The following is a 46614-nucleotide window of genomic DNA, read 5'->3' on the forward strand; positions in this document are numbered from 1 at the left end:
TACTAGCGCGATATACAGACGTCTGATCCATCGAATGCTCGATCAAACCCAAACCGCCCGCATATCTCTTCAGATATACAATCATGTCAAAAAGCACGAACGAGAGCGTCAGCCTTGGCCCCCTGGAAGGGGCCTCTGCGTCGACCTTCGTTCGAGATGTTTGCCTAGGCCCTTCGAAGCGTGCGCCCCGTCGTTCCGTCCGGCGTCCCGATCAGCGCCTCAGCGCCGCCGGTGAGGGGGGATTTACGGATGAGGCCGGGGGGCTGCAAGTGCCTTTTGACCGAAAGGTGCATTTTTTTCGGGTGAGCCAGAAAACAACAATTAGATCAGATATCTATAGGAAGAATTTTCTCCACGAACCCTCTCCGCGACCGTTGCCGCCCCCTCTCGCGCTCAGAATCGATGCAGAATCTGCATGCCCTGACTCGGCTCGGACGCCGCGCGCCGCCACATCGGGGGGCGCGCCCCCTACCAGCGGCGAATCCAGAGGAATCGCAGGCTCACGAGGAACAGCGCGGCCGCGAGATAGACCAGCGCCTGCGACAGCCAGACCTTCTCCTGCATGACGAAATGCACTGCCCCGAGAATCACGGCGGGGTAGACCAAGCGATGCAGACGCGCCCAACCCTGGGTGCCCATCCGCGCCACCGCCCCCTGCCAACTGGTGGCGGCGAGCGGCAGCAACATCAGAAACGCGGCGAATCCGATCGTCAGATAGGGCCGCTTGACGATCTCGGACCCGATCAAGCCCCATCGCAGCTGGAGGTCCAGCAAGAGCCAGACCGCGAAATGCAGGCTCAGATAGATCACCGACAGCAGGCCCAGCGCCTTGCGAAACTTGATCAGGTTGATCCGCGCAAACCGCAGCAGCGGTGTCACGACCAGGGAGGCCAAAAGAAACTGCAAGGCTAGGCTGCCGAATCCATGCAGCAGGATATCGACCCCATCGGCAATGGCCGTCACGCCATCCCAGGCCACAAATACCCCGGGCACGAGCCCGAGCAGATAGACCGGCCATGTCGGGACCTTCCGAGCATAACTCGAAAGCCACGGGCCAAGGGCTGGGGCGGCCGCCGACATCGGTCAGAACTGCACGGTCAGGTCCATGCCCTCGTAAAGCGAGGCGACCTGGTCCTCATAGCCGTTGAACATCAGCGTGTCCTGGCGGCGGGCGAACAATCCGCCTCCGATCACCCGCTCGCTCGCCTGGGACCACCGCGGGTGATCCACGTTCGGGTTCACGTTCGCATAGTAGCCGTATTCGTTCGGCTGGCTCTGATTCCAGGTGGCGAAGGGCTCCTCCGCGACGAGGCTGATCCGCACGATGCTCTTGATCGACTTGAAGCCGTATTTCCAAGGCACCACCAGCCGCATCGGCGCGCCGTTCTGATTGGGGATCGGACGGCCATAAATGCCTGTCGCCATGATCGTGAGCGGATGCATCGCCTCGTCCAGGCGCAGCCCCTCGCGGTAGGGCCAATCGAGGATCGGGGTGTTCACGCCCTCCATCACATCCGGGAGCACCGCCGTCTCGAAGGCGACATGCCGGGCGCCGTCCTGCACGCCGACCTTGGCCAGCAGCTTGTTTAGCTCGAACCCGTTCCAGGGGATCACCATCGACCAGGCCTCGACACAGCGAAAGCGGTAGATGCGCTCCTCGGTCGGGATGTCGCCGATCAGCTCGGCCAGGGAATACGCGCCGGGATTGTCCACCAGCCCGTCGACGGTAACGGTCCAGGGATCCGTCACCATGTCTTGCGCATTCCGGGCGGGATCGTCCTTGCGTGTGCCGAACTCGTAGAAGTTGTTGTAGTTGGTGATCTGCTCCCAGGTATGCGGCTCCAGCGCCTCCTGCGCGCGGGCCGCGAAGGGCGCGCTGGCCCCCGCGACAGATCCGGCGCCGAGCGCTGCGATCAACTGGCGGCGATTCATCCAGACGGCCTCGGGGGTCACGTCCGCGCGGGTCAGGTCGGGCTTGAACATTCGGGGCTCCTCGATCTCGCGTTGCAGGGGACATAGCTTAGCCCGCCCCGCATGGGAGCAAACGTTACAGCTGCTCACGACAACGTAAGACGCCGCGATCCCGTGCCCACTCCGGCCGGGCCGTCACTGCGCGGCGATACGGCTCTCCGGTTCGGGCCGGGGGAAGAGTTCGTTCATCGGGATCGAGGTGCCGTCTGGCTGGACCAGGCGGACATGACGCCGGCGCATCTGCCTCGGTTCGGTACAACCGACCGAATGAGCGATGATCTCGACCTCCGACACGATGCCCTGCGCGTAACGGGCAACCTTGTGCCACTTGTCCTCGACCACCAGCCCTTTCTGGAAGCGAGGATCATGGGTCGTGATGCCGGTCGGACAGGTGTTCTTGTTGCACTTGAGCGCCTGGATGCAGCCCAGCGAGAACATGAACCCGCGCGCCGAGACGACGAAATCCGCCCCGGCGGCGAGCGCCCAAGCCACATCGCCCGGATTGACCAGCTTGCCCGAAGCAATCAGCCGGATGCGCCCCTTCAACCCGGCGGCATCGCGCAGCCCGCTCACCAACGGCAGCGCCTCCCGGATCGACATGCCGACCAGGTCGATCAGCGGCATCGGCGCGGCGCCCGTCCCCCCCTCGCCCCCGTCGAGCGTAATGAAGTCCGGCGCGCAGGCCTCGCCCCGCGCATTGATCCGGTCGAAGAGCTCGCGGAAGGCATCGGCGTGCCCGCCGACGGTCTTGATGCCGACCGGCTTGCCCGAGACCTCGCGCAGTCGCGCGATCAGGTCCAGGAGTTCATCGACATTCGACGCCTCGGCATGACGGTTCGGGCTGATCCCGTCCTCGCCCGGCCGCAGCCCGCGGATCTTGGCGATCTCCGGCGTGATCTTGGCCGCGGGCAGGATGCCCCCCTTGCCGGGCTTGGCCCCTTGGGCGAGCTTCAGCTCGAACATCTTGATCTCGGGCCGGGCCGCCATCTCGCGCAGCTTCTCCTCCGAGAGATTGCCGGCGATGTCGCGCACCCCGAACTTGGCCGTGCCGATCTGGTAGACGAGGTCGCAGCCTCCCTCCAGGTGATACTCCGACAGGCCGCCCTCGCCGGTGTTCATCCAGATCCCCGCCTCCCGGCATCCGCGCGAGAGAGCCTGGATCGCGGGCTTCGAGATCGCGCCATAGCTCATGCCCGAGAGATTAAAGAATGATTTCGCGATATAGGGCTCCCGCGCGGTTGGCCCGATCACCATGGGCTCCGTCTTGGCGGCCTGCTGATCGAGCGGGGGAAAGGCCGCGTTGATAAAGAGCGGCGTGCCCGGCGCCGTGATGTTGCGGGTGGACCCGAACGCGACCGTGTTCCCCCTCCCATCGGCGGCGCGCCGCACCCAGTCGCGCTGCGCCCGGTTGAAGGGCAGCTCCTCGCGGTCCATGGCGAAGAAATACTGCCGGAAGAACTCCCCCAACTCCGTGAAGAGATGCCGGAAGCGGCCGATGACCGGGTAGTTGCGCCGGATCGCGTCCTCAGTCTGGCGCCGGTCGCGGATGAACATCACCACGGCGATGGCCATCGCGATCCCGATCATGCAGACGAACAGAAGCGCCAGGATCTGGAGCGCCAACCAAGCCGTTTCCATGAAGATCATGCCGCGTCCCTCCATCGCGCTACCCTGCGGCGGCGGTCCCCGCAGTGCAAGCTGTCAGACGACGGCGGCACCGCCCTCGCGGCACTCGATAGACGCCGGTTGGAAACGCGCGCGGCAGACGGAGAGGCACACCCGCGCCGCCCCCGCCCACAAGGCCGCGCCCCCGCAAGCCCAGGAAACGCCCCCCTCTTCTTCCCTGCATAAATATCCCCGCCGGAGGCGCACATCTCCGCCAAGTGTTCCCGCTCCCACCGGAGCGCAACGAAAAAGGGCGGCCCCGAAGGACCGCCCTACTGGCGTCAATGGACCACCGCGTCCTGTGGCGGCGTCCGGTCCGATTTGGCCAAACGCTCGCCGACTTGCAGCCCGTCCGCCGTGGCCCGCACCGGCACCACGCTGTCATCGGCGATCTCGCCCGCCAGGATCATCTCGGCCAGCTGGTTCTGCAGCGACCGCTGGATGACCCGCTTGAGCGGCCGCGCCCCGAAGACCGGGTCATAGCCCTCCTCGGCCAGCCACTCGCGCGCGCTGTCGTCCAGTTCCAGGCGGATCTTGCGCCCAGCCAGCCGCTTGGCCAGCCGCGCGACCTGGATATCGACGATGCCGTCCATATCCGCACGGGCCAGACGGTCGAAGATGATCGTCTCGTCCAGGCGGTTCAGGAACTCGGGACGGAAATGCGCCCGCACCGCGTCCATCACGTCGCGCTTGGCCTGCGCCGCGTCCGCCCCGTCGGGCAGCTGCGACAGCGCCTGAGAGCCGAGGTTCGAGGTCAGCACGATCAGCGTCTGCTTGAAGTCGACCGTGCGGCCCTGACCATCGGTCAGCACGCCATCGTCCAGCACCTGGAGCAGGACGTTGAACACGTCCGGGTGCGCCTTCTCGACCTCGTCGAAGAGCACGACCTGATACGGGCGCCGCCGCACGGCCTCCGTCAGGACCCCGCCCTCGTCATAGCCGACATAGCCCGGAGGCGCGCCGATCAGACGGGCCACCGCGTGCTTTTCCATGAACTCGGACATGTCGATCCGCACCATGGCGTTGTCGTCGTCGAAGAGGAACTCGGCAAGGGCCTTGGTCAGCTCCGTCTTGCCGACGCCGGTCGGGCCGAGGAACAGGAACGAGCCCAGAGGCCGCGCCTCGTCGTTCAGCCCCGCCCGCGCGCGCCGCACGGCATTCGCCACGGCGGTCACCGCCTGACGCTGTCCGATCACGCGGCGGCCCAACTCGTCCTCCATGCGCAAGAGCTTCTCGCGCTCGCCTTCCAGCATCTTGGACACGGGAACCCCGGTCCAGCGCTCGACGACGCCCGCGATCTGCTCGGGACGCACGGCCTCCTCGACCATCAGGTCGTTGTCGTCGGTCTCCGCCTCGCCCAGCTTGCGTTCCAGTTCCGGGATGCGACCGTATTGCAGCTCACCGGCTTTGGCGAAGTTGCCCTCGCGCTTGGCCTGATCCAGCTCCACGCGGGCGTGGTCCAGCTCTTCCTTTAGGGTCCGGGCCTGGTCCAGCTTGTCGCGCTCGGACTGCCATTTCGCGGTCATCTCCGCCGATTGCTGTTTGAGCTCCGAGAGTTCGCGCTCCAGCTTCTCCAGCCGGTCCTGCGATGCCTGATCGTCCTCCAGCCGCAGAGCCTCCACCTCGATCTGCTTTTGCAGGATGTCGCGGTCCAGCGCGTCCAGTTCCTCGGGCTTCGAGTCGACCTCCATCCGGAGCCGCGACGCGGCCTCGTCGACCAGGTCGATCGCCTTATCGGGCAGGAAGCGGTCGGTGATGTAGCGGTTCGACAGCTGCGCCGCCGCCACCAGGGCGGAGTCGCTGATGCGCACGCCGTGGTGCAGCTCGTATTTCTCTTTGATGCCGCGCAGGATCGACACGGTGTCCTCGACCGTTGGCTCCGCGATCATCAGCGGTTGGAACCGCCGGGCCAGGGCCGCGTCCTTCTCGACATATTTGCGGTACTCGTCGAGCGTGGTCGCGCCCACGCAGTGCAACTCGCCCCGCGCCAGAGCCGGCTTGATCAGATTGGCCGCATCCATCGCGCCATCCGTCTTGCCCGCGCCCACCAGCGTGTGCATCTCGTCGATGAACAGGATGACCTCACCCGCGGCGGCGGTCACTTCGGACAGCACGGCCTTCAGCCGCTCCTCGAACTCGCCGCGATACTTCGCGCCCGCGATCAGCGCGCCCATGTCGAGCGCCATCAGCCGTTTGTTGCGCAGACTCTCCGGCACGTCGCCGTCGACGATGCGCAGCGCAAGGCCTTCCGCGATGGCGGTCTTGCCGACGCCGGGGTCACCGATCAGGACGGGGTTGTTCTTGGTGCGGCGCGACAGAACCTGCATGGCGCGACGGATTTCCTCGTCGCGGCCGATGATCGGGTCGATCTTGCCCTCGCGGGCGGCCTCCGTCAGGTCGCGGGCATATTTCTTGAGCGCCTCGTAGCTGTCCTCAGCGGATGCGCTATCGGCCGTGCGCCCCTTGCGCACGTCATTGATCGCGCTGTTGAGACCCTGGGCATTCACCGCGCCCGCCTCCAGCGCCTCGCGCGCCTTCGACTTTACCATGGCCAATGCGGTCAGAACGCGCTCGACCGGAACGAAGCTGTCGCCCGCCTTCTGCGCCACCTTCTCGGCCTCGGCCAGCACCTGAGCCAGCCCGCGCGACATCATCACGCCACCCGCATCGCCCGACACGACAGGCAGCTTCCCAACCGCCAGATCGACGGCTTCGCGGACCCGATCCGGCGAACCGCCAGCGGCCGCTATGAGATTGGCGGCCATGCCCTGCTCATCGTCCAAGATGGCCTTTAGCAGGTGTTCCGGCATCAGTTGCTGATGCCCTTCCCGCGTCGCGATGGTTTGCGCAGCCTGTAGGAACCCACGCGCACGTTCGGTGAACTTCTCGAGGTTCATGCCTCTATCTCCTTCGTCAAGCGCCCACTCGACCCCGCCCGATCCTCGGCACGAGAGCCCCCTGAGCCTCGCTATCGAGATGGGAGGTGTGTTGCGCATATGCAACCCTGACCGGAGGCAGAATCGACCGGGCCGCTGCGCCGCCCGGGGCGCTGCCGTCGCACGGGCTTACTGCTTGGCGCGTTTCGGGATATCCGCCAGCGCCTCGACCCAGGGCATGGCCGACTGACACCAGACTTGCACGCGCGGTTGCAGGGCGGCGCGCTGGCGGATGGTTCCGACGCGCAACCCGAAGAACGCGCCGGGATCGTCCCGAGTTTGCGCGTGGATCCGCGTTCCGCACCGCCCACAAAAGCTGAGCTGTCGCTTGCGGCCACTTTGGGCAGTCTTCTCGAACTCCGTCAGTTGTCCGGTTCGCAAATGAAACCCCGTACCCACGACCGCGACGATCAAGCCGTAGGCCGCGCCGGAATTCACCTGACAATCGTCGCAATGACAGATTGCGACGCGGTTCGGGTCGATCTCCGCCTCATAGGTGACATCCCCGCACAGGCAGCCCCCATCCACCTTCATCGCGGAGACCGGCCGCCCGCGCGGCCCTGGCGGCGCGTCACTTGAAGACGCCTTCCTTCCCGAACTGCTTGGTCAGGAGATAATACATCACCGCGCGGTATTTGTGGGTATTGGAGCGGCCATATCTCTCGATCACCGCGTCGAGTCCCTGATCCAGGCTCGGCCCGTCCGAGAGACCCAGCTTCTTGATCAGGAAGTTGTTCTTCACCGTCGCCATCTCGCCATCGGAGGTCGAGGACACGGTCTCGCTGTCGCGATTGTAGATCGAGGGACCGCAGGCGATGGTGACCTCGCGCAGCAGATCCACATCCGGATCGGCCTCGCCGGCCTTGGTCTTGAGGTCGTCGATATACTTTTCGATCAGCTCGTCCCGCTTGCTCATGCTGTCCTCGCTCTTGCTTCCGGGCGCCCCGGACAGGCGCCCTCGATGACATTCCACACGGCGCGCGGGCGCGAAGCAAAGGAAAACTGCCCGGGAGACCGCTCTCGGCAGGTCCCCCACCCCGGGCCCGCAAATTCCGATGATCGGCATGGTTGGCGTCGATGTCGATCGCGATCACGTGGCTGCTCACCCAGATGCCGCCGCGAAGGGCGCGGCAATCGTAGCTGCCTTGCGGCGCAGGACGAGCGAGAGAAGAAAGAATACCGCCCTGGCTCATGCCTGCCAGGAGGAGGAACACTGAGCCGATCCCAGAAACCGGACCAAGCGCTGTCAGCCCTGCCGCGCGCGCAAAGCACCCAGGCCCGGAAGCGCGGCCCCGAGCAGACGCAGAGGCGCCGGCAGCGGAACCGGGGATGCGGTGACGGTCAGGTTGTCGGCTCCGAACTTCCAGCGGTGGCAACGACCCTGACAGTCAAGTCTCCAAATGTCCGCCCTGTCGCCGCCGCTATCCGTCGGCGTCAGGTTCGCCACGCGGTTGCCGTCCTGGGCCGGGCCCGGCGCGGCTGAGCGGGCGTCTGATCGAAGTCGACGCTGTAGGTCGCAGCCGAGGCGTTGGAGATCGCGGTCGGGCTGGTGGCCGCCGCGATCATGGCACCGCCCGCCACGATGCGCCGATTGAAGGACGGAGCCACATCGCATCGGCCTCTTCGAGCGACGACAACGCGTTCGGACCGCCGCCCCCGCCCTTGGACGAGCGGGGACGGGATCGCTTCGGGTCAGTAGCGGTAATGCTCGGGCTTGTAGGGTCCATCCTGGGGCACCCCGATATAGTCCGCCTGCTCCTTGGAGATCTGCGTCAGCTTCACACCGATCCGGTCCAGATGCAGCCGCGCGACCTTTTCGTCGAGCTGCTTGGGCAGGATGTAGACGCCGGGCTGATACGCATCGCCCTTTTGCCAAAGCTCCATCTGCGCCAGCACCTGGTTGGTGAAGCTGGCCGACATCACGAAGGACGGATGGCCGGTCGCGTTGCCGAGGTTCAGGAGACGCCCCTCGGAGAGCAGGATGATGCGATTGCCCGAAGGCATCTCGATCATGTCCACCTGTTCCTTGATGTTCGTCCACTTGTGGTTCTTCAGGCTCGCGACCTGGATCTCGTTGTCGAAATGGCCGATATTCCCGACGATCGCCATGTCCTTCATCTCGCGCATATGCTCGATGCGGATGACGTCCTTGTTGCCGGTCGTGGTGACGAAAATGTCGGCGGTCGCGACCACCTCCTCCAGGGTCGTGACCTGAAAGCCGTCCATGGCCGCCTGCAAGGCGCAGATCGGATCGACCTCGGTGACGATGACGCGCGCACCCGCGCCCTTGAGCGACGCGGCCGAGCCCTTGCCCACATCGCCATAGCCCATGACCACGGCGACCTTGCCAGCCATCATTGTGTCGGTGGCGCGGCGGATCCCGTCGACCAGCGATTCCTTGCAGCCATACTTGTTGTCGAATTTCGACTTGGTGACGCTGTCATTCACGTTGATCGCCGGGAAGGGCAGCAGACCCTTCTTATGCAGATCATAGAGACGATGGACGCCGGTCGTGGTCTCCTCCGAGACGCCCTTGATCGCGTCGCGGGTCTTGGCGAACCAGCCGGGGCTTTCCTTCATGCGCTTCTGGATCTGGGCCTTGATGACCTCTTCCTCTTCAGAGGTCGGCACGGCCAGCACGTCCTCGCCCGCTTCCATCCGCGCGCCGAGCAGGACGTAGAGCGTGGCGTCGCCGCCATCGTCCAGGATCATGTTCGGCCCCTCGGGGAACATGAAGGAGCGGTCGAGATAGTCCCAATGCTCCTCCAGCGACTGGCCCTTGACTGCGAAGACCGGCGTGCCCCCGGCCGCGATCGCGGCGGCGGCGTGGTCTTGGGTCGAGAAGATGTTGCAGGAGGCCCAACGCACATCGGCGCCCAGCTCCACAAGCGTCTCGATCAGCACCGCCGTCTGGATCGTCATATGCAGCGAGCCAACGATCCGCGCGCCCTTGAGCGGCTTGGCCTCTCCATACTCGGCGCGCAACGCCATCAGGCCCGGCATCTCCGTCTCGGCGATATCCAGTTCCCTCCGGCCATAGGCGGCCAAATCGATATCCTTGACGACGTAGTCTTTCATCTCGCGCTCCTGCGGCAAACCGATTGGCGTCGCCGTATCAAGCGACGGCCAGCGCTTCAATGCGGCGGGGTCAGCCAGCGAGGCCTCGTGCCCCCTCAGGGCACCTGCCGGTATGATAGGTCGCGTTGCGCGGCGCGTCGGCTCCCCCGAGCGGCGGGCCCCGCCGTCGCGGGTCCGGTCGATCAGGACTTCACGCCTTTGACGATGTGACGCGCGAGTTGCGGCTGCCAATCCGTGCCCGAGGCCAAGATGCAGGAGATCCCATTGGGCCGTGTCAGCAAGAGCGTCCAGGTGCCGGCCTCCTCCGAGGTCCAGATTTCGTAGACGGCCTTGTCGTCCTTCAGACCGCCGCCCGAGAAGTTCTCACCGAACTGATCCAGAAGGGCTGCAACGAGATCCTCGCGCAGTCCGCAGGGCGTCTCCTGGGCCGAGGCCGCGATCGGGGTGAACAGCAGCGCCGAGGCGATCAGACTTTGGATTATTGTCTTCATCCGGTTGGTCCTCCGGTGGGTTAAAGGTGCCGCGGCACCATTCCATAGCATCCGTGCAAAAAGCGTTACGCCGGCACCGCCGTTTCGGTTGCATCACGACCCGCCCCGGGTGAGGGAGCGTCCATGGCACAGACGCGCGCATGGCAGAGAATGTTATCGGGCCGCAGGCTCGATCTGCTGGACCCGACGCCTATGGATGTGGAAATCGAGGACATCGCCCACGGCCTCGCCTTCGTTGCCCGCTGGAACGGCCAAACCCTTGGCGATTGGCCCTATTCCGTGGCCGAGCATTCCCTGCTCGTGGTCGACATCCTGGAGCGGTCGGGCCCGGCCACGCCCGCCGAGCGGCTGACCGCGCTGCTTCACGACGCGCCGGAATACGTGATCGGAGATATGATATCGCCTGTAAAACAGGCGGTCGGGCCCGGATATGAGGCGCTCGACGAACGCCTGCAGGCTGCCATCCACCTCCGCTTCGGACTGCCCGCCGCCACGCCCCAGCGCCTGAAACGCCGCATCAAGCGGGCCGACAAGCTCTCCGCCTGGCTGGAGGCCACGCAGATTGCGGGCTTCTCCAAGACCGAGGCGGACCGCTTCTTCGGCCGCCCGGATCCTGCACTGCTCGACGGGCTCGCCGTCGCGCTCCGCCCCCCGGCCGAGGCGCGCGCCGCCTATCTGGCCCGCCATGCGGCGCTCATGGCGGAGCATGCGCCGTGACGCGCATCCATGTCCGCCCCGCCCGCCCTTTCGACGCGGGGGCGATGGCCGCCCTGCTCAACGCGATCATCGCACGCGGCGGCACCACCGCGATGACGCAGCCGGTGACGGGCGCGCAATTGCGCGACTGGATGGCCGCATCCGACATCTGGCACGTCGCCGAAGCCGAGGGCGAGATCCTCGGCTTCCAGTGGATCGGCCGTCACGACAGCCTGCCCGAGGGTGCCTGCGACATCGCCACCTTCGTCGCCCTTGGATCGCACGGCCTTGGCGTGGGCAGCCGTCTGTTCGAGGCCACGCGCAAGGCGGCGAAGGCGGCGGGCCATGCCTGGATCGCGGCGCGGATCGCCCATTACAACGAAGGCGGGCAGGCCTATTACAAGTCCCGCGGCTTCGAGGACTGGCGCCGCACAGACGACAAGATCATCAAGCGCTACGACCTGTAGATCCGGCGACCACGAGCGCCCACGATGCGCTCCCACCCTTTCTTCCCTGCCCAAATATCCCGGGGGTCCGGGGGCTGGCCCCCGGTCCGATCCTCCGGGCAGGCTTCACCGATCCATCTCGGATCGCCACCCAAGGCGAAGACGCCCGACAGGGCGGATGAGCGCCCCCGTCAGCGCCGCGCCAGCCCCGTCGCCCCCACGATCAGCACCGCCCCCAGCCAGAAGCCCGCGCCGGGAACCTCGCCGAACACGAGATACCCGACCGCCGTGGACAGGATCAGGCTGGCATAGCCCAACACCGCCAACAGCCCCGCCTCGGCCAGTCGATGCGCCTGGAGAAAGCAGACCTGCGCCGATTGCGCGAAGAGCCCGATGGCCAGCAGCACCGGCCAGGCGCCGTCCGGCACCGCCTGCCACCCCGTCCAGGCCAGGGGCGCCGTCGCCACGGCCAGGCCGGCCGTATACGCCGCCATCATCACCACCGTCGGCTGGTCGTTCAACTTGCGCGTGACGACGACGGCTCCCGTCCCCGCAACCACCGTCACCGCCAGCGCCAGCAGCGCCCAGGAGAGCTCGGCCCGAGGATCCACCGCGATCACCACGCCCACCAATCCCAGCGCCCCAGCCAGCCAGCGCGCAGGCCCCGCCCGCTCCCCCAGGAACAGCGCGGCCAAGGCGATCATCACCAGCGGCCGGGTGAAGTTCAGCGCCGTGAACAGCGCCAGCGGCACCCGCGCCACCGCGTAGAACGAGCAGGTGAGCGCGAGCGTCGACAACCCGACCCGCGCCAGATGCAGCCCCGGCGCGCGCGCCTCGGCAAAGCGCGTGCGGGCGACCCAGATCCAGGGCGAGATCACCGCGAGCCCGACCACCGCCCGCAGGAACACCAGCTGCGCCGCCGGCAGCTCCGCGCCCCAGGCCTTCACGATGGTCAGCGCCCAGACGTTCAGCCCCATATCGGCCAGCAGCCAGAGCCCGCCCCGCAGGTCGGACCCGCCGTCAGATCGGCGCAACGAGATTCGCCATCAGGCGGAAGGCTCCGGGCACGAGATGCTCCATCTGATGGTGCAGGATCAGGGCGCAATGGGTATGCCGCCCCTGCCCCACCTGCCCCGAGAGGAGCGCGCCGCGCAGCGGGGCCTCTCCCGGATCGGCCATCTCCAGCAGCGGCGTATAGGCGGCATCCCAGGACCTCGCGAAATAGAGCCCCCGCTCCTTGTGCCAGCCCTCCCAGTCGGCGTCGGATATGGGGTTCGGAGCCGCGAGTATGGGATGATCGGCGAGGTGGGTCACTTTGGCGGCGTTGTCGGTCACGCGCCAGCGCAGGCTCGGCTGGCCGATCTCGATGGGCGCCGGCATCGCGTCAGGATCCCAGGCGTCCCAGGGCCGGTGGTAGAGCGTCGTCAGCGTCCCCCCGCCTCGCACCCAGTCGGAGAGACGGGGCATCCGCTCCGCCAGCCCGTCGCGGAAGCGCAAGGCGAAGACGCCCAGCAGCACCGTATCCGCCTGCGGATCGTCCAGCGCTTCCACATGCGGCTCGGAGACGTCCACGCCGATCCGCCGCAGCCAATGCGCGACCCGGTCGCGCCCGGCCCCGAAAACGGCGACACGGGCGTCGGGGACCGCCACCTCCAGCGCGCGCAGCCGCAGGATCGCGGGCCGGGCCAGCACGCGGGTCGGGATATGCGGGGCCGCGATCTCGGTGACGAGCCGGGCGGGTGCGCCGTCGCGCAGGACGGCGATCTCGTGCAGGCCGACCCTCGGCGGCAGGTGCAGAACCGCGCCCTCCCGCCGCCACCCCTCCGGCAGATCCAGGTCGCCATCGCAGCGGACGGCGACGGAGGTCTCTCGCGCGAGGTTCACAACCTCCGCTTCCGGCTTCAGCGCGACGCCGTCAGGCCGCGCCGCCGGGGTCCGGTCGAGGGGGAGGCGCAGCGAAAGCGGCGTGCCGCGCCAGGTTCCCTCCACCGCGAGGCAGGGCGCGGCGGGGTCGAGCGGATCGTAGCCGTCCGGATAGGCGGTCGCGTCGACCGAGGGCGACACGGTCACGCCCGCCTCCCCTGTCGTCCAGCCCTCCGGCAGCGCGACCGTTGCGCTGACCGCCTCCAACGCCCCCGCGCGGGTCTCCAGCCGGATCGGGACATGGGCGCCCGGGCGCACCAGCGGCGCCTCGGCCCAGCCCCGCGCCTCGGCCCCGGCCGCCAGAAAGAGCGCCCGGTGCAGACGGGTCCGCAGCCGCTCGGCCCTGTGGCCGCGCTCCGGCACCAGCGCCAGCGCCTCGGACCCGGCGCGCGCCACGACATCGGGCCGCGCCAGCGCCGCCACCATCTCCGCCACAAGCGCGTCGATCCGCGCGCCGCCGGGCCAGCCGAGATCGGCCCAGCAGACGGGCAACCCCTCGGTCACGGCCTCCTCGGCACCGCCCTCGACAAGATGCAGGGGCCAGTCCCGTTGAGCCTCCGGCCAGCGCCCCATGCCCTGGGTCCGGTGCATCCCCCGCGACCACTGGCCGATCCGCGCCCAACTGGCCCCGGTTACCGGGTCGACCCCCTGCCCCGAGACCACCACCGTGGCGGGCGGCGGCGGCAGGTCGTCGTCATAGGCGGTGCCGGCCCCAGACCAGGCGGGCAGGTAGAGCTTGGTCACCCGCCACGGCTCCTGCTCCGTCTCCCAGGCCGGATCGGCGGCGCGCGCGATGGCCTCGGGCGCGAGCAGCGTCATCGCGCGGTGATGTCCGTGCTGGCCCGGCACGTCCAGGAAGGTCGGGCAGAGCAGATCGGGCCGCAGGACGCGCAAGGCCCGGGCGAAGCGGTCCAGCGTCCGGTCGCGCCCCCAGCGGGCCAGCGCCTCTTCGCCCGACTTGGAGAAGCCGAAATCATGGACCGGATCGCCCGGGGCGGGCGTCATCCAGCGCACCCGCATGTCGAGGATCTCCGCCGCCCGCTCCATCTCCGCAGTGCGCAACACGCCCAGCGCGGCGCCGGCCTCGCGCCCGATATCGTTCTGTCCGCCCTCGCCCCGGGTCGAGCAGACATAGGCCAGATCCAGCCCGTCGCGGAAGCGCAGCGCGGCTAGCATCCCGCTCGTCTCATCGTCCGGGTGCGCGCCGGATTGCATGAAGGTCAGCGGCGTGCGCATGCCTGTGACGAGGCGCCAGAGCTGCACGATGCGGGGGGCGGCGCGGTCGGCCTCCAGGCGGGTCTGGTCGGGGGTCATGGGGCCTCTCAGGCGGCGAGCGCCGGGGTGAAGGTTCGGTTGAGCACCAACGCGCCCGCCCCGATGACGGCGGCGAGGCGGGAGCAGCGGCCGACCCGCAAGGGGGGCTGCGTTCGGCCTTCGCGGCGGGCGACCGAGCGCTCAGTCAGCGGCGCGGCGGCGATCAGGTCGCGGACGATGCCCTCGGGCATCGCCCCGCACAGGACGATGGTCTGCGGGTCGAGCAGGTTCTCGATCAGGCCGGTGGCGAGGCCCAGCGGCCCGGCGGCCCCCGCGATCCAGTCGGCCAGGGCCGGGTCGCCCTCGGCATGCAGCGCGGCGAGCGCGTCCATATCCCCCGCCTTCCGCCCGGCGGCCCGCAGGTGCCGCTCCACCGAGAGGCGCGACAGCAGCGCCTCCAGGGGTTGCGGCCCGTTGGGCGTCGGGATCGGCACATGGCCGATCTCGCCCGCATTGCCATGGGCCCCGACCACGAGCCGCCCGTCCTGCACGATAGCGAGGCCCAGACCGGTGCCGAAATAGAGGCAGGCGAAGCTGGTCACCCCCTCGGGGGCCAGCGCGATCCGCGCGCCGAGCGCCGCCGCGTTGGCGTCGTTCTCGACCGTGACAGTCAAGCCCAGCGGCGCGAAGACCTCGGCCGCTGCAATCCCGTCCCAGCCCGGCAGGTCCGAGGCGATGCCCGTGCGCCCGAACGGACCCGGCAGCGCCACGCCCGCGCCCAGTAAGCGGCCCTCGGCCTGGGGCGCCGCCGCCAGCGCGGCCGCCAGCAGCCCCGGCAGCTGCGCCCCTACGTCTTCGGGCGCGGCAGATGCCAGAGGCCGGCGATCGTGCCAGACCGGTCGCCCCTCCAGGTCCAGCAGCGCCGCCAGCAACGCGCCGGGCCGCACTTCGATGCCCAGCGCGAAGCCCCCCTCGGCGGCCAGCACATATTGCGGCGCGGGCAGGCCCCGACGCCCTCGGGCCAGACCTTGCGTGCGCAGAAGCCCCTCCCCCTCAAGCTCCGCGATGATGTTGCTCACGGCCTGGGTCGACAGCCCCGCCCGCCGCGCGATCTCGGCCCGGCCCAGCGCGCCCGCGGCTTGCAGATGCCCCAGCACCAGTTGGCGGTTGTGGTCGCGGGAGCGGGCGGGCGTGACGCCACGGGGGGTCGGAGGCTGGGCCATGACCCCGGATAACTCAAGAAGGTTGTGTGTTCAACGAAGGTGATCTAGCGTTGCAGGAAAGGACCGCCCGAGAACGGGCGGCGGAACAACCGACGGGAGACGACCATGACTTACAGAACGACCGCCCTTGCCACGCTCATGGCCGCGGGCCTCGGCACCGCCGCCCAGGCCGAGGTGGAGATCGAATACTGGCAGTATTTCTTCGACGCGCGCGTCGAGGCGATGGAGCAGCTGATCGAGAATTTCGAGGCGGCCAACCCCGATATCACCGTCACGATGACGCATTTCCCTTATGCCGATTACCGCACTAAGGTCGCCGCCGCGATCCCGGCAGGCGAGGGGCCGGACGTGGTGCAGCTGTTTTATGGCTGGCTCAACGATTACGTCGAGGCGGATCTGATTCAGCCGCTCCCCGCCGATGTCTTCCCCGCCGAGAAGATCGACGCGGAGTTCTTCCCCATGGTGCAGGCGATGAAGGACGGGGACGCCTATTGGGCGCTGCCCACCGCCGTCCGCTCGCTGGCCCTCTTCTACAACGAGCGCCTGTTCGAAGAGGCCGGGATCGAGGCTCCGCCCGAGACCTTGGACGAAATGATGGACATCGCCGCCAAGCTGACCAAGCGCGACGGCGCGGGCAACCTCACCCAGGTCGGCATCACCGCCGGCATGACCGCGCAGGACCACCATTGGTGGCGCGAGGGACTGATCAGGCAGATGGGCGGCGAGCCCTATCTCGATGACTATCAGACCGTGAACTATAACAGCGATGCCGGCCGCGCGGCGCTCGACATGTACACCTCGATGTTCACGGGCGACGATGCCGTGACCGCGATCGGCTTCATGGACGAGCCGCAGGCGGCCTTCAAGGCGGGCCGCGCGGGGATGCATATCGACGGCTCGTTCCGCATCGGCTCGCTCAACGGCACGCGCGGCCTGAAATGGGGCGTGACGGAGCTGCCGGCGACGGCGGACGGCACGCGGTCCAACTACTCCTCCTACTGGGTCAACGCGATCACGACCAAGGCCGAGGGCGAGAAATACGACGCCGCCGTCAAGTTCATGGAATACATCACCTCCGACGAGGCGATGCAGATCTGGCTGGACGTGGTGGGCGAGCTGCCGGCCAAGCCGTCGGTGGGCCTGACCGAAGAGAACGCCAACGATGCGACCTTCGGGCCGTTCATCCGCGGGCTGGCCTATGCCAACACCACCAAATTCGCCAACGAGAGCGCGCAGCGCCAGCTGATGGTCGAGATGGTGGAGCGGATCACGCTCCAGGACATGGACCCGGCCGAGAGCCTCGCCATCGCCGCCGAGGCCGAGCAGAAGATCCTCGACGAGTACTACGCCGACTGACCCGTCGAGAGCGTCGGACGCGCGGCCATCTCCCAGCCGCGCGCCCGGCGACGCCACCGGCGGCCCGGATCGGGCGCGCGCCGGTCGGCGAAGACCATCTCGGGCGCGCCCGATGACGACCGCAAGACCCAACGGACAGGCCCCATGCAGTTCTACCGCAACCTGACGCTGCGCCAGAAGCAGATCGCCTGGGCCTGGGCCTTCCTGGCGGTGCCGGTGCTGTTCTACACGGTCATCCGCTTCTACCCGACCGGCAATGCCGTCCTGATCTCCTTCCAGGAGTGGAACCTGCTGGGATCGCGCACCTGGACCGGGCTCGACAATTACGAGAAGCTCTGGAACGACCCGGAGTTCTGGACAGTCTTCGTCAACACCTTCCAATATCTGATCCTGGGCACGCCGATCTCGCTCGTGCTGGCCTTTATCATCGCCTACCACCTCGACAAGCTGCGCTTCGGGCATGCCTTTCTGCGGATGCTCTACTTCCTGCCTTTCATGACCAGCGCCGTGGCCATGGCCTGGGTCTGGCGGTGGTTCTATCAGCCGGTGCCTATCGGTCTGTTCAACAACCTCCTGGCCTCGGTCGGCATCCCGCAGGTGGAGTTCCTGAACTCGGTCGACAACGCCCTGCCCTCGGTCCTCGCGCCCGCGATCTGGGCGGGGCTGGGCTTTCAGGTCATCATCTTCATGGCCGGGCTGCGCGCCATCCCGGTCAGCTATTACGAGGCGGCGCGGATCGACGGCGTGGGCTGGTGGGTGCAGCTGACCGAGATCACGCTCCCGCTGCTGCGGCCGACCATCGTCTTCATCGTGGTCTTCTCCTCGATCGGCTTCCTGCGGATCTTCGACCATGTCTTCAACATGACGACGAACAATCCGGGCGGACCGCTGAACTCGACCGAGCCCTTGGTGCTGATGATCTACCAGACGGCCTTCACAAGCTTCGACATGGGATACGCGGCGGCCCAGACCGTCGTGCTGTTCACGATCCTGCTGATCGTTTCGCTGCTGCAACTCTGGCTATTGCGGGCCGACCGATGACCGACGCGCCCCTCACCGAGATCCCCGAGCGGGTGAAGCCCTCCTCCGATGCGCTCCTGGCCAAGCCCAGGCGGGGCCCGCGCGACAACGCCCAGGTGATCCGCTGGATCCTGCTGTTCCTGGGCGGTGTCCTGATGGTGATGCCCATCGCCTACATGATCTCGACCTCGCTGAAATGGCCGCACGAGGTTTACAACGTCAACCTGATCCCAGACGAGCCGACGCTGGAGAACTACACCTACGTCCTGGAGGACGGGCGGTTCTACAACTGGTTCTGGAACTCGCTGATCATCGCGACGCTGACGACGATCTCGAACCTCTTCTTCGACAGCCTCGTGGGCTACACCCTGTGCAAGTTCCGCTTTCCGGGCCGGACGCTGGTCTTCATCGCGATCCTCAGCACACTGATGATCCCGACCGAGATGCTGGTCATCCCCTGGTATCTCATGTCCCAGCAATTCGGCTGGCTCGACAGCTATTGGGGCATCATGTTCCCCGGCTTGATGACCGCCTTCGGCGTCTTTCTGATGAAGCAGTTCTTCGAGAGCGTGCCCGACGACTTCCTCGAGGCCGCGCGGATCGACGGGCTCAACGAGTTCCAGATCTGGTGGGAGGTGGCGATGCCGCTGGTCCGACCCGCCCTGGCCGCGCTGGCGATCTTCGTCTTCCTGGGCAACTGGACGGCGTTCCTCTGGCCGCTGATCGTGACCAACTCGGTGGAGATGTACACGCTGCCGGTGGGTCTGTCGGGCTTCGGCGACGAGGCCGACGTGGCTTGGGAGCTGATCATGACGGGAGCTGCCATCTCGACCATCCCGACGCTGATCGTGTTTCTGATCTTCCAGCGGTTCATCATCCGTGGGGTCGTGATGGCGGGGCTGAAGGGGTGAGCGGCGGGTTCGGCGCAGCCGACAAAAGGTCCAGTGGACCTTTTGAGCCGCGAACGGGCGGAGCCCCAGACCGGTCCGACACGGTCCGCGAAAGGTCCGGGGGATCTTTCCAGTGCCGAACGGGCGGAGCCCCGGGGTTTTGCCCCAGGACTGCGTCAGACGATCGAAGATCGTCCGACCCGCCGGGGGGCTCTGCCCCCCGGACCCCCCGAGGTATTTCCGGCAAGATGAGGGGGTAAAGATGACGGATCTCGATGCTTTTCCCCATCCGGTCTATCGCGACACGGTTCTCGCGCCGCTCTTCGAGGGGGTCAGGGCCCATTACGCGGCGGGGATGGACGCGATCAATCGGGCCCATCTGGTGATGCTGGTCGAGACCGGCATTCTGTCGCGGGCCGAGGGGGCCGCGTTGGCGGGGGCCCTCGACGCGATCTCGGCGGAGGTGGACCCGGCGGCGCTGACCTATACGGGCGAGCACGAGGACTGGTTCTTCCTGGTGGAGGCGCAACTGAGGGAGCGACTGGGCGATCTGGGCGGGGCGCTGCACACGGCGCGGTCCCGAAACGACATGGACCACACGCTGTTCAAGATGGCGCTGCGTCCGCGCGTGGCGCGGGTGGAGGCGCAGGTGCACGACCTCGCGGGGACCATGCTCGCCAAGGCGCGGGCCGAGCGAGACACGCTGATTGTGGCCTATACCCATGGACAGCCGGCCCAGCCCTCGACCTTCGGGCATTACCTCGCCGCCGCGACGGAGGTGTTGCTCCGCGATGCGGCGCGGCTCTCGGACGCCGCAGACGGGCTCGAGCATTCTCCCATGGGCGCCGCCGCGATCACGACCTCCGGCTTTCCCATCGACCGTGCTCGCGTCGCGGAGTTGCTGGGCTTCGAGGGCGTGCTGCTCAATTCCTATGGCTGCATCGCGTCGGTCGACTATGTGACCGGGCTCTACTCCGCGATGAAGCTGCCCTTCGTGCATCTGGGCCGGCTGGTTCAGGACTTCGCTTACTGGTCCGCGTTCGAGGTGGGCCAGCTGCACCTGCCCCGCGCGTTGGTCCAGATCAGCTCGATCATGCCGCAGAAGCGCAACCCGGTGCCCATCGAGCATATGCGCCATCTGGCCGCCGTCACCGCCGGGCGCTGCGACATGATGGTCGACACGATGCGCAACACGCCCTTCACCGACATGAACGACAGCGAAGGCGAGGTACAGCAGGCCGGCTATGCCGCCTTCGAGAGCGGGGGGAGGATGCTGGACCTGTTGGCCGCCGTGATCGCGGCCGCGCGGATCGACGGGGCCCGCGTGCGGCGCAACGCGGACGCGGCTTGCGTGACGATCACGGAACTCGCCGACACGCTGGTCCGCGACGAAGGGCTGACCTTTCGCGCGGCCCACCACGTCGCCGCCGAGACAGCACGAGCCGTGATCGCAGAGGGCGTGCCGCTGGGCGTGGGCCACGCCGCATTCGCCCGCGCGTTCGAGGCGCAGACCGGGCGCGCGACCCGGCTCGACGCAGGCGCCTTCGCCGAAGCCACCTCGCCCGAAACCTTCGTCGCGCGCCGCGATCGGCCGGGCGGGCCAGCCCCCGCCGCGCTCGATGCGGCCTTCGACAGCTATGACGAAACCCTCGCCCGATTGCGGGACCGAACCCGGTCTCGCGCCGCGCGGCACGCCGCCGCCGACCGGGCGCGCGCGGCCGCCTTCGCCGCCCTGCAGGAGACCTGAATGGCCGAACTCGCCCTCCGTTCCCTGACCAAGGCCTATGGCCAGACCGAGGTGCTCCACGGCATTGACCTGGAGGTGGCCGACGGCGAATTCGTCGTCCTGGTCGGCCCCTCGGGCTGCGGCAAGTCCACCACCCTGCGCCTGATCGCCGGGCTGGAGGACACGACCTCGGGCGCCATCGAGATCGGCGGCCGCGACGTCGCCCGGCTGGAGCCGGCCGCCCGCGACATCGCCATGGTGTTCCAGAACTACGCGATCTATCCGCATATGACCGTGCGCAAGAATATCGGCTTCGGGCTGCGCGCCTCGAAGCTGCCCCGCGCCGACAAGAAGGAACGGATCGCCGAGGTCGCCGAGATCCTGGGGATGACCCCGCTTCTCGACCGCAAGCCCAGCCAGCTTTCGGGCGGGCAGCGGCAGCGCGTCGCCATCGGGCGAGCGATGGTGCGGGATCCGGCGGTGTTCCTCTTCGACGAGCCGCTTTCCAATCTCGACGCGCAGCTTCGGACCCAGATGCGGCTGGAGATCAAGAAGCTGCACCAGCGCGTCGGCACCACCATCGTCTTCGTCACCCATGACCAAGTCGAGGCGATGACCCTGGCCGACCGGATCGTCATCATGAAGGACGGGCATATCCGCCAGGTCGGCACCCCGTCTGAAGTTTATCGCAACCCTGCCGATACCTTCGTCGCCCGCTTCATCGGGGCGCCGTCCATGAACCTGATCGAAGGGCGGGCCGACGGCGCACGGGTGGCGCTGGCCTCGGGCGGGGAGATCGCACTGGCGCGGGGTGGCGGCGACGTGCTGCTGGGGGTGCGGCCGGACGACCTGCACCCCGTCGAGGGACCGGCGTTGATCGAAGGCCGCGTGACCGTGCAGGAGCCTCTGGGCCCGGAAACGCTGATCTACGTCGAGACCAGCGCGGGCGAGGTGATCGCCAAGGCCGATGGCCGCGTGCCCCCCGCCGTGGGCAGCACCGTCCGGCTGGGCGCCGCGCCCGAAGACATCCATCTCTTCGATCGCCAGAGCGGGCTGGCTCTGGCATGAGTCAGGATCGGGCAGAGCGGCCGGGCGTTCTCTGCGCGGGGCGCGTCTATTGCGATCTGGTCTTCACCGGCCTGCCGCGGCTGCCCACGGCGGGAACCGAGATCTTCGCCGACGACCTGTCGCTGCATCCGGGCGGCGGCGCAGCGATCACCGCGGCCTATATCGCGGCGCTTGGCCGGCCGGCCTTTCTGGCTGCGCATCTGCCCTCCGCCCCCTTCCAGGCGCCGGTCGCGGCCGGGCTGGAGCGCTGCGGCGTCGATCTGAACCTGTCGAAGCCCTCGACGGAGCCCGGCGCCTTCCAACTGACCGTGGCGATGGCCCATGGCGGTGACCGGGCCTTCGTCACCCGCGATGTCGGACCGGCCGTGCCGACGCTCGACGCCGCGTCGCTGCGGGCTGCGCGGATCGGCCACCTTCATATCGGCGAACTGAAGACCCTGGTGGAGCGCCCGGACCTGCTGACCCTTGCCCGCGCCGCGGGGCTGAGCGTCTCGCTCGATTGCGGGTGGGACGATGCTTTGACCGCCTCGGTCGCGCCGCTGATCGAGGCCGTGGACCTGTTCCTACCCAACGCCGAGGAGATGGCCCGGCTGACCGCACTGGGCCTCTGCCCGGCGCCCCGGGGCGCAACCGTGGTCAAGCGCGGCGCCGAGGGCTCATCGACCCCGGGCGGCCCGTGCCTGCCCCCTCCCGCCGCACGGGTCGTGGACACGACCGGCGCGGGCGATGCGTTCAACGGGGGCTTCCTCGATGCCTGGCTGTCCGGCGCGCCGCTGCTGGCCTGCCAGGAGGCGGGGAATACCTGTGGCGCGCGGGCCGTGTCCCATCCCGGCGGGACGGCGGGGGCCGAGGCGCTACGCCGCGCCCGGGTCGAGATGGCCGCCCTGTCCTGACGCGAATTTCCTGGACGGGAGGCCGACCCCTGCTCACTATGTGACGTCGGGGAAGCCGGGGAGCGCCGCATGACGAAGGATTTGCCGAATGTGCTGGCGGATTACGGCGCGGCCTGGCTCGAACCGGTGGCCGATACGCGCCGCGCTCTCCTCGATGCCTGCTGGAGCGACGAGGGCGTCTATGCCGACCCGAATTCCATGGCCGTCGGCCGCGCGGCTCTCTCGGATCTGATCGGCGGCTTTCACGCGAAAATGCCTGGCGCCCGGATCGAGCTGACCAGCGGCGCGAGCGCGCATCACGAGCGCATCCTTTTCAGCTGGCGCATGGTGACGGCCGAAGGCGCCACCGCCCTGGAGGGCGTCGATTTCGGACGGCTGGCGCCCGATGGGCGGCTGGCCGAGATCACGGGCTTCTTCGGCCCCCCCCCCGGCGGCCTGACCGGCGCCCCAAGACGAAAGCTCAGAAAGACAATGCCCCAGCCCATGACCCTCAAGACCCGGCTCGCGGATCCCTCGGCCCGGCTCACCATGCATATCTGCACCATCCCCTCTGCCACGGTGACGCAAGCCATCGCCGCCTCCGGCGCCGATTCCGTGGTGGTCGACATGGAGCATGGCGCCGTCGACCACGCCTCCGCCCATGCGATGATCGCGGCAACCGCCGGGACGTCATGCGCCCCGATGGTGCGCGTCGCCGAAAACGATCCGGTCCAGGTCAAGCGCGCGCTCGATCTCGGGGCCGAGGGCATCGTCTTCCCGATGGTCCGCACCGCCGAGGAGGCGCAGCGCGCCGTCGCCTCCTTGCGCTACCCGCCCCACGGGACGCGCGGCTTCGGCCCGTTCATCGCGCAATCGCGCTGGGGCACGGGCCTTCTGGACCACCGCGAGACCGTGGACGGGTCGCTGGTCTGCTGCCTTCTGGCGGAGACGGCCGAGTCGATCGAGAATATCGAGGCGATCTGCGCCGTGCCCGGGGTCGATATGATCGTCCCCGCCCAGTTCGATCTCTCGACGGATCTCGGCATCTCGGGGCAGTTCGACCATCCCGATTTCCAGGCCGCCCTCGCCAAGGTCGAGGCGGCGGCCGGCAAGGCGGGCATCGCGCTGGGGAATGTCGCGCTGTCCAAGGCCCAAGCGGACGGCCTGTTCGCGAAAGGCTACCGCGTGGCCTGCGGCTTCGACGTGCTCTGGCTGCGGGCAGCCGCCGCAGAAGCGCAAAGCTGGACCGGGTGACGCGGCCACCCCGCTTGCGCCCGCCCGTCAACCGTGATCCCTTCTCGCGCATGATGCCGGGCGCGGCGAACGACGCCCGGCCCACCGCGACACGGGAGCACCGAATGCTACGCACCACAGCCCTTATCACCATCGCCGCCATGGCCGCCGGCGCCGCCAATGCGGAGACGCTCCGCTGGGCGCGCGCGGGCGACAGCCTGACGCTGGACCCCCACGCCCAGAACGAGGGGCCGACCCACACGCTGGCGCACCAGATCTACGAGCCGCTCATCATCCGCGACACCAAGGGCGCCTTCCAGGCCGCCCTCGCCACCAACTGGGCGCCCAAGGCCGACGACCCGAACGTCTGGGTCTTCAAGCTGCGCGAAGGCGTGACCTTCCATGACGGCTCCGAGTTCACGGCGGAGGACGTGGTCTTCAGCTTCGAACGGGCGAAGTCCGAAACCTCGGCCATGAAAGAGCTGCTGACCTCGATCAACGAGATCCGCGCGGTCGACGACTATACGGTCGAGTTCGTCACCAACGGGCCGAACCCGATCCTGCCCAACAACTTCACCAACCTGTTCATCATGGACAAGGGCTGGACCGAAGAGAACGGCGTCACCGAAGTGCAGGACATCGCCAATGGCGAGACCACCTTCGCCGCCACCAACGTGAACGGCACCGGCCCCTACACGCTGGTCAGCCGCGAGCCCGACGTGCGCACCGTGCTGGAGCAGAACCCCGACTACTGGGGCATCGAGGAATTCCCGCTGGAAGTGACCCGGATCGAATACACCCCGATCCAGAACGCCGCGACCCGCGTTGCCGCGCTGCTCTCGGGCGAGGTCGACTTCATCCAGGACGTGCCGGTGCAGGATCTGGGCCGCGTGGCCGAGACCGAGGGGCTGGTCGTCAAGACCGCGCCGCAGAACCGGACGATCTTCTTCGGAATGGACCAGGGCTCCGAGAACCTGCGCTCGACCGAGGGCAACCCCTTCGCCTCCGCCCAGGTCCGTGAAGCGATGAACATGGCGATCAACCGCGACGCCATCCAGCGCGTCGTGATGCGCGGCCAGTCGGCGCCGACCGGCGTCATCATGCCCCCCTTCGTCAACGGCTGGACGCCCGAGCTCGACACCGTGCCCGAGGTCGATACGGAGGCCGCCAAGGCGCTGATGGCCGAGGCCGGCTATGCCGAAGGCTTCTCGGTGCAGCTCGACTGCCCCAACGACCGCTACGTCAACGACGAGGCGATCTGCCAGGCCGTCGTCGGCATGCTGGGCCAGATCGGCATCGACGTGAACCTTAACGCCCAGTCCAAGGCGCTGCACTTCCCGCTGATCCAGAACGGCACGACCGACTTCTACATGCTGGGCTGGGGCGTCCCGACCTACGACTCGGAATACATCTTCAACTTCCTGGTCCACACCAAGGACAGCGAGCGCGGCTCCTGGAACCCGACCGGGTTCTCGAACGCCGAGGTCGACGCGAAGATCGAGTCGCTGGCCTCCGAGACCGATCTGGACGTCCGTAACCAGACCATCGCGGAGATCTGGGAGGTCGTGAACGGCGAGACCCTGTATCTGCCGATCCACCACCAAGTGCTGAACTGGGGCATGACCGAGGCCGTCGGCATCGAGGTCTCGCCCGAGGACGATCCGAAGTTCAAGTTCTTCGAGATGAACTGACGCCATGCGTCGCCTTCGGCCCCCCCTCGCGGGGGGGCCTTCCAACACGACGGGTTTGCTCGTCATCGGCTGGCAGGAACGGATCGACCTGCCGCAACTGGGCCTGACCCGGCTCCATGCCAAGATCGACACCGGCGCGCGGACATCGGCGCTGCATGCCGACGAAATTAACAGCTTCGACAAGGACGGAGAGACCTGGGTCCGGTTTCACACCCGGTTCGACGACGACGCGCGCGACCTCGATGTCGAATGGCCCGTGCTGGAGCGCCGCGAGGTCAAGAACACCGGCGGCGTCCCCGAAGAGCGGATCGTGATCCGCACCCGCTTTCGCATCGCGGGCCGCGCCTGGCCGATCGACCTGTCGCTCACCGACCGCGGAGACATGCGCTTCCGCATGATCGTGGGCCGCACGGCTTTGCGCGGCCATTCCATCGTCGTCCATCCCGGGCGCCGCAATCTTGCCGGGCCACCCGACCGCCCGAAGGAAATCGACTCATGAAGATCGCAATGCTGGCCCGCAACCCGACCCTCTACTCGCATAAGCGCCTCAAGGAGGCGGCGGAGGCACGCGGGCACGAGCTGCGCATCGTCAACACGTTGCGCTGCTACATGAACATCGCCTCGCGCCGCCCCGAGATCTACTATGACGGAGAAAAGTTGACCGGCTTCGATGCCGTGATCCCGCGGATCGGCGCCTCGGTCACGTTCTACGGCCTGGCCGTGCTGCGCCAGTTCGAGATGATGGGCGTCTATCCCCTGAACGAGAGCGTCGCCATCGGCCGCTCGCGGGACAAGCTGCGTTCGATGCAGCTGCTCGCGCGGGACGGGATCGGCCTGCCGGTGACGACCTTCGCCCATGACCCTAAGCAGACCGAGGAGGTGCTGAAGCTCGCCGGGGGCGCGCCACTGGTGGTGAAGCTGCTGGAGGGCACGCAGGGGCTGGGGGTCGTGCTGGCTGACACGGACCGCTCCGCCAAGTCGGTGATCGAGGCGTTCCGCGCGACGGGCACCAACATCCTGATCCAGGAATTCATCAAGGAGGCGGGCGGCACCGACATCCGCGCCCTGGTCATCGGCGGCAAGGTCGTCGCGGCCATGAAGCGAACCGGCGCCGAGGGGGAGTTCCGGTCAAACCTGCATCGTGGCGGCTCGGCCCGAGTGATCAAGCTCACGCCCGAGGAACGCTCGACCGCCGTTCGGGCGGCCAAGTGCATGGGCCTCGCCGTCTGCGGCGTCGACATGCTGCGCGCCAATCACGGCGCGGTGGTGATGGAGGTGAACTCCTCCCCCGGGCTTGAGGGCGTGGAAAAGGCCACGGGCATCGACATCGCCGGCAAGATCATCGAGCATCTGGAGAAAGCCGCCAAGCCCCACGCGACGCGAACCAAGGGCAAGGGGTGACCAAGCGCGCCGCCTTCGTGTTGGACGGGCAGTCGGTCGCCCCCGGCACGCGGGCGGTCATCGACCTGCCCGTCAGCCACCTGTCCGACCACACGCCGGTCACGATGTCGGTGCAGGTCGTCCACGGCAAACGCCCCGGGCCCACCGCCTTCGTCAGCGCCGGCATTCACGGCGACGAGGTGATCGGGGTCGAGATCGTGCGCCGCCTGGTGCGGGTGCCCGCCCTCAGGACGGTGCGGGGCACACTGCTGGTCGTGCCGGTGGTCAACGCCTTCGGCTTCATGAACCACTCGCGCTACCTGCCCGACCGGCGCGACCTCAACCGCTCCTTTCCGGGGACCAAGGGCGGCTCCCTCGCCTCGCGGCTGGCGAATCTGTTCCTGACCGAGATCGTGGCGCGCGCGGATTTCGGAATCGACCTGCATTCCGCCGCGATCCACCGCACCAACCTGCCGCAGACCCGCGTCTCGCCCGAGACGCCCGAGATGCTGGACATGGCCCGCGTCTTCGGCGCCCCCGTGATCCTGCAATCCCCCCTGCGGGAGGGCAGCCTGCGCCACGCCGCCAAGGAAATCGGGCGCGACGTGCTGCTCTACGAGGCAGGCGAGGGGCTGCGCTTCGACGAGTATTGCGTGCGCGCGGGCCTGTCGGGAATCCTCCGGGTGCTGCGCTACAAGGGGCTGATCGGCGGGCGCGGGATCATGGCGGCCAAGGCGGCGCCACAGTTCTGCACCATGTCGAAATGGCTGCGCGCGCCGGTGGGCGGGCTGCTCCGGACCTTCCGCGCAGATGGGGACGTGGTCGCCGCGGGCACGATCCTGGGCGCGGTCGCCGATCCGTTCGGCCGCTCCGAGCGCGAGATCGCCGCGCCCTTCGACGGGCTGATCGTCGGACGCGCGGTCATGCCCGTCGTCAATGAGGGGGATGCCGTCTTCCATCTCGCGCGGGTCGACTCGGTGGAACGGGCGGAGTCGACCCTCGACGACCTCGCCGACCAGATCGCGGGCGACCCTCTCTTCGACGAGGACGAGATCATCTGACCTAGGGCCGCTCCGGTTCGGGATTTTTCCGCGGAAGCGGCGCGTTAAGCTGAAATCATTGCCCTGGCTCGGGGTCTCTTGCCGAATGCCCGGGATAGGTGGCCTCGCGAGATCCGCCCATCTGTGTCTCCCCGCCGATGTCCAACCTCTCCCGCGTCTGGCTGGCATATCTCGCCGCGGATCGGGCCGACGGCACGTTCAAGCCCCTTCTGCCAGGGAGCTGGGAGATGAAGGGCGTGCCGTCCTTCACCGCCGCGGCCGCCGCCTGCAATATCGCGCGAGGGCGCGGGCAGGCGGTCGCAGGCAATTCCTCGATCGACACACGCGGCGCCGGCCCCTATCGGCCGGTCTCGCGGGAGGTCGGCATCCCCTCGGTGATGGAGCGGAAGCCGGGCCATAGCTGATGGCGCGGCGGGGTTTTCGGCGAGCCCGGTGCGGCCCGGATCGGGCCGTTCGATGGCGGAACCGATCAGGCGTCACCTTTCACCGCCATCGTCTCGGACCAGATCGACCTGGTCCGCGAAGCGCTGTGTGCGCTCGCGGGGCCAATGGGCACGACCGGCGTTGCCCGCTCCGAGACCGTGACCGCGACTACAGTCTGCATCCGCACCCACCAGGCGACGGACGTGGACGGCATGCCCCCCTCTGCCGATCTCCGCGTCCACCGGGCGCTGGCCATGTCGAACGAAGACGACCTGGAACTGGGCTTGGTCCGGGTGGCCGGGACCCACCATGTCTGCCGGATCCACCCGGAACACGCGGAGGTTCCGCCGCCCGAGACGGACCCGGCCCAGGGGCCTTGCCCTGCTGGAAGAAACTGGGTTCGCAGTTAAAAAGACCCTCCTGCGCGGCTGCACCTTCTGGAACGACTGCGCCAAATATCCGTTCTCGGCGAGGGACTGGGCGCAGCGGCCGCTGGACGCGCTGGCGGTGGCCGGTGCCGATACCCGGCGGGCACTGTCGGCCAAGCTCCCGGCCTTAATGCAGGCGGAGAGCGTGGACCTCTAACCTTATTGGCGCTCCACCTATCGCTCCGCGCACGACGGCTTGCTGGACGCAGAACGGCAACCGACCTTCGAGATCCACGTCCACAAGCTGGGCTTCGCCGCCTGAGCGACGTCAGGCGACCAGCTTCGCCCCCGCCAGGACGGGGGGCGGCGCGTGGCGAGCATCCGCCGCGCCTCCTCCCCGCGGCCCAGCCGCATCGGAAGATTGGCCAGCTGAGCTCCAGCAGATCGCGCTTCGCCCGGCTGCCGCCGAAGCGCTCATGGGTGGCCATGGCCCGCGTCAGCGCCTCAAAATGGGCGGCACTGACGTTGCGCGGGTCCAGAGCTGCGCGATCAGCCTGGCGCGCGCTGTCCGTGCGGCCCCGTCGGGGCCGGCGCGGAAGGCCGCCTTCCCCGGGGCGGAACGAGTCGGGACGCGCACTGCCTCCGCAGCGCGCGTCCCCGTGGATTTCCTTGGGCGAGACGCCTCAGCGGATACGCGACTCAGAAGAGCAGCACGTCGTCCGGATCGATCAGGCCGCCGCCCTCGATCGTCAGGAGCGGCTCCTCCAGACCCGCGACACTGACGTCGCCCGTCTCTTCGTCATAACCGATGAGCCCCAGTGAGACGGCCTTTTTCAGAAGTCCGAGCGGCACCTGGCGGACGTCGATGGTCTCGTCGCCCAGGCCGAAGAACTGATCGTCCAAGGCGATCTTGTCCTCGTGGTCGAAATCCTTGATCCGGCCCGACTGTCCGCGCCCGATCGCCGCGAAGGCGAAGACGTCGGCGCCGAACCCGCCAATCATCTCGTCATCGCCGCCCGCGCCGAACAGCACGTTGTCGCCCGCATTGCCGCGCAGGACATTGTCGCGGCTGTTGCCCCAGAGATCCAGGTCGTCCTCGCCGGTCAACTCGCCATCGTCGGTCTCGTCGTCGAGCTTGAGGTCCCGGCGTGCCTCGACCGCCCGCGACCGGCCGGGCGCCTCGCCATCGGGCGGGCCAGCATGGTCGGGCGGGCCTTCGCCGTCCTCTTCGTCGTCTGCCTCATCCTCCTCTTCGTCGTCTTCCTCGTCGTCCTCGGAGTCGTCCTCTTCGTCTTCCTCGTCGTCCTCTTCTTCCTCGTCGTCCTCTTCTTCTTCGTCGTCCTCTTCTTCGTCCTCTTCTTCGTCTTCCTCATCGTCCTCGGAGTCGTCCTCTTCGTCCTCCTCCTCATCGTCCTCTAGGTCGTCGCCCTCGTCGTCTTCCTCATCTTCCTCGTCCGCCGGGTCATCTTCGCCCTCTTCGGCGTCCGGGTCGTCCTTCGGATCGTCCTCCTCAGCCTCGTCGTCCTCGGAATCGTCCTCCTCCGGCCCCGCCAAACCGGCCAGCACCGCCGTCTCGTCTTTCTCTCCAAGAAGCGACGTCATCTCCTCCGCGCCGAAAATCAGGCGGTTCGGATCGTCGGTTTCGATCTCGTCGGTCGGAAAGGTCATCGCGATCTCCAAGGTCACAAAGTTCGGGATTGAGACTAGACCATAGATAAAGCCAATCAGAGTCGTTTATCGGCGCTCATTTCGTCGGAATTGGAAACGATGAAGGCGCAGCCCGAAGCATCGATGCCAAGAACGACACGGTCCGCATCCGAATCGGAGGCCCGTCCAGCCATGCGTGCCAAGAACTTGATTTGACCTCAGCGCAGAGTGCGGCATCCTGTCCTTCGAAATCATCCTCGGGGGAAATCATGAGACCCATCCTGACCGCCGCGCTTGTGGCCGCGGCGCTGCCCGCGGGCGCGGCCGAACTGCGCTTCGCTTCGACCACCGATCCGAACACGCTGGACCCGAACGCGGGCAACTCCGCCCCGGTCTTCAGCCTGCTGGGGAACGTCTATGAGGGCCTCGTGCGCCGCGGGCGCGACATGTCCATCGAGCCCGCACTGGCGACCTCCTGGGAGCCGATCGGCGACGGCGAGGGCTGGCGTTTCAACCTGCGCGAAGGCGTCACGTTCCATGGCGGCCAGAGCTTCGACGCCGACGACGTGATCTTCTCCTACGAGCGCGCCTCCTCCGAGCAATCCGACACATCGAGCTGGTTCGCACCGGTCTCGGAGGTGATCAAGGTGGACGACTACACCGTCGACATCATGACCTCCGCGCCGAACCCGATCTTCCCCGACAGCATCGCCAACTGGATGATGATGGATGCGGGCTGGGCCGCCGAGAACGGAGCCGAGCGGCCCAATATCGAACAGGGCAACTACGCCACCACCAACACCAACGGCACCGGCCCTTACATGATCACGGAGCGGCAGCCGGGCCTGCGCACCGTGCTGGAAGCCTATGACGGCTGGTGGGGCGAGGATCGCGGCAATGTCGAGCGGGCGATCTTCCAGCCGGTCCAGAACTCCGCGACGGCGGTCGCGGCGCTGCTCTCGGGCGAGTTGGACCTGATCGAGCCGGTGCCGGTTCAGGACGCCAACCGGGTCGAGAGCGCGGAGGGCGTCGACGTTCTGCGCGGGATCGAGGCGCGGGTCATCATGCTGGGCTTCCCGCATGACGCCGAGGGCCTGATCGCGGGCGGCGAGGGCAACCCCTTCACCGATCCGCGTGTCCGGCAGGCCGTGGCCCAGGCGATCAACGTGCCCGCCATCCTCCAGACCGTCATGCGCGGCTCCGCCGAGCCGGTGGCGCAGCTGATGGGCGCGGGCATGCGCGGCTACACCCAGGGCTTGGAGCGCCCCGCCTACGACCAGGAGGCCGCGCGCGCGCTGCTGGCAGAGGCAGGCTACCCGGACGGGTTCCGGTTCAGCCTGAAATGCCCGAACGATCGCTATCTGAACGACGAAGCGGTCTGCACCGCGATCAACGCGATGCTCGCTCAGGTCGGGTTGGAGCCGGTTCTGGAGACGATGCCCGTCGCCAATTACTGGCCCACCCTGCGCGCCGACGACCATGACATGTATCTGCTGGGCTGGTCGCCGGGCACCTTCGACGCCGAACACCCGATCCGCTTCCTGCTCGCCACCCCGGACGAGGAGGCGCGGCTGGGATCGTGGAACTTCGGCGGCTATTCGAACCCGCGCATCGACGAATTGCTGCCGATGATCCAGTCCGAGATCGACGACACCGCGCGCCAGGCGATGCTCGACGAGGTGGCGCAGATCCAGCTCGACGACGTGGCCTATGTGCCGCTCTACGTCCAGCCGCTGATCTGGGGCGTCAAGGAGGGGATCGAGGTCGTGCAGCGGCCCGACAACTTCCTGGTGCTGCGCTGGATAGAGATGGGCTGAGCCCGTGCCCCGGATGCGCGCGACGCGCGCGCGCATTCGGGTTGAGACCAGAATTGCACCATCGGCACCGGTTTGACGGACAGAATGGCGTCACGGAAGCCTCACGGGGACGCGTGACCGCTTGACCCCGGGCGTCCTCGCGGCGAAACCCCTCAAATGCTCGCATACATCATCCGTCGTGTGTTTCAGTCGATCGTCGTGCTCCTGGTGGTGGGCCTTGTCGCCTTCGCCATGTTCCGCTTCGTCGGGGACCCCATCGAACAACTCCTGGGCCAGGAACGCACCGTTCAGGACGTCGAGCGCCTGCGCGAGGCGCTGGGGCTGAACGATCCCTTCCCGGTCCAGTATTTCGATTTCCTCGTCCGCGCGGTGCAGGGCGATTTCGGCATCTCCTACCGACAGTCCCGCCCCGTGGCCGAAATCATCCTGGAGCGCGCACCCGCGACGCTCGAACTCGCGCTGGTCTCAGGGCTGCTCGCGCTGGTGGTCGGCATCGCGCTCGGCGTGTTCACCGCGATCCGGCGGGACGGTTGGGCGGCCAATGCGATCATGTCGGCCTCGCTGATCGGCGTCTCGCTGCCGACCTTCCTGATCGGCATCCTGCTGATCTACGTCTTTGGGGTCCAGCTCCGATGGCTGCCGACCTTCGGACGTGGAGACGTGGTCGATCTGGGCTGGTGGACGACGGGGTTCCTCACGCCAAGCGGCCTCAAATCGCTGATCCTGCCCTCGATCACGCTGGGTCTGTTCCAGATGACGCTGATCATGCGCCTGGTCCGATCCGAGATGCTGGAGGTCTTGCGGCAGGACTACATCCGCTTCGCCCGCGCGCGCGGCCTGTCGGCCAAGTCGGTCAACTTCCGGCACGCGCTCAAGAACACGATGGTGCCCGTGATCACGGTCACGGGCCTGCAACTGGGGGCGATCATCGCCTTCGCGATCATCACCGAGACGGTATTTCAGTGGCCGGGCGTCGGTCTGCTCTTCATCAACGCGGTGCAGTTCGTCGACATCCCCGTCATGGCCGCCTACCTGATGCTGATCTCGGTCATGTTCGTGCTGATCAACCTGATCGTGGACATCCTCTATGTCTGGGTCGATCCCCGGCTGCGCATTGACGGGAGGCACTGATGCCCGATCTCACCGACTCGTCCCGCGCCCCCGGAGCCACGCCCGCCCCGCAGCCCTCCCGCTGGAAGGTCGCTTGGGACAGCGATATCGCCTATTCCTTCCGCCGCTCGCCGGTGGCCGTGATCGCGGCTTTCGTCACGCTGCTCTTGGTACTGGCGGCCATCTTCGCGCCGCTGGTGGCGACGACCAACCCGTTCGACCCGTCCTCGCTGAACCTGATGAACGGCTTCTCCCGGCCCGGTGTGCCGAACGAATTCACCGGAGAGACGTTTTTCCTCGGCACCGACGATCAGGGGCGTGACGTCTATTCGACGATCCTCTACGGGCTGCGCATCTCGCTCTTCGTGGGCGTGATGGCGGTCATGTTCGCGATGGTGCTGGGCGTCACGCTGGGCCTGATCGCGGGCTATGTCGGCGGCTGGATCGACAGCCTCATCATGCGCGTCGCCGACGTGCAGCTGACCTTCCCGTCGATCCTGGTGGCGCTGCTGATCTTCGGCATCGCGCGGGGCATCATCCCGATCGAGCATCGCGACCAGATGGCGATCTGGGTGCTGATCGTCGCCATCGGTCTAAGCGACTGGGTGCAGTTCGCCCGGGTCGTGCGCGGCGCGACGCTCGTGGAGAAGAACAAGGAATACGTGCAGGCCGCGCGCCTGATCGGGCGCAAGCCGGGCGCCATCATGATGCGCCACATCCTGCCCAACGTGCTGTCGCCGGTGCTGGTCATCGCGACCATCTCCCTGGCGCTGGCCATCATCGCCGAAGCGACGCTCAGCTTCCTCGGTGTCGGCGCGCCGCCGACGCAGCCGAGCCTCGGGACGCTGATCCGCATCGGCCAGGACTTCCTGTTCTCGGGCGAGTGGTGGATCCTGTTCTTCCCGGCCTGCACGCTGTTGGCCCTTGCACTTTCTGTGAACCTCCTGGGCGACTGGCTCCGCGACGCGCTGAACCCGAGGCTGCGGTGACGCGGCTGGGAACAAAGGAGCGCCCTGCGCTCTCGCGCCGCGGCGCGCGCGGCCCGTTCTGGACGCGGCGCCGCAGGGGCCGCCCGAGAGCCGCCATGCAGGTGCGGAATGCCTGATGCCCAAAGACCCGTTCAAATCCACGCCCTTTTGGCGCCCTGCGGAGGAGGAACGGGCCTCTCTCCGCAGCCATCTTCTAGCGGAACTCCCGCCCGGCCACGTCCTGTTCACCCATCGCGAGACGCTGGAGGTGCATGCGCGGGACAAGAACGCCCTGCGTCTGGTCATCACCTGCAAAGACCCCGCCGCTGCCATCGTCCACATGACCTGGACCGGACGGCCGCCCATGGCTCCGTTCCTGCCCGAGACCGAGATCTATCCGTCGCTCGACGGGCTCATCTCCGCTTTGATCGAGAAGGGGGCGGAATGACGGGCGCCGCGCGTCTCCAGACGGCAGGGCGCGATGCTGCGCCAACGCGCCCCGCCCATGGCCGTCAGGAAGATTGCAAATATCGGGATAGACAGGCAGAGGACGGCCTCCTCGTAACGGCTTGCCCTCACGGCTACGAGGCAGACAGACCGGCCGCCCGGCACGCGGGCGCGGGCCGGACCACCCCGCGACACGCGCTCCGGAGGATGAGATGACGAACCCGACCCCCGTTCTGACGCTCCGCCATCTGACGGTCGACATTCCCACCCGCCACGGCACGCTGCGGCCGGTCGACGACGTCTCCTGGGAGGTGGCCGCCGGCGAGATCCTGGGTGTGGTCGGCGAATCCGGCGCCGGGAAGTCCATGACCGGGAACGCCGTGATCGGCCTTCTCGACAGCCCGGCCCATATCTCCGGCGGCGAGGTTCTGCTGGAGGGCCAGCGGATCGACGATCTGCCCCTGCGCGAGATGCGCCGCATCCGGGGCAAGCGGATCGGCATGGTGTTTCAGGATCCGCTGACCTCGCTCAACCCGCTGCTGACGGTGGGCGATCAGCTGACCGAAACGATCCTGCGCCATCTCCCCGTCTCCGAGAGCGAGGCCCGCGCCCGCGCCGTGCGCGGCCTCGATGAGGTCGGCATCCCGGCGGCCAAGGACCGGATGGGCGCCTATCCGCACGAGTTCTCGGGCGGGATGCGGCAGCGCGTGGTGATCGCGCTCGCGCTCTGCGCCGAGCCGACCCTGTTGATCGCGGACGAACCGACCACGGCGCTCGACGTCTCGGTGCAGGCCCAGATCATCGCGCTGCTCAAGCGCCTGTGCCGCGAGCGGGGAATGGCCGCGATGCTGGTAACACATGACATGGGCGTCATCGCCGAGACCGCGGACCGCGTCGCCGTGATGTATGCCGGCCGCCTGGCCGAGATCGGACCCGTGGCGCAGATCATCAGCCACCCGCGCCATCCCTATACGGACGGGCTGATGGCCTCGACGCCCGCCGCCTCGGCCGGCCATGCCCGCCTCCGCCAGATCCCCGGCAACATGCCGCGCCTGGGCAACCTGCCCCATGGCTGCGCCTTCCATCCGCGCTGCCCCCGCGCCCAGGACATCTGCCGTCACGATCCGCGCCCCGTGGTCGGAGAGGTCGATGCACAGGCCGCCTGCTACTTCCCAATCGACGCCTCGGAGGATGCCGCATGAGCCCCCGATCCGCCCTCGTCTCGGTCCAGAACCTCACCCGCGTCTTCGACGTCTCCAAGCCCTGGCTCAACCGGGTGATCGAGCGTCTGCCCAAGCGCTACCTCACCGCCGTCTCCGATGTCAGCTTCGATATCCCCGCCCGCACGACCTATGCCCTGGTGGGCGAAAGCGGGTCGGGCAAGTCGACCATCGGCAAGATGGTCGTGGGCCTTCTGCGCCCCTCGGAGGGGCATGTGACCATCGACGGCGTGGACCTCGCCACCGAGACGGACCCCGCCGTCATCGACCGCATCCGCACCGATATCCAGATGATCTTTCAGGATCCGTTCGCCTCGCTGAACCCGCGCTGGAAGGTCCGCGACATCATCACCGAGCCGGTCGCCGCCCGTGGTGGCGACGTGACGGGCCTCGCCGAAAAGCTCCTGACCCAGGTGGGCCTCGCCCCCGAGGACGCGGGCAAGTATCCGCACCAGTTCTCCGGCGGCCAGCGGCAGCGGCTCTGCGTCGCGCGCGCGCTTGCCTCCGAGCCCAAGCTCATCGTCTGCGACGAGCCGACCTCGGCGCTCGACGTGTCGGTTCAGGCCCAGGTGCTCAACCTGATGAGCGACCTGAAGGAGGAGCACGGGCTCACCTACCTGTTCATCAGCCACGACCTGACGGTGGTGCGCCACATGGCCGACAGGATCGGCGTGCTCTATCTCGGCCGCCTGGTAGAGGAGGCCACGCCCGACGACCTCTTCACCAAGCCCGCCCATCCCTACACCGCGATGCTGATCGACGCGGCGCCCAAGCTCGACGCCTTCGGGCGCGAGGTGACGCCGCCCGAAGGGGAGATCCCGGATCCGATCGACCCGCCCAAGGGCTGCGCCTTCCACCCGCGCTGCCCGCTGGCCATCGACCGCTGCAAGGCGGAGCGCCCCAAGCTGGAGCCCTTCGGCGCGGGCCGGGTGGCCTGCCACCGCGCGGGCGAGATCGCGCTGGAAAGCGCCGCCTGACGGATCAGGCCGGCCGATACAGGCCGGCCGCCGCCATCTCCGCATCGCGCGCCGGGTCCATCAGCGCATCGCGCAGCCGCACCGCGCCGGGACGCGCCGCAGGCGCGAAGGCCAGGGACTGCGGGATATCCGTGCCAAGCCCCTCCGGGAACACCGCCGCCGTCACCACGCCGGGCGCGGCGGCGAGCGTGGTCAGCGGCGCAATCGCCAAACTGACCTCGCCGGCGGCCACCGCGCGCACAGGACCGCCCGCCGGCAAGGGCCGCAGCCGGTCCGCCAGCACCGTCCGCAATCCGATCCGGTCCAGCGCGCCCAGAAAGGTCGCCCCGCTCGTCCCGGCCCCGGTATAGGCGATCGTTTCGGCCTCGGTCAGCAGCGTCTCCAGCTCGTCCGTGACGGACGCGCCCGCCCGCACCCCCACGGCCAGCGGGATCCGCCCGAGCGCGACGACGCCATCGGCCGCCAAATGCCCGGCCGCGACAAGCTCGGGCACATACCAGGGGTTCAGGATCGCCACGTCGAACGGGTGCCCCGCAGCAGCGCGCCGGGGCACTTCGGGGTTAAGGACGATCTCCGTCTCCACCGCCAGCGGCAAATCCGGAAGCAGCCCGCCCAGCAGGTCCCGCAGGGCGAGCGGCGCTAGAAGACGGACCGCCCCGGCGCTCATTCGCGGAGACGGAAGGGCGACCGCTCCGTATCCAGGAAGGCCCGCACGCCCGCGACCGCCAGCGTGGTATCCGCCGTCCCGCCCATCCCCGTGTCGGTCAGCCCGCCCTGCTGGCAGATCACCTCCACCGTGCCGTAGGGCAGCGCCGCCGCCACGGCCGCCTTGTCGACGGCGTCCGGGTCCGGGCAGGCGATGGTGACCTCGATCCGCATCCGGTTCGGCACCTTCCAGGTGGCGAAGACCGACATCGACGAGTGCCGGATCGCATCGGACACCGCGCGTAGCGCCGCCTTGGTCATGTCGCCGCCATGCACGTCGGCGCCCATGCCGATCTCCAGGATCAATTGCTGCTCGCTCATCGCGCGATCTCGACATCGAAGCTGACCGAGACGATGGCATTCGCCACGATCACCGTCTTGTCCCGCGACGGGAGCGCCGCGCCGCCCTTCACCGCTTCCACGTGGACCGCCCCATAGGGCGCCTCCTCCGCCACGGCCGCCACATCGACCGCAGACGGGTCCGGAACTCCCACGCGAATATCCACCAGCATCGCCTCACGCGGGAAGCCGAAGGCCGGTCCGATGGTCAGCGAATTCCGGTGCAGCGCGTCGAAGACGGCGCGGCGGGCGGCCTTGGTGTGGTCCTCCCCGGTCAGGTCGGTTCCCATCCCCATCTCGATGGCGAACTGGGTTTTGGGCATGTCAGGCCTCCACGGTCCAGGGGGTGTCGGAGCGGTGCTCCTCCAGGTTGTCGGCGGTCTCCGCCCGGTCGACGACAGCGAAGAGACCCGGCGCATGGAGCGGCGTGCACACCCCGTGCCAGACGCCGCGCGCGAATTGCACGCCCTGATACGGCTCTGTCACGAAGGCCTGCGGCGTGGCGCCCGGCCCGTCGGAGACAATGACCAGGAACGGATGCGGCGTCATCGGCAGAAACGCCTGAGAGCCTTTGGGATGCCGCTCGATCAGGTCGAACTTATAGGGGAGCGCCCGGGGCTGGGCATCGAAGATCGAGATCGAGACGGTGCCGTCCACATCAGGGCGGCAACGGTCATGCCAGCGGGTGCACATGCCTTCGTTGATCGACCGCGCCTCGCCCGCCCCCATGGCGATGAGCGACCCATAGGGAGCGAAGAGCGCTTCCGTGATCGGCCGCGCGCGGATCACCACGGCAGCGCCTCCAGCCTGAGCCGCGCGATCCGCTCGACCTGAGCGCAGGCCTCAGTGAACTCGGCCTCTTGCGTGTTGCCGATGCGGCGGTGGAACGCGTCCAGGATGCTCTCCTTGTTGTGGTCGCGCACCGCGATGATGAAGGGGAAGCCGTGCCGCTCGACATATGTGGCGTTAAGCTTCTGGAACGTCTCCCGCTCCCGGTCGGTCAACAGGTCGAGCCCGGCGCTGGCCTGCTCGGCCGTGCTGTCGGCGGTCAGACGCCCGGCAGCGGCGAGCTTTCCGGCCAGGTCGGGATGCGCGCGCAGCACCTCCAGCCGCGCCTCGGGCGGCGCGCTGCGGAACGCGCGGGCCAGGGCGCTGGCGATGCCGGCAGGGTGGTGGTGGGCCGGTCCCAACTCCAATTCCCAGGCGCGCTCCGCGATCCAGGGGGAATGTTCGTAGATCCCGCCGAAGCGCGCGACGAAGGCGTCCCGGTCCAGCTCATGCGCCATCTCGCCCGCCGAGACGGGGACGTCCGAGAGCGCGGCCAGATGGCCCTTCGCCGGATGCACCCGGTCCCAATGCGCGGCGATCTGGGCCCGGGTCGCGATCCAGACATGGTCGTGCCGGCGCACATGGTCGAGAAAGCGTTTCAGCGCCTGCGCCCGCCCCGGCCGCCCGGCCAGGCGACAATGCAGGCCGATGGTCATCATCCGTCCGCCCTCGGCATAGAGGCAGTCGAAACTGTCCCGCAGATATTGCTCCCAGGAGGCGCCGTCGGCATGGCCCGCCTGGATGGCGAACCGCATGTCGTTGGCGTCGAGCGTATAGGGCAGGATCAGCTGCGACCGGTCGCCCAAGCGGACGCGGTAGGGCAGATCGTCGGCATAGCTGTCGGAGATATAGGCGAGGTCGCCCTCCTCCGCCGCGAGCCGCACCGTATTCATCGAACAGCGGCCCGTATACCAGCCCTTGGGCGGCGCGCCCGTCACCTCCGCATGCAGCCGCAGCGCCTCGCGGATGGCGGCCCGCTCCTCCGCCTCGGCCATATCCTTGTGCTCGACCCATTTGAGCCCGTGGGACGCGATCTCCCAGCCCGCGCCGCGCATCGCATCGACCTGGAGGGGCGAGCGGGCCAGCGCGCTCGCGACCCCGTAGACCGTCACCGGCAGGGTGTTGAGCATCCGGTGCAACCGCCAGAAGCCCGCGCGCGCGCCGTATTCGTAGATCGATTCCATGTTCCAATGCCGCTGCCCGGGCCAGGGCTGCGCGCCGGTGATCTCGGACAGGAACGCCTCGGAGGCTGGATCGCCATGGAGGACGTTGTTCTCGCCCCCCTCCTCGTAGTTGAGCACGATCGACAGGGCGAGCCGTGCGCCACCCGGCCAATGGGCATCGGGGGGAACGGGGCCATGACCCAGCAGGTCACGAGGATAGCGGTTCATTCGGAGCCCTTCCGGCGGCGGCGTATCGGCGCGAGAATGGCGCGCGGACGCGCGAGGGTCCAGGGCCGCCGCGTCAGTCCGTGACCAGAGCCGCCAAATCGCTCGCCGCCCGCACCAGACGCGGCAGGCAGCCGCGCGCGTCCTCCAGGCTCATCCGCGATGTGGGCGCATGGACCGAGAGCGTGGCCAGCAGGCGCCCATTCGCGTCGAGCACCGGGACGGCGACGGCGATCATGTCCTCCATGAACTCGCCCCGGTCCTCGGAATGGCCCCGGTCGCGGATCGCATCGAGCGCCTCGCGCAGGGCCTCGGGCGTGGAATAGGTGCGCGGCGTCCGTGCCTCCAACGTCACGGCGGAGAGGTAGGCATCCAGCATCCGCGGTGCGAGCGTGGAGAGATACATCTTGCCCGAGGCCGTGCAATAGAGCGGCACACGGGTTCCCGGCGGCAATTGGATGCGCAGGGGCCACTCGGTCTCCTGCCGTTCCAGATAGACCATCGAGTCGCCATCGGGCAGCGCGATGTTGCAGGTTTCTCCCAGATCGCCCGAGAGCTTGCGCAGGATGGCCTTGCGCGCCGACTGGATCGGCGAGGCCGAGAGCACGCCGCCCGACATTCGCCGCAGGCGGGGGCCGGGCAGATATGTCCGGCCGCCCATGTCGCGTTGCAGGAAGCCCTCTTCCAGCAGCGTGGCGAAGAGACGATGGATGGTGGGCTTCGGCAGGCCCAACTCCGCGTTCACTTCGGTCGGGGTCACTGGCCCGTCCGCCTCGGCGACCTGCTCCAAAACCAGGAGCAGGCGCAAGTTCGTCGGGATCGTGTCGGAGCGGTGCCCGTCCAACGGACTCTCCCTCTTTCTATGGCCCTATCTGTTCGGCAGGAGCGCTGTCGACAGCTCCGGCACGAGGGCGACAATAATCCAGACAGAGATCAGCGCCACGAGATACGGCACCGTGTAGGGCAGCAACCTGAAGTACGGAACTCCTGTTACCCCCGACGCCACGTAGAGGTTCAAGCCGTAAGGCGGCGTGATGAACCCGATCGAGGCGCCCACGAGGAAGATCACCGCGAATTGCACCGGCTCCACGCCCACTTCATGGGCGATTGGCGCAAGGATGGGCGCCAGGATGATCGTCACCGGCAGCGATTCCAGCACCATGCCGCAAACAAAAACGATGGCCATCGCGGTGAAGAGAACGGCGTAGTAGCCGCCCATCGAGGTGACGAAATTGCCGATCAACTCCTGCGCGCCCAGCACCGAGAGGATCTGCTGCATGACCACCGAGACGGCGATCAGCGGCGCCAGGATCCCGGTGATCTGGGCCGAGCGCATCGTGATCGAGGGCAGTTCGATGGGGCTGAAGCCCTGCACGACCAGCATTTCGGAGTAGCTGCGTTGCTCGATGGGGCGCTCTTCGTTGCGGCCCATGATCTTATAGAGCGGCAGGCAGAGGAAGCCCACAATGATGCAGAAGCCCACGGTCACGCCCGCCGCCTCGGTCGGGGAGAACTTCCCGGTATAGATGCCCCAGAGCACCAGCCCGATGGCGAAGAAGCCGAGCCAGGCGCCGATGCCCGTCTTGACCATGCGGCCGAAGCTGAGCCCGATCAGCACGCCCCAGCCGTTCTTCCAGCTGAGCAGGAAGGCCGCGGCCATCATCGCCAGAACCATCAGCGTGCCCGGGATGATTCCCGCCACGAAGAGGTCCGAGATCGGCAGGTTTAGAAGAAAGCCGTAGACGATGAAGATGATCGAGGGCGGGATGATGATACCCACCGTGCCGCCCGCGGCCGCGGTGGCCGCCGAGAAGCGCTCGTCATAGCCGCCCTTGACCATCTCCGGATGCAGCATCGAGCCGATGGTCGCCGTCGTGGCGGAGTTGGAGCCCGAGATCGCGGCGAAGAGGCCACAGGCCCCCAGCGCCGCCATGCTCAGCCCACCGCGGATCCAGCCAAGGCAGGCATAGGCAAAGTCGGACAGACGCCGCGCGATGCCCGACCGGTTGATCAGGTCCCCCGTCAGGATGAAGAGCGGCATGGCCAACAGCGCGAAGCCGTCGGTGAAGACGTCGGACAGCGCCGCGCCCACATTCAAGAGCGGCAGGTCCAGCACGAAGGACATGCCCACGACCCACCAGCCGATGACCAGAAAGACCGGCACGCCCAGCATGAAGAAGATGGTGACGCCGACCGAGATCAGCGTGATGATGGTCCCGTCGGTCATGTGTCGCCTCCGATCACGGCCTGCTCGATCATGGGGCCTTCGCCCCGGAATTTCTCGATGTCTTCCAGGACGTTCTCGATGACCCGGCCTGACAGAAGCACCCAAGACAGCGGAACGGCGACCAGGAACCACCACTGCATGACGTTGTCGGTGCCCAGCATGATGCGGAAGTTGGCGGCGGCGGCCACCGTCTCCTTGGCGGCGGTGACGATCACGATCCAGGCGAAGCCCAGCCACAGCACCGCGTCCAGCATCAGACAAGCGAACTGCCCGCCGCGCGGCATGGCGGTGCGGAATTCGGCGAAGGCGAGATGGGTGCGCAGCCGGACGTTATAGCTGCACCCGACCCAGGTCATGATGAGAAAGAGAAAGGGTGGGATCGTCGTCGACCAGGGCGGCTGACCGGACAGGTAAAAGCGCTGGATGACGCCGGCGAAGATGATGCCGCCGATGGTCAGGTAGCTGACGACCATCACCGTCGGCTCCAGATAGCGTTCGATGATGTTGACGTGCCGATAGATCATCGCCGTGAGGAACCCGCCCCCCAGCGTCACGATCAGCCCTAGCGTCCACGCTGCGGCCTCGTTTTGGCGCAGCGCATCCCCCAGCATCCAGGCATCGTTGCCGAATAAGGCCGAGATTATCTCGCCCATGCCGCCGAAAACTCCCATCGACGGTCCCTCCCTGTTGTTCGTGCGCAGACCCTCCCGGCCGCGCGATGGGTTACGCTAGCACGCGGGTCGCGGCCGTCGCCCCAGGGGTGGGCCGGACGCGCGCGGCGTCCGGCCCGGTGTTGCGTGCCGGCCTCAGGCCTTCCACCAGCGGCGGGGCTCGACGTTCTCGGCCAGGGTGTGCGGGTTCTGGCGGGCGACGTCGTAGATGGACTGATAGGTGTCGATGCCACCTGCCCATCCGTTGAGCCGCTCGCGCCACTGCTCCCACAGGGCGGGCTGGTACTCGGGCGAGCACATCTGCTCGGCCTTGTGGCGCTCCTCGTCCGACAGAGGCGCAACGCGCACGCCGTTCTCGGCGAAGATCGTGCCCGGCAGCTGCGGCGTCGAGAAGCCGACGGTGTTGACCAGCGCGGCCTCGTTGGCGGCCTGGACATGGACCTGGGCCAAATAGGCCGACTCCATCACCGCGTCCTGCAACTCGCCGGAAAGCGAATCGAAGGCCGAGGCGGACATCGCCGTGTGCTCGGTGCCGCAGAAGAAGCGCAGGTCGACCGACTGCGAGACGACCGGCGCCATGTTGGCGTAGGCCACGGCCGAGGCCCAGGTCTCCGCGCCGTCGATCAGGCCCTGCTTGAGGCCGTCCAGCGTCTCTTCCCAGGCGACCGGCACCGGGTTCAGGTTCAGCGCCTGCATGGCGATCCGGCCCAGCTGTGTGCCGGTCACGCGGTTCTTGGTGCCGAAGAGCTCCTCGATGGAGGTGATCAGCGGCTTGTCGGCGAAGGTTGCGCCGGTCTGGATGCCGCGCAGCTCGCAATGGGTGAAGAGGAACTTCAGGCCGTGACGCTTCTCGAACGGATCCCGGAGAATTTCGACCGATTCGGGGCTGTAGAAGAAGTAATACTGATCCGCGCGCGACCGGAACTGATAGGCATAGTCCAGCACGTTCAGATAGGGCGCGCCGCCGGCGGAGTTCTGGGTCGAGGCGGAGTACATGTCGACGATGCCCGACTGGGTTTTCTCGACACAGTTCAGCTGCCCGCAGATCTGGTTGTCGCCGATAAACTCGACGCGGATCCGGCCGTCGGTGCGGCTTTCCAGGTCACGGGCGAACTCCAGAACGCCGGCCCGCTCGATCAGCAGGTTTCGCGGGTTAAAGCCCGCCGCGCCCAGCTTGAAGGTGTGCTCCGGCTCATTGGCGAAGCGCTTCTCGTAGGACGATTCCGCCGCGCGAGCGACTTCGCCGAGGGTCGCGCCCGCCGTCAGGGTCCCCGCGCCAAGCAGGACCGACGACATGCCGTACTGACCCGACAGCTTGAACAGGTCGCGGCGCGAAATCGCGCTGAGCGCGTTCGATACTTTCATGATTTCCTCCCAGTCGTGCAAATTATGAAACTTGCAGTCTCAATTCTGACCATCCTATGATCGATCTGACAAGCCTTTCTTTTAGGCAAACTGTCGGACCGGCCGGGGGAGGGCCTGAGAGGATGACCGAAATGACCGCCGATTACGTCGTCGTGGGCGCGGGTTCCGCTGGCTGCGTGCTGGCCAACCGCCTCTCGGCGGACCCGTCCAACAAGGTCGTCCTGCTGGAAGCGGGCCCCCGTGACTGGAACCCCTGGATCCATGTGCCCGTGGGCTATTTCAAGACGATGCATAACCCGTCGGTCGATTGGTGCTACCGGACGGAACCCGATCCGGGCCTCAACGGCCGGCAGATCGATTGGCCGCGCGGCAAGGTGCTGGGCGGGTCGTCCTCGCTCAACGGGCTGCTTTATGTGCGCGGCCAGCCAGAAGATTACGATCGATGGCGCCAGATGGGGAATCCCGGCTGGGGCTGGGAGGACGTGCTGCCGCTGTTCAAGCGCTCCCAGCATCAGGAACGGGGCGCGGACGACTACCACGGGACCGACGGACCGCTCTGGGTGTCGAACATGCGGCTGCAGCGCCCGATCTGCGACGCTTGGGTCGCGGCAGCCCAGGCCGCGGGCTACCCGTTCAACCCCGACTATAACGGCGCCCAGCAAGAGGGCGTGGGCTATTTCCAACTGACCACCAAGAACGGCCGGCGCTGCTCGGCGGCGGTGGCCTTTCTCAATCCGGCGCGCTCGCGCGCGAATCTCACGATCGTGACGAACGCCCCGGCGACGCGCCTGCTGTTCGAGGGGAACCGCTGCGTCGGTGTGGCTTGGCGCGACAAGTCCGGCGCGGAAAAGCAGGTGCGCGCGGCGCGCGAGGTCATCGTGTCGGGCGGCGCGATCAATTCGCCGCAACTTCTGATGCTTTCGGGGATCGGCGAGGCGGACCAGCTGCGCGAGCACGGCATCGAAGTGCGCGCCGACCTGCCCGGCGTGGGCAAGAACCTCCAGGACCATCTGCAAGCGCGGCTGGTCTACAAATGCCATGAGCCGACGCTGAACGACGAGGTCCGCAGCCTGTTCAACCAGGCACGGATCGCGCTTAAATACGCCATGTTCCGGTCGGGTCCGATGACGATGGCGGCGTCACTGGCGACCGGGTTCTTGAAGACGGGCGACCATGTCGCGACGCCCGACATCCAGTTCCACGTGCAACCCTGGTCCGCCGACAGCCCGGGCGAGGGCGTCCATCCCTTCTCGGCCTTCACCATGTCGGTCTGCCAGCTGCGCCCCGAGAGCCGCGGCGAGATCCGCCTGGCCAGCGCGGAGCCCGGCGTCTACCCCAAGATCATTCCGCGCTACCTGAGCACCGAGACCGACTGCCGCACGATCGTCGAAGGCATCAAGATCGCGCGGCGCATCGCGCAGCACGCGCCGCTTTCGGACAAGATCTCCGAGTCGTTCCGGCCGGATGCCTCGCTCGCCCTGGACGACGATGCGGGGACGCTGGACTGGGCGCGGGGCAACTCGGTCTCAATCTACCACCCGACCGGAACCTGCAAAATGGGCGAGGGCCCGGGCGCCGTGGTCGACGCGCGCTTGCGCGTGCATGGGATCGGCGGGCTGCGGGTGGCGGATTGCTCCATCATGCCGGAGATCGTGTCGGGCAACACCAATGCGCCCGCGATCATGATCGGAGAGAAGGCGTCCGACCTGATCCTGGAGGACGCGCGCGCGACCGCCTGATCGGAGCGCGCGCCCGATCCGCCCCCCGGGCCGGGGGCGCGGGGGCGTGGCCCCCGCGCGGTTCGGGCTGGTGGCTCGGGTGGGGGCTTGCTGTGGGCGGCGGTGTAGGTGGCCCGGGCGGGATTTGAGTATTTTTAGCCAGAAGAAGGAGGGGGCCGGGCGCGGTGCCGGTGCGGGGGCGCGGGCGGGTTTCGTTGCAGGATCGGGGGGCGCGGTCGCGGGGGCGTGAGGGTCCGTCGCGACGCCGTGAGGGGCGTGCGGAAGAGCGGGCAATCTGTGCGCAAGCGCGCGTAGATATGAAGTATTTCACGGTTTCGTTCGTTGATCGTGAGGGCTCAGAGGCGCATATCCCCCTCATCGGCACCGGGCAGACGCCCACCGCCAAGGACACACGG

43 protein-coding genes are annotated in these 46614 nt (G+C 67.7%); 22 read left to right on the forward strand and 21 right to left on the reverse strand.

The features are described from left to right. Window positions 1-468: 468 nt before the first annotated feature. From DTQ71_RS21300 to DTQ71_RS21335, 8 genes are all read right to left on the reverse strand, one after another. Window positions 469-993 carry a protein-methionine-sulfoxide reductase heme-binding subunit MsrQ gene (locus DTQ71_RS21300; protein WP_170125531.1) on the reverse strand — a complete coding sequence of 175 codons (525 nt, stop codon included), beginning with the start codon at window positions 991-993 and terminating at the stop codon, window positions 469-471. 90 nt (window positions 994-1083) lie between these two features. Then, window positions 1084-1983 carry a protein-methionine-sulfoxide reductase catalytic subunit MsrP gene (gene msrP, locus DTQ71_RS21305; protein ID WP_109566318.1) on the reverse strand — a complete coding sequence of 300 codons (900 nt, stop codon included), beginning with the start codon at window positions 1981-1983 and terminating at the stop codon, window positions 1084-1086. Window positions 1984-2106: 123 nt separating this feature from the next. Continuing rightward, window positions 2107-3609 (reverse strand): FMN-binding glutamate synthase family protein, encoded by a 1503-nt coding sequence (locus DTQ71_RS21310; protein WP_109566357.1) that lies wholly within the window; start codon window positions 3607-3609, stop codon window positions 2107-2109. A 308-nt stretch (window positions 3610-3917) separates the two neighbouring features. Continuing rightward, on the reverse strand, window positions 3918-6533 hold the full coding sequence (clpB, locus tag DTQ71_RS21315) for an ATP-dependent chaperone ClpB (protein WP_109566319.1): 2616 nt from the start codon (window positions 6531-6533) through the stop codon (window positions 3918-3920). A 168-nt stretch (window positions 6534-6701) separates the two neighbouring features. Then, window positions 6702-7106 (reverse strand): GFA family protein, encoded by a 405-nt coding sequence (locus DTQ71_RS21320; RefSeq protein WP_109566320.1) that lies wholly within the window; start codon window positions 7104-7106, stop codon window positions 6702-6704. Between the two features lie 37 nt (window positions 7107-7143). Continuing rightward, complete coding sequence (locus DTQ71_RS21325; protein WP_109566321.1) at window positions 7144-7488, reverse strand: DUF2853 family protein; 345 nt, start codon at window positions 7486-7488, stop codon at window positions 7144-7146. 776 nt (window positions 7489-8264) lie between these two features. After that, window positions 8265-9650 (reverse strand): adenosylhomocysteinase, encoded by a 1386-nt coding sequence (ahcY, locus tag DTQ71_RS21330; RefSeq protein ID WP_109566322.1) that lies wholly within the window; start codon window positions 9648-9650, stop codon window positions 8265-8267. Window positions 9651-9832: 182 nt separating this feature from the next. Further along, window positions 9833-10141, reverse strand: coding sequence for a hypothetical protein (locus DTQ71_RS21335; RefSeq protein ID WP_109566323.1), 309 nt, complete (start codon window positions 10139-10141; stop codon window positions 9833-9835). A 123-nt stretch (window positions 10142-10264) separates the two neighbouring features. Between DTQ71_RS21335 and DTQ71_RS21340 the strand changes: the two genes are divergently transcribed. Together DTQ71_RS21340 and DTQ71_RS21345 are read left to right on the forward strand one after the other, a co-directional pair. Further along, window positions 10265-10858 carry an HD domain-containing protein gene (locus DTQ71_RS21340; RefSeq protein ID WP_109566324.1) on the forward strand — a complete coding sequence of 198 codons (594 nt, stop codon included), beginning with the start codon at window positions 10265-10267 and terminating at the stop codon, window positions 10856-10858. Continuing rightward, the gene (locus DTQ71_RS21345; protein ID WP_109566325.1) at window positions 10855-11304 is read left to right on the forward strand and encodes a GNAT family N-acetyltransferase; all 450 of its coding nucleotides are present in this window, start codon (window positions 10855-10857) and stop codon (window positions 11302-11304) included. The genes DTQ71_RS21340 and DTQ71_RS21345 overlap by 4 nt, the downstream gene beginning before the upstream one ends. Window positions 11305-11474: 170 nt before the next feature. On the opposite strand, the gene DTQ71_RS21350 is transcribed toward DTQ71_RS21345, so the two are convergent. The 3 genes from DTQ71_RS21350 to DTQ71_RS21360 are packed head-to-tail and all read right to left on the reverse strand — an operon-like array spanning window position 11475 to window position 15683. Then, window positions 11475-12317 (reverse strand): DMT family transporter, encoded by an 843-nt coding sequence (locus tag DTQ71_RS21350; protein ID WP_245947687.1) that lies wholly within the window; start codon window positions 12315-12317, stop codon window positions 11475-11477. Next, a complete protein-coding gene (locus DTQ71_RS21355; RefSeq protein WP_109566326.1) occupies window positions 12304-14520 on the reverse strand; it encodes a PIG-L family deacetylase in 2217 nt (738 codons plus the stop codon). Before DTQ71_RS21355 ends, DTQ71_RS21350 begins: the two co-directional genes overlap by 14 nt. An 8-nt stretch (window positions 14521-14528) precedes the next feature. Further along, window positions 14529-15683, reverse strand: a complete 1155-nt coding sequence (locus tag DTQ71_RS21360) for an ROK family transcriptional regulator (RefSeq protein WP_109566327.1) — start codon at window positions 15681-15683, stop codon at window positions 14529-14531. 105 nt (window positions 15684-15788) lie between these two features. Here DTQ71_RS21360 and DTQ71_RS21365 point away from each other — a divergent pair, with 105 nt between their 5' ends. The 13 genes from DTQ71_RS21365 to DTQ71_RS23270 all read left to right on the forward strand — a co-directional run bounded on the left by DTQ71_RS21365 (window position 15789) and on the right by DTQ71_RS23270 (window position 28813). Beyond that, window positions 15789-17039 (forward strand): extracellular solute-binding protein, encoded by a 1251-nt coding sequence (locus DTQ71_RS21365; RefSeq protein ID WP_109566328.1) that lies wholly within the window; start codon window positions 15789-15791, stop codon window positions 17037-17039. A 144-nt stretch (window positions 17040-17183) separates the two neighbouring features. Then, window positions 17184-18080 carry a carbohydrate ABC transporter permease gene (locus tag DTQ71_RS21370; RefSeq protein WP_109566329.1) on the forward strand — a complete coding sequence of 299 codons (897 nt, stop codon included), beginning with the start codon at window positions 17184-17186 and terminating at the stop codon, window positions 18078-18080. After that, a complete protein-coding gene (locus tag DTQ71_RS21375) occupies window positions 18077-18970 on the forward strand; it encodes a carbohydrate ABC transporter permease (protein WP_109566330.1) in 894 nt (297 codons plus the stop codon). Before DTQ71_RS21370 ends, DTQ71_RS21375 begins: the two co-directional genes overlap by 4 nt. 241 nt (window positions 18971-19211) lie before the next feature. Beyond that, window positions 19212-20696 (forward strand): argininosuccinate lyase, encoded by a 1485-nt coding sequence (gene argH / locus DTQ71_RS21380; RefSeq protein ID WP_109566331.1) that lies wholly within the window; start codon window positions 19212-19214, stop codon window positions 20694-20696. Next, entirely contained in the window at window positions 20697-21743 is a 1047-nt protein-coding gene (locus DTQ71_RS21385; protein ID WP_109566332.1) for an ABC transporter ATP-binding protein, read from the forward strand. It begins immediately after the preceding gene. After that, window positions 21740-22636 (forward strand): carbohydrate kinase family protein, encoded by an 897-nt coding sequence (locus tag DTQ71_RS21390; RefSeq protein ID WP_109566333.1) that lies wholly within the window; start codon window positions 21740-21742, stop codon window positions 22634-22636. The genes DTQ71_RS21385 and DTQ71_RS21390 overlap by 4 nt, the downstream gene beginning before the upstream one ends. Window positions 22637-22705: 69 nt before the next feature. Continuing rightward, the gene (locus tag DTQ71_RS21395; RefSeq protein WP_109566334.1) at window positions 22706-23869 is read left to right on the forward strand and encodes an aldolase/citrate lyase family protein; all 1164 of its coding nucleotides are present in this window, start codon (window positions 22706-22708) and stop codon (window positions 23867-23869) included. A 104-nt stretch (window positions 23870-23973) separates the two neighbouring features. Then, entirely contained in the window at window positions 23974-25539 is a 1566-nt protein-coding gene (locus DTQ71_RS21400) for an ABC transporter substrate-binding protein (protein WP_109566335.1), read from the forward strand. Window positions 25540-25543: 4 nt separating this feature from the next. Beyond that, window positions 25544-26038, forward strand: coding sequence for an ATP-dependent zinc protease family protein (locus tag DTQ71_RS21405; RefSeq protein ID WP_170125532.1), 495 nt, complete (start codon window positions 25544-25546; stop codon window positions 26036-26038). Continuing rightward, a complete protein-coding gene (rimK, locus tag DTQ71_RS21410; RefSeq protein WP_109566337.1) occupies window positions 26035-26940 on the forward strand; it encodes a 30S ribosomal protein S6--L-glutamate ligase in 906 nt (301 codons plus the stop codon). The genes DTQ71_RS21405 and rimK overlap by 4 nt, the downstream gene beginning before the upstream one ends. Then, window positions 26937-27980: a succinylglutamate desuccinylase/aspartoacylase family protein gene (locus DTQ71_RS21415; protein ID WP_109566338.1), complete on the forward strand. Its 1044-nt coding sequence runs from the start codon at window positions 26937-26939 to the stop codon at window positions 27978-27980. The genes rimK and DTQ71_RS21415 overlap by 4 nt, the downstream gene beginning before the upstream one ends. A 137-nt stretch (window positions 27981-28117) precedes the next feature. Beyond that, window positions 28118-28384: a hypothetical protein gene (locus DTQ71_RS21420; protein ID WP_109566339.1), complete on the forward strand. Its 267-nt coding sequence runs from the start codon at window positions 28118-28120 to the stop codon at window positions 28382-28384. A 144-nt stretch (window positions 28385-28528) separates the two neighbouring features. Next, window positions 28529-28813, forward strand: a complete 285-nt coding sequence (locus DTQ71_RS23270; protein ID WP_146204914.1) for a hypothetical protein — start codon at window positions 28529-28531, stop codon at window positions 28811-28813. Window positions 28814-29470: 657 nt separating this feature from the next. On the opposite strand, the gene DTQ71_RS23700 is transcribed toward DTQ71_RS23270, so the two are convergent. After that, on the reverse strand, window positions 29471-30439 hold the full coding sequence (locus tag DTQ71_RS23700; protein WP_172500074.1) for a calcium-binding protein: 969 nt from the start codon (window positions 30437-30439) through the stop codon (window positions 29471-29473). A gap of 248 nt (window positions 30440-30687) precedes the next feature. Here DTQ71_RS23700 and DTQ71_RS21435 point away from each other — a divergent pair, with 248 nt between their 5' ends. From DTQ71_RS21435 to DTQ71_RS21460, 6 genes are all read left to right on the forward strand, one after another. Then, entirely contained in the window at window positions 30688-32235 is a 1548-nt protein-coding gene (locus DTQ71_RS21435; RefSeq protein ID WP_109566341.1) for an ABC transporter substrate-binding protein, read from the forward strand. Window positions 32236-32391: 156 nt separating this feature from the next. Then, window positions 32392-33366: an ABC transporter permease gene (locus DTQ71_RS21440; RefSeq protein WP_109566342.1), complete on the forward strand. Its 975-nt coding sequence runs from the start codon at window positions 32392-32394 to the stop codon at window positions 33364-33366. Next, window positions 33366-34334, forward strand: a complete 969-nt coding sequence (locus DTQ71_RS21445) for an ABC transporter permease (RefSeq protein ID WP_109566343.1) — start codon at window positions 33366-33368, stop codon at window positions 34332-34334. The genes DTQ71_RS21440 and DTQ71_RS21445 overlap by 1 nt, the downstream gene beginning before the upstream one ends. A gap of 115 nt (window positions 34335-34449) precedes the next feature. Next, window positions 34450-34761, forward strand: a complete 312-nt coding sequence (locus tag DTQ71_RS21450; protein ID WP_109566344.1) for a hypothetical protein — start codon at window positions 34450-34452, stop codon at window positions 34759-34761. Window positions 34762-34972: 211 nt separating this feature from the next. Next, entirely contained in the window at window positions 34973-35962 is a 990-nt protein-coding gene (locus DTQ71_RS21455) for an ABC transporter ATP-binding protein (protein WP_109566345.1), read from the forward strand. Continuing rightward, window positions 35959-36957 carry an ABC transporter ATP-binding protein gene (locus tag DTQ71_RS21460; RefSeq protein ID WP_109566346.1) on the forward strand — a complete coding sequence of 333 codons (999 nt, stop codon included), beginning with the start codon at window positions 35959-35961 and terminating at the stop codon, window positions 36955-36957. Before DTQ71_RS21455 ends, DTQ71_RS21460 begins: the two co-directional genes overlap by 4 nt. A 4-nt stretch (window positions 36958-36961) precedes the next feature. Here the strand turns inward: DTQ71_RS21460 and DTQ71_RS21465 are convergent, their stop codons facing one another. The 9 genes from DTQ71_RS21465 to DTQ71_RS21505 all read right to left on the reverse strand — a co-directional run bounded on the left by DTQ71_RS21465 (window position 36962) and on the right by DTQ71_RS21505 (window position 44480). Further along, window positions 36962-37624, reverse strand: coding sequence for a substrate-binding domain-containing protein (locus DTQ71_RS21465; RefSeq protein WP_109566347.1), 663 nt, complete (start codon window positions 37622-37624; stop codon window positions 36962-36964). Next, on the reverse strand, window positions 37621-37983 hold the full coding sequence (locus DTQ71_RS21470) for a Lin0512 family protein (protein ID WP_109566348.1): 363 nt from the start codon (window positions 37981-37983) through the stop codon (window positions 37621-37623). Before DTQ71_RS21470 ends, DTQ71_RS21465 begins: the two co-directional genes overlap by 4 nt. After that, a complete protein-coding gene (locus DTQ71_RS21475) occupies window positions 37980-38324 on the reverse strand; it encodes a Lin0512 family protein (RefSeq protein ID WP_109566349.1) in 345 nt (114 codons plus the stop codon). Before DTQ71_RS21475 ends, DTQ71_RS21470 begins: the two co-directional genes overlap by 4 nt. 1 nt (window position 38325) lies before the next feature. Beyond that, window positions 38326-38730 carry an ureidoglycolate lyase gene (locus DTQ71_RS21480; RefSeq protein WP_245947688.1) on the reverse strand — a complete coding sequence of 135 codons (405 nt, stop codon included), beginning with the start codon at window positions 38728-38730 and terminating at the stop codon, window positions 38326-38328. Window positions 38731-38786: 56 nt separating this feature from the next. After that, entirely contained in the window at window positions 38787-40220 is a 1434-nt protein-coding gene (puuE, locus tag DTQ71_RS21485; protein ID WP_109566351.1) for an allantoinase PuuE, read from the reverse strand. 73 nt (window positions 40221-40293) lie between these two features. Further along, on the reverse strand, window positions 40294-41061 hold the full coding sequence (locus tag DTQ71_RS21490) for an IclR family transcriptional regulator (protein ID WP_109566352.1): 768 nt from the start codon (window positions 41059-41061) through the stop codon (window positions 40294-40296). Between the two features lie 24 nt (window positions 41062-41085). Further along, a complete protein-coding gene (locus DTQ71_RS21495) occupies window positions 41086-42444 on the reverse strand; it encodes a TRAP transporter large permease (RefSeq protein WP_109566353.1) in 1359 nt (452 codons plus the stop codon). Next, window positions 42441-43115 carry a TRAP transporter small permease gene (locus DTQ71_RS21500; RefSeq protein WP_109566354.1) on the reverse strand — a complete coding sequence of 225 codons (675 nt, stop codon included), beginning with the start codon at window positions 43113-43115 and terminating at the stop codon, window positions 42441-42443. The genes DTQ71_RS21495 and DTQ71_RS21500 overlap by 4 nt, the downstream gene beginning before the upstream one ends. A 135-nt stretch (window positions 43116-43250) precedes the next feature. Then, window positions 43251-44480, reverse strand: coding sequence for a TRAP transporter substrate-binding protein (locus tag DTQ71_RS21505; RefSeq protein ID WP_109566355.1), 1230 nt, complete (start codon window positions 44478-44480; stop codon window positions 43251-43253). A 122-nt stretch (window positions 44481-44602) separates the two neighbouring features. Here DTQ71_RS21505 and DTQ71_RS21510 point away from each other — a divergent pair, with 122 nt between their 5' ends. Beyond that, on the forward strand, window positions 44603-46219 hold the full coding sequence (locus DTQ71_RS21510; RefSeq protein ID WP_109566356.1) for a GMC family oxidoreductase: 1617 nt from the start codon (window positions 44603-44605) through the stop codon (window positions 46217-46219). The last annotated feature ends 395 nt before the right edge of the window (window positions 46220-46614 follow it).

The sequence above is a fragment of the Jannaschia seohaensis genome (assembly GCF_900116765.1).
GTDB lineage: Bacteria > Pseudomonadota > Alphaproteobacteria > Rhodobacterales > Rhodobacteraceae > Jannaschia > Jannaschia seohaensis.

What these genes read in the sequence shown, in the direction of transcription:
- msrP (WP_109566318.1), bottom strand. Translation starts at nt 1,983, where the DNA reads ATGTTCAAGCCCGACCTGACCCGCGCGGACGTGACCCCCGAGGCCGTC.
- DTQ71_RS21310 (WP_109566357.1), bottom strand. Translation starts at nt 3,609, where the DNA reads ATGGAAACGGCTTGGTTGGCGCTCCAGATCCTGGCGCTTCTGTTCGTC.
- clpB (WP_109566319.1), bottom strand. Translation starts at nt 6,533, where the DNA reads ATGAACCTCGAGAAGTTCACCGAACGTGCGCGTGGGTTCCTACAGGCT.
- DTQ71_RS21320 (WP_109566320.1), bottom strand. Translation starts at nt 7,106, where the DNA reads ATGAAGGTGGATGGGGGCTGCCTGTGCGGGGATGTCACCTATGAGGCG.
- DTQ71_RS21325 (WP_109566321.1), bottom strand. Translation starts at nt 7,488, where the DNA reads ATGAGCAAGCGGGACGAGCTGATCGAAAAGTATATCGACGACCTCAAG.
- ahcY (WP_109566322.1), bottom strand. Translation starts at nt 9,650, where the DNA reads ATGAAAGACTACGTCGTCAAGGATATCGATTTGGCCGCCTATGGCCGG.
- DTQ71_RS21335 (WP_109566323.1), bottom strand. Translation starts at nt 10,141, where the DNA reads ATGAAGACAATAATCCAAAGTCTGATCGCCTCGGCGCTGCTGTTCACC.
- DTQ71_RS21340 (WP_109566324.1), top strand. Translation starts at nt 10,265, where the DNA reads ATGGCACAGACGCGCGCATGGCAGAGAATGTTATCGGGCCGCAGGCTC.
- DTQ71_RS21355 (WP_109566326.1), bottom strand. Translation starts at nt 14,520, where the DNA reads ATGACCCCCGACCAGACCCGCCTGGAGGCCGACCGCGCCGCCCCCCGC.
- DTQ71_RS21360 (WP_109566327.1), bottom strand. Translation starts at nt 15,683, where the DNA reads ATGGCCCAGCCTCCGACCCCCCGTGGCGTCACGCCCGCCCGCTCCCGC.
- DTQ71_RS21365 (WP_109566328.1), top strand. Translation starts at nt 15,789, where the DNA reads ATGACTTACAGAACGACCGCCCTTGCCACGCTCATGGCCGCGGGCCTC.
- DTQ71_RS21370 (WP_109566329.1), top strand. Translation starts at nt 17,184, where the DNA reads ATGCAGTTCTACCGCAACCTGACGCTGCGCCAGAAGCAGATCGCCTGG.
- DTQ71_RS21375 (WP_109566330.1), top strand. Translation starts at nt 18,077, where the DNA reads ATGACCGACGCGCCCCTCACCGAGATCCCCGAGCGGGTGAAGCCCTCC.
- argH (WP_109566331.1), top strand. Translation starts at nt 19,212, where the DNA reads ATGACGGATCTCGATGCTTTTCCCCATCCGGTCTATCGCGACACGGTT.
- DTQ71_RS21385 (WP_109566332.1), top strand. Translation starts at nt 20,697, where the DNA reads ATGGCCGAACTCGCCCTCCGTTCCCTGACCAAGGCCTATGGCCAGACC.
- DTQ71_RS21390 (WP_109566333.1), top strand. Translation starts at nt 21,740, where the DNA reads ATGAGTCAGGATCGGGCAGAGCGGCCGGGCGTTCTCTGCGCGGGGCGC.
- DTQ71_RS21395 (WP_109566334.1), top strand. Translation starts at nt 22,706, where the DNA reads ATGACGAAGGATTTGCCGAATGTGCTGGCGGATTACGGCGCGGCCTGG.
- DTQ71_RS21400 (WP_109566335.1), top strand. Translation starts at nt 23,974, where the DNA reads ATGCTACGCACCACAGCCCTTATCACCATCGCCGCCATGGCCGCCGGC.
- DTQ71_RS21405 (WP_170125532.1), top strand. Translation starts at nt 25,544, where the DNA reads ATGCGTCGCCTTCGGCCCCCCCTCGCGGGGGGGCCTTCCAACACGACG.
- rimK (WP_109566337.1), top strand. Translation starts at nt 26,035, where the DNA reads ATGAAGATCGCAATGCTGGCCCGCAACCCGACCCTCTACTCGCATAAG.
- DTQ71_RS21420 (WP_109566339.1), top strand. Translation starts at nt 28,118, where the DNA reads ATGTCCAACCTCTCCCGCGTCTGGCTGGCATATCTCGCCGCGGATCGG.
- DTQ71_RS23270 (WP_146204914.1), top strand. Translation starts at nt 28,529, where the DNA reads ATGGGCACGACCGGCGTTGCCCGCTCCGAGACCGTGACCGCGACTACA.
- DTQ71_RS23700 (WP_172500074.1), bottom strand. Translation starts at nt 30,439, where the DNA reads ATGACCTTTCCGACCGACGAGATCGAAACCGACGATCCGAACCGCCTG.
- DTQ71_RS21435 (WP_109566341.1), top strand. Translation starts at nt 30,688, where the DNA reads ATGAGACCCATCCTGACCGCCGCGCTTGTGGCCGCGGCGCTGCCCGCG.
- DTQ71_RS21440 (WP_109566342.1), top strand. Translation starts at nt 32,392, where the DNA reads ATGCTCGCATACATCATCCGTCGTGTGTTTCAGTCGATCGTCGTGCTC.
- DTQ71_RS21445 (WP_109566343.1), top strand. Translation starts at nt 33,366, where the DNA reads ATGCCCGATCTCACCGACTCGTCCCGCGCCCCCGGAGCCACGCCCGCC.
- DTQ71_RS21450 (WP_109566344.1), top strand. Translation starts at nt 34,450, where the DNA reads ATGCCCAAAGACCCGTTCAAATCCACGCCCTTTTGGCGCCCTGCGGAG.
- DTQ71_RS21455 (WP_109566345.1), top strand. Translation starts at nt 34,973, where the DNA reads ATGACGAACCCGACCCCCGTTCTGACGCTCCGCCATCTGACGGTCGAC.
- DTQ71_RS21460 (WP_109566346.1), top strand. Translation starts at nt 35,959, where the DNA reads ATGAGCCCCCGATCCGCCCTCGTCTCGGTCCAGAACCTCACCCGCGTC.
- DTQ71_RS21465 (WP_109566347.1), bottom strand. Translation starts at nt 37,624, where the DNA reads ATGAGCGCCGGGGCGGTCCGTCTTCTAGCGCCGCTCGCCCTGCGGGAC.
- DTQ71_RS21470 (WP_109566348.1), bottom strand. Translation starts at nt 37,983, where the DNA reads ATGAGCGAGCAGCAATTGATCCTGGAGATCGGCATGGGCGCCGACGTG.
- DTQ71_RS21475 (WP_109566349.1), bottom strand. Translation starts at nt 38,324, where the DNA reads ATGCCCAAAACCCAGTTCGCCATCGAGATGGGGATGGGAACCGACCTG.
- DTQ71_RS21480 (WP_245947688.1), bottom strand. Translation starts at nt 38,730, where the DNA reads ATGGGGGCGGGCGAGGCGCGGTCGATCAACGAAGGCATGTGCACCCGC.
- puuE (WP_109566351.1), bottom strand. Translation starts at nt 40,220, where the DNA reads ATGAACCGCTATCCTCGTGACCTGCTGGGTCATGGCCCCGTTCCCCCC.
- DTQ71_RS21495 (WP_109566353.1), bottom strand. Translation starts at nt 42,444, where the DNA reads ATGACCGACGGGACCATCATCACGCTGATCTCGGTCGGCGTCACCATC.
- DTQ71_RS21500 (WP_109566354.1), bottom strand. Translation starts at nt 43,115, where the DNA reads ATGGGAGTTTTCGGCGGCATGGGCGAGATAATCTCGGCCTTATTCGGC.
- DTQ71_RS21505 (WP_109566355.1), bottom strand. Translation starts at nt 44,480, where the DNA reads ATGAAAGTATCGAACGCGCTCAGCGCGATTTCGCGCCGCGACCTGTTC.
- DTQ71_RS21510 (WP_109566356.1), top strand. Translation starts at nt 44,603, where the DNA reads ATGACCGAAATGACCGCCGATTACGTCGTCGTGGGCGCGGGTTCCGCT.